Origin of the sequence: Sphingomonas sp. CROZ-RG-20F-R02-07 (assembly GCF_022662335.1) — a bacterium.
Classification (GTDB): domain Bacteria; phylum Pseudomonadota; class Alphaproteobacteria; order Sphingomonadales; family Sphingomonadaceae; genus Sphingomonas.
Window position 1 is genome coordinate 450895 of the sequence record NZ_JAKNQJ010000001.1, and the last position, 54968, is coordinate 505862.

Below are 54968 nucleotides of genomic sequence, written 5' to 3' on the forward strand. Positions count from 1 at the left end.
TCGGCACGCGCTACGCCGCGGTCGCGGGCTGACTCAGCCTTCGGGGGGGATGTCGGTCACGGCATCCCCTTCGGTCTGCAACCCGTGCTTCAACAGCATGGGAATGTTGGCAAAGGCGAAGAGCAGGGTGAGCGGGATCGCGCCCCACAGCTTGAAGCCGACCCAGAAATCCCAGGTGCTGTTGCGCCACACGGCCTCGTTCAGCACCGCCATGAACAGGAAGAACACCGCCCAGTTGCGCGTCAGCTTGCGCCAGCCCGCGGCGGTCAGCCCCGGATAGGCGGCTTCCAGCAACCCCTGCAGCAGCGGTCGCCCGGTCAGCAGCCCGAAGGTGAGCACCCCCGAAAAGATCAGATAGACGAAGGTTGGCTTCATCTGGATGAAGCGCGGATCGTGGAAATAGATCGTCAGGCCGCCGAACACCACGACGAGCGCGCCGGTGATCCACAGCATCGGCGAGACATGGCCGAGCTTCACCCTCGACACGATGATCGCCGCCACCGTCGCGAGCATGAAGGCGAGCGTCGCCACGATCACGCGCGCGATCACCAGCGCCGCCATCCGGTCGAGATCCGACAGGAACCCGGTCGACGCCGCGACGAGCCGCATCAGCGGCACCGCGGGCGCGAGGAAATTGACCGCGAAGAACACGACCAGCGGGCCATAGTCGATCGCTATCCGCAGGCCGGGGGTCGAGGCTTTGTTCGTCATGGCGCTCACTTTCGTACGCTATCCACGCCGGCGATGATCCGGCTGACCTCGTTGGCGTCGAACGGGCGCAGGTCGCCCATGCCCTCGCCCACCCCGATCGCGTGGATCGGCAGGCCGTAACGCTCGGCCGCGGCAACCAGCACGCCGCCGCGTGCGGTGCCGTCCAGCTTCGTCATGACGAGACCCGTCACGCCCGCCACCTCCTTGAACACCGCGATCTGCTGGAGCGCGTTTTGCCCCGTGGTGGCGTCGAGCACGAGGACGACGTCGTGCGGCGAGGCGGGGTTGATCCGGCCGAGCACGCGGCGGATTTTCGCCAGCTCGTCCATCAGTTCGCGCTTGTTCTGCAGCCGCCCGGCGGTGTCGACGATCAGCACGTCGATACCGGTCTCGGTGGCCTTCTTCACCGCGTCCCACACGACGCCCGCCGCATCGCCGCCCTCCGGTCCGGTGACGATCGGCACGCCCACCCGGTCCGCCCAGGTGCGCAACTGTCCGATCGCGGCCGCGCGGAACGTGTCGCCGGCGGCCAGCATCACGCCGTAATCCTGCTCCATCAATACGTGCGCGAGCTTGGCGATCGTCGTCGTCTTGCCCGAGCCGTTAACGCCGATCACGAGGATCACCTGCGGCCGCGGAAAGGCGTCGATCTCGATCGGGCGCGCGACCTTGGCGAGCGTCTTCTCGACCTCTTCCGCCACGACGAGGCGGATGCCCAGTTCCTCCATGTCGCGTTCGAAACTGCCCTCGGCGAGGCGGCCGCGGATATGGCCCGCGGTTTCGGGGCCGAGGTCGGAGGCGATCAGCGCTTCCTCGATATCGTCCAGCGTCGCGGTATCGAGCCGCCCGGTGCCCAGACCCGCGAGATTGCCGATCAGCCGATCGGAGGTGCGGCGGAAACCGCCCAGCAGCTTGTCGTGCCAGCTGTTGCTCATAGGGACATGCCTTGCAGTTCGGAGTCGGTGGCGGCGGTGATGCGGACGCGGGCGATCGTGCCGGGGGCTGGGGCTCGGGCGGCGCCCGGGACATATCTTTCGACAGGCTCGGGACGAACGGGGGAGGTGATGGTCCGGGTTCGTGCTGAGCCTGTCGAAGCACCTGCGGCGGAAAGCCGCACCTCTGCGAAGTTCGCGGCGTGGCCGGCATCGCCGCGGCGTTCGATCAGCACCGCCTGCACCGTCCCCACCAGATCCCGCAACCACGCCGCCTTGCGCTCCGCCGCCGCCGCCCGGAGCGTTGCGGCACGGGCGCGGCGGAGCGCGGGCTCCACCTGCGGCATGCGCGCGGCCGGCGTGTGGTCGCGCGGCGAATAGGGAAAGATGTGCGCATGGACGATGTCGGCGGCGGCGATCAGCGCCAGCGTGTCCGCCGCCATCGCCGCGTCCTCGGTGGGGAAGCCGGCAATCAGGTCGGCGCCGATCGCGATCTCCGCGCGCGCCGCCTTCAGCCGCGCGACGGTGTCGATCGCCTGCCGCCGCGAATGGCGGCGCCTCATCCGCTTGAGGATCAGGTCGCTGCCCGATTGGAACGAGAGGTGCAGGTGCGGCATGATCCGCGGCTCCTGCGTGACGAGCGCGAACAGCCGGTCGTCGATCTCGATCGAGTCGAGCGAGGATAGCCGCAGCCGGGTCAAAGCGGGCACGTCGGTCAGGATGCGCTCCACCAGCGCGCCGAGATCCGCGGCATCGGCGGCGGCATAGCTGGTGAGATCGACGCCGGTCAGCACGACCTCGCGGTGCCCGGCCGCCGCCAGCGCGGCGATCCGCGCGACCACGATCGCGGCGGGCACCGATTGGCTGGGGCCGCGGCCAAAGGGAATGGCGCAGAAGGTGCAGCGATGGTCGCAGCCATTCTGCACCTCGACGAAGGCGCGGGCATGGCCGGCGAAGCTGGCGGCGAGATGCGGCGCGGTCTCGCGCACCCGCATGATGTCGCCGACGACGACGGCGTCCGGCGCGCGCCAGGCGGCGGGTGACAGCTTCTCGCCATTGCCGATCACGCGGTCGACCTCCGCCATGCGCGCGAAGCCGGCCGGATCGATCTGTGCGGCGCAGCCCGTCACCACGAGTTCGGCGGCGGGTCGTGCGCGGCGCGCGCGGCGGATCGCGGCGCGCGTGGCCTTCACCGCCTCGTTCGTCACCGCGCAACTGTTGACGACGATCAGGTCGCGGCCGTTCACCAGCGCGCGGATCGTCTCGCTCTCGGCGATGTTGAGGCGGCAGCCGAGCGTGACGATCTCGGGCTCGGTGGCGGCAGGCATGGCGCGCGATCTAGGGCGCGAGGGGCGCCAAGTCCATGTTCTTGCGTTTTGGGGCGATCGGGCGTAGGGCCGGTCCACGTTTCGTTCGCGAGGCGCGGAGGTAGAGCGTCTGCGGGCGCACGCTGGCCGGCGAGGTTTCGCCCGCCGGCGCTTTTGCGTTTGGCGGCAAGAGGGTTTGGATTGGCATGTTCGAAAGTCTGAGCGATCGGCTGGGCGGCGTCTTCGACCGTCTTCGCGGCCGTGGTGCGCTGACCGAAGCTGATGTGCGCGGCGCCATGCGCGAGGTGCGCGTCGCCTTGCTCGAGGCCGACGTCGCGCTGCCGGTCGCCCGCAAGTTCGTCGACGACGTGACCGAACAGGCGGTCGGCCACAATGTGCTGCGCTCGATCACGCCGGGCCAGCAGGTCGTCAAGATCGTCAACGACGCGCTGGTCGCGATGCTGGGCGCGGACGAATCCGACCTCGCGCTCGACGTGACGCCGCCTGCCGTCGTGATGATGGTCGGGCTTCAGGGCTCGGGCAAGACGACCACGACCGCAAAGATCGCGAAGCGGCTGACGGGGCGCGACCGCAAGAAGGTGCTGATGGCGTCGCTCGACGTCAATCGCCCCAACGCGCAGGAGCAGCTCGCGACGCTCGGCACGCAGGTCGATGTGGCGACGCTGCCGATCATCGCTGGGCAGCAGCCGGTCGAGATCGCGCGCCGCGCGCTCCAGGCGGCCAAGCTGCAGGGCTATGACGTCCTGATGCTCGATACGGCTGGGCGCCTGCACGTCGATCAGGCGCTGATGGACGAGATGAAGGCGGTGGCAGAGGTGGCCAAACCCGCCGAGATCCTGCTCGTGGTCGATTCGCTAACCGGCCAGGACGCGGTGAACGTCGCGCAGAACTTCTCCGATCAGGTGCCGCTCACCGGCATCGTGCTGACGCGGATGGACGGCGATGCCCGCGGCGGTGCGGCGCTCTCGATGCGCGCGGTGACGGGCAAGCCGATCAAGTTCGCAGGCACGGGCGAGAAGCTCGACGCGCTGGAGGCGTTCCATCCGGAACGAGTCGCCGGGCGCATCCTGGGCATGGGCGACGTCGTCAGCCTCGTCGAGCGCGCGGCGGAGTCGATCCAGCAGGAAGACGCCGAGCGGATGGCCGCGAAGATGGCGAAGGGTCAGTTCGACCTGGACGATCTTCGCGGGCAGCTCGCGCAGATGCGCCGCATGGGCGGGCTCGGCGCGCTGGCGGGCATGATGCCCGGCATGAAGAAGGCGCAAGGGGCGCTCGCGACCGCGGGCGGCGACAAGCTGCTGATCCATATGGACGCGATGATCACGTCGATGACCCAGAAGGAGCGCAGCAAGCCCGAGCTTATCAACGCCAAACGCAAGATCCGCATCGCCAAAGGCAGCGGCACGACCGTGCAGGACGTGAACAAGCTGCTCAAGATGCATCAGGAAATGGCCACCGCCATGAAGAAGCTCAAGAAGATGGGCGGCCTGAAGGGCATGATGGCGATGCTGGGCAAGGGCGGCATGGGGGGCGGCATGGCCGGCCTCGGCAACGCGCTCGGCGGCCCGGGCCTCGGCGATATGCTCGGCAAGGCGGGCGGCGGCCTGCCGGGGCTGGGCGGGGGGCAGGGCGGCATGCCGCAACTGCCGCCCGGTTTCGACAATTTCATGAAGAAGAAGTGATCCGGCTCGCCGGTTCGTAAAAGCGAAGAAGAAGGAAGAATAACATGGCAATCAGCATCCGGCTGTCGCGTGGCGGCTCCAAGAAGCGTCCCTATTACCGCATCGTCGTGGCCGATGCGCGGTCGCCGCGCGACGGCAAGTTCATCGAGAAGATCGGCAACTACAACCCGCTTCTCGCCAAGGACAACGAGCAGCGCGTGCAGCTCGACGCCGAGCGCGCGAAATACTGGCTGTCGAACGGCGCGCAGCCGACCGACCGCGTGGCGCGCTTCCTCGACGTGGCCGGCGTGCGCGAGCGTGCGGCCCGCCAGAACCCCAACAAGGGCAAGCCTGGTGAGAAGGCGACCGAGCGCGCCGAGGAGCGGGCCGAGAAGCTGAAGGCGCAGGAAGACGCCGCTGCCGCCGCCGCGGCGACTCCCGCCGCCGAGGCCGAGCAGCCCGCCGACGCGGCTGCCGAGTAAACAGGCGCCGAGTAACAGGCATCGAACATCGGCCGTCATGCGTTTCCTTCCTCCCTCTCATGAAGGAGACACAGCATGACGGCCGAACCCGATCCGAGAACCGCAGCGGACGACGATGACGACATCACGAACCGGGGCGTCTCCGCCGAAGATCCCGCCGAGGGATCCGACACGGAACCCGCCCCCGATGGCGGCTCCCCCGCCGGCTGATCGCGTGGCCGATCGCAGCGTCGTGCTTGCCGTGGTGATCGGCGCGCACGGCATTGCGGGCGAGGTGCGGTTGAAGGTGTTCACCGACGACCTCGCCGCCTATCGGCTGTTCAACGACGGCACGCTCACGCTGAAATCGGCGCGCGCGGGCAGCAACGGTACGATCGCGCGCATCGCCGAGGTGACCGACCGCAACGCCGCCGAGGCGCTGCGCGGCACCGAACTCCGCGTGCCCCGCAGCGCGCTGCCGCCGCTTAACGACGGCGAATATTATCATGCCGACCTGATCGGTCTGCCCTGCACGGTCGACGGCCGAACGATCGGCCGCTCGGTCGCGGTCGAGAATTATGGCGCGGGCGATCTGCTCGAGATCGAACGCGAGGCCGGCGCCCGGTTCCTCGTGCCCGTCGCCGCGGCGGTGACGATCGGCCCCGAAGCGCTCGCGATCGATCCGCTGTTCGTCGAGAGCTGAGCGGCCATCAGCGCCAGAGCGGCCGGCGTTCGGCGAGCAGGTTGCGGATGGTGGTGGCGGCCACGCCGGCCTCGCCCATGGCGTGGCTGATCTGGTCCAGCCCCTTCACCACGTCGCCGGCGGCGAACAGGCCGGGGATCGACGTCCGCTGGTGGTCGTCCACCTCCAGGCAGCCCTCGCCATTGTGCCGCGCGCCTGCCGCGACAGCCAGTTCGGAACGGATGTCGGAGCCGAGCGCGGGATAGACGCTGTCGAACGTCATCGGGCCGGCGGCGGTCTCGATCGCCAGCCGGTCGCCGTCGATGGCGAGTCGCTCGCACGGGCCATCGACATGGACGATGCCCGCTTCGTCGAGCTTGGCCTCGCAGCTCGCGTCCAGGTCGTGCGCGGCGCCCGGTGCGATCAGCGTCACGTCGCGCGTATAGCCGCGCAGGAACAGCGCCTCGCGCATGCCATGCGCGCCGGTGCCGATCACGCCCACGCGCTTGTCGGTCACCTCGTAACCGTCGCAGATCGGGCAGTAGCGGATCAGCCCGCGCGCCAGCGCCGCATCGTGGAGCGCGTCGCCCATCCGCGGCCGCCGGTTCACCACGCCGGTGGCGATCAGCACGGTGCGTGCGTTCAGCGCGCGATCGCCGATGCCGACCGCGAAGCCGTCATCTGCGACTTCCAGCCGGTCGACCGTCGCCGCCTCATGATCGACGCCGTAGCGCGCCGCCTGCGCACGCATCCGCTCCAGCAGGTCGGTGCCGGAGATGCCGTCGGGAAAGCCGGCATGGTTGCGCGTGCAGGGGATCAGCGCGGCGCGGCTGTCCCCTGAGTCGATCAGCCGCACACGGAGATGGAAGCGCGCGAGATAGATCGCTGCGGTCTGGCCGGCGGGGCCGCCACCGATGATGATGCAATCGTCCATGACGACGAAGCGCGGAGCGCGGGGAAGGGTTCCGCTTGCGCGCGCGTGGGCGGGGTGGTCTGGCATGCGGCCATGACCTTCGCCGCCACCGTCCTCACCCTCTATCCCGACATGTTTCCGGGCCCCCTGGGCCAGTCGCTCGCCGGGCGCGCGCTGGGGGAGGGGCGCTGGTCGCTCGATCCGGTCAACATCCGCGATTACGCGACCGACCGGCACCGCTCGGTGGACGACACGCCCGCGGGCGGCGGCGCGGGCATGGTGCTGCGCGCCGATGTGGTGGCCGCCGCGATCGACGCGCAGGCGCCCGGCCGCCCCGTGCTGGCGATGACGCCGCGCGGGCACCCGCTGACGCAGGCGCGCGTCCGGGCGCTGGCGGCGGGGCCGGGCGTCACGCTGCTGTGCGGCCGATTCGAGGGGTTCGACCAGCGGTTGTTCGAGGCGCGCGCCATCGAAGAGGTGTCGATCGGCGACTATGTGTTGTCGGGCGGCGAGATGGCTGCGCTCGTCCTGCTCGATGCTTGCATCCGGCTGCTTCCCGGGGTAATGGGCGCGGCTTCCAGCGGGGACGAGGAAAGCTTCGAAAGCGGCCTCCTCGAATATCCGCATTATACCCGACCGCAGATGTGGGAAGGGCGCACGATCCCCGAAGTGCTGCGATCGGGGGATCATGCGAGGATCGCGGCATGGCGCAAGGCCATGGCCGAGACCGATACACGGCTAAGGCGGCCGGACCTTTGGGAGCGCCACGAGGGCGTTCGGGTCCAGCCGCCCTCTGGCGCGCGGCGAACGAAGGACGAGACATGAATCTGATCCAGACGCTCGAAGCCGAGCAGATCGCCAAGTTCCTCGAAGGCAAGACGATCCCCGATTTCCGCCCCGGCGATACGCTGAAGGTCGGCGTGAAGGTCGTCGAAGGCGAGCGCACCCGCGTCCAGAATTACGAGGGCGTGTGCATCGCGCGCTCGAACAAGGGCATGGGTAGCAACTTCACCGTGCGCAAGATCAGCTTCGGCGAGGGTGTCGAGCGCGTTTTCCCGCTCTATTCGCCCAACGTCGATTCGATCGAAGTGGTTCGCAAGGGTGCGGTGCGTCGCGCCAAGCTCTATTATCTGCGTGGCCGCACCGGCAAGTCGGCACGTATCGCCGAGCGCCGCGACACGCGCCCTGCCAAGGGCGTCGCCGCCGCGGAGTGATCCCGGTCGCATGACGGAACGAAGGGCGCGGAGGCGATGGTCTCCGCGCCCTTTTTTCGTGCCGTTCTCCGGCGAAGGCCGGGGCCTAGGGAACGCGTTTGGTGACGGGCAGCGCGCGTTGTTGCCAAGGCCTTCCCGACTGGGCCCCGGCCGTCGCCGGGGTACTGTGTGTTACCGGATGCCCTTGAGCAGCAGCCACACCTTGGGGCCGCCCGTGGGCCTGGCGACGCCGTCCAGCCGCACCGCGCGCACGATGGTCACGGGGCGGAGGATCATCTGACCCTTGAACTCGTCCATGCCGCCGCCGGTCGGCAGCGCGAGGATGCGCTTCACGACGGCCATGCCGTCCACCACATGCCCGAACGCGGCATAGCCGAGCGCGGGCGCGCGCGCGTCCATCGCGGGGGCGGGGCCGACGGTCAGCACGAAATTGCCGCCCGCCGAATCGGGCGAGGCGCCCCGCGCCATCGAGACGGTGGCGTCGAGATGGTGGATGCCCGTCTGCGTGGTCGATTCGAACGGGAAGGAGGGCAGGATGCGCTTGGCGTCGGTGCCGATCCCGCCCTGGATGAAGCCGGTGCGGGGATTGGCCTTGCCCCGCGTCGCGCGGTAGAAGAGCGTATCGTCCAGCCGCCCGTCATCGACATAGGCGAGGAAATTGGCGGTGGTGCGCGGCGCCCGTTTCGCGTCGAGCGCGAGGACGATCGGCCCCGCCGACGTGTCGAGCCGTACCCGGACCATCCCCGGCTGTGGCCGGTTGGCGGGGGGGGCTGCGGCCACGCCGAGCAGCGCGAGCGTGAGGAAGAGGCGGCGGGTCATGGGTGAAACGGCCGGGGTGCGAACCCCGGCCGATGGCATCACTGATCGAGGAAGCTGCGCATCTTGCGGCTGCGCGACGGGTGCTTCAGCTTGCGCAGCGCCTTGGCCTCGATCTGGCGGATGCGCTCGCGCGTGACCGAGAATTGCTGCCCCACCTCTTCCAGCGTGTGATCGGTGTTCATCCCGATCCCGAAGCGCATGCGCAGCACGCGCTCCTCGCGCGGGGTGAGCGAGGCCAGCACGCGGGTGACGGTCTCCTTCAGATTGGCCTGGATCGCGGCATCCACCGGGATGATCGCGTTCTTGTCCTCGATGAAATCGCCGAGATGCGAATCCTCCTCGTCGCCGATCGGCGTCTCGAGGCTGATCGGCTCCTTGGCGATCTTCATCACCTTGCGGACCTTCTCGAGCGGCATCGAGAGGCGCTCGGCCATTTCCTCGGGCGTGGGCTCGCGGCCCTGCTCGTGGAGGAACTGGCGGCTGGTTCGGACCAGCTTGTTGATCGTCTCGATCATATGCACCGGGATGCGGATCGTGCGTGCCTGATCGGCAATGCTGCGCGTGATCGCCTGGCGGATCCACCAGGTGGCATAGGTGCTGAACTTATAGCCGCGACGGTATTCGAACTTATCGACGGCCTTCATCAGGCCGATATTGCCCTCCTGAATCAGATCCAGGAACTGCAATCCCCGATTGGTGTATTTCTTGGCGATCGAGATGACGAGGCGCAGGTTCGCCTCGACCATCTCCTTCTTGGCGATCCGCGCCTCGCGCTCGCCCTTCTGGACCATGTTGACGATCCGGCGGAACTCGCCGAGCGCCATGCCGGTCTGCTGCGCGATGTCGGCGATCTCGCCCCGGATCCGGTCGACGGCGTCGCCCTCGGCGGTGGCAAAGGCGGTCCATTTCTTGTCGAGCTTGCCGAGCCCCGCAATCCAATGCTCGTCCAGCTCGTGGCCGAGATAGCGATCGAGGAAATCCTTGCGGTTCACCTTGTGGCGTTCGGCCAGGCGCAGCATCTGCCCGCCGAGCGCGGTCAGGCGGCGGTTATAGGCATAGAGCTGATCGACCAGATACTCGATCTTGGCGTTGTGGAATTGGACGCTCTCCACCTCGGCCGTCAGCTCTTCGCGCAGCTTGTGATATTTGCGCTCGTCGGCAGCGGACAGTTCACCGCCCGCGGCCATGGCGTCGAGCCGGCTCTGCTGCACCTTGGAGAATTTCTTGTAGAGCGCGGTGATGCTCGCGAACCGCTCGAGCGCGATCGGCTTCAGCTGCTCTTCCATCTGAGCGAGGCTGAGGGTGTTGTCCTCCTCCTCGTCGTCGGAGGCACGCGGCGTGCGGCGCTCGCCATCCTCGTCCTCGTCCACCGACGGCTCTTCGGGCTCGGCCTCTTCCTTGAACGACGGGCCGGCGTTCTTCTCGGAAATTTCGCCGTCGCCTTCCTCGTCCTCGGCCAGCGCGTCGGGGGCGGGATCCTTGGACAGCATCGCATCGAGATCCATGATCTCGCGCAGCTGCATCGTGCCTTCGTTCAGCGCGGTCGACCAGTCGATGATCGCGTTGAAGGTGATCGGCGATTCGCACAGACCGAGGATCATCGTGTCGCGGCCGGCCTCGATCCGCTTGGCGATCGCGATCTCGCCCTCGCGGCTGAGCAGCTCGACCGCGCCCATCTCGCGCAGGTACATCCGGACGGGATCGTCGGTGCGATCGACCGTCTCTTTCTTCTTCTCGGGCACCGGGCCGGTATCGGCCTCGGCATCGACCGATTCGACCTCTTCCTCGTCGTCCTTCTGCGGCTCGGCATCGCCATCCTCGCCGGCATCCTCGTTCTCGACGATGTTGATGCCCATCTCGTTCAGCGCGGACATCACGTCCTCGAGCTGATCCGAGGTCATCTGGTCCTGCGGCAGGCCTTCGTTCAGCTGCTCATAGGTGATGTAGCCGCGCTTCTTGGCACGCGCGATCAGCTTCTTGATCGAAGCGTCGTTCATGTCGATCAGCGGGGCATCGCCCGTCTCGTTCGTCTCGGCGGTATCCGCCGCAATCGCCTTCGCCATCAATCGCCCTCGGTGCCCAACGCTCGGGCGTCTTCGTTCGCTTGCACGAGATTTGCAAGCCGCACGTCCAACGCCTGTTTTTCCATCACCAATGCCACTTGCCGTTCGAACGCTTCGGTCGTGAACCGCGACTGCATCTGCGCGGTCGCATCCTCCAGCGCCGCATCCACTTCGGGTCGCGCCACCAAAATGGCGATCGCCTCATCGAGATCGGCCTGGATGCGAACCGGATCGGCCGACTTCTGCGTGAACGAATAGGGCATCGTATCGGCTCTCAACAAATCAGTAGCGACCGTATCGAAACCGGATCTGGCCAATATGGTGAGCAGCCGCCCGCTATCAAGCGCCCGATCTTCGAGCGCGACGTCAACCACGGCCTCGAACAGCCGCCCGAGCGCACCGTCCGCCAGCCGCAGCGAGCCCAGCACCTCCATGTGCCGCGCGATCTCGGCGGGATGGCGGATCAGGCCCGCCAGCACCGCCTTGGCCAGCACGCGGTCGATCCCCGCCGTACGGAATGCCTTGGCATCGGCCGTGACGGGGGCGAGCGGCGGTTTCCATCCGCCCTTCGGCCGCTCGCCGCGGGGCACGAAGGGCGCGCGCTTGGGGGCGAACTGCGCGTAGCAGCGGCGCTTGAACTCGGCCTGATATTCCTGCCGCACCGACGGATCGGCGATCGTGGCGGCCAGCTCGTCAAGCCGCCGCCGCAATCCCGCGCGCTGCTCGGGCGTGTCGAGCGCTTCGGCCTGAAGCTCGCTCGCCCACAGCCGCTCGACCAGCGGCTCGGTCGCGCGGAGCAGCGCCTCGAACGCGGCGGGCCCGCGGGCGCGGATCAGGTCGTCGGGATCCTGCCCCGGCGGCAGCGTGGCGAAGGCAAGGCTGCGCCCCGGCGCCAGCATCGGCAGCGCGCGGTGCGCCGCTCTCAGCGCGGCCTTCTGCCCCGCGCTGTCCCCGTCGAGGCAGAGGATCGGCACGTCCACCAGCCGCCACAGCCGCTCCAGTTGCGCCTCGGTCAGCGCGGTGCCGAGCGGGGCCACGGCTTCGGGAAAGCCGCCCTGCGCCAGCGCGATCACGTCCATATAGCCCTCGACCACCAGCACGCGCCCGGCCTTGCGCACGGCGGGGGCGGCGCGATCGAGATTGTAGAGCGTGCGCCCCTTGTCGAAGAGCGGGGTGTCGGGCGAGTTCAGATATTTCGGCTCGCCGCCGTCCAGCACGCGGCCCCCGAACGCGATGGTGCGCCCGCGCGGATCGCGGATCGGGATCATCAGCCGGCCGCGGAACCGATCGTACGGCTCCTTGCCGTCCACCTGGATCAGCAGCCCGGCCTCGACCAGCATCGGGTCGCCATAGTCCTTCAGCGCCGCGCGCAGCTTGCCGCGGCTGTCGGGCGAGAAGCCCATGCCGAACGCGCGCGCGGTCTCGGCCGTGATCCCGCGCCGGTCGAGCAGCGCACGTGCCTCGGTGCCGGCGATCCCGCCCAGCTGCTCGGCGAACCACGAGGCCGCATCGCCGCACGCCTCGTGCAGCCCCTTGGCGCGCTCCGCCTTCTGCGCGGCGCGCGGGTCCATCGCGGGCATGTCGAGTCCGGCGGCCTGCGCCAGCTCCTTCACCGCATCCATGAACGGCAGCCCGCGCTGGTCGGTCATCCACCGGATCGCATCGCCATGCGCCGAGCAGCCGAAACAGTGATAGAAGCCCTTGTCGTCGTTGACGTAGAAGCTGGGCGTCTTCTCGTTGTGGAACGGGCAACACCCGCGATGCTCGCGCCCGGCCTTGGTGAGCTTGACCGACTTGCCGATCAGCGCGGTGAGCGAGGTGCGCGCGCGGAGTTCGTCGAGGAATTGGGGGGTGAGGGTCATGCTACAAAGTCTTCGCGTTCGCCCGATCCCGACGGCGGTGGATAGCTGGCCTGTCCCACGCCGTTCGTTTCGAGCGCAGTCGAGAAACCCCTCTCCCTGGGAGGGCGGGCGAGATGGGACAGCATCGACCAATTGCCCGCGATCAACGCTTCCTTCTTGCCGCGCGACCAGCCGCCGACGATCCGCTCGGCCTCCAGCGCTTCGAGCCGGGAGCCAAAATACTCGCTCCATACCAGCACGACCGGTCGCCGTGTGGACGTGAACGCGTAGCATCCGCCGGCCTGGTGCTGGCCGATACGCCGCTCGAGATTGTCGGTGTGCCCGGTATAGTAGCGACCGTCCGAACAGCGCAGCATATACGTCCAGAAGGTCATGGCGGACCCTAACCTTCGCCGCGTGCGCCGTCGAGCCGCCGCGTGCCGTGGAGCCGGTTTCTCGACTTCGCTCGAGACGAACGGAGGGGTGCGGACGTGGGCTCGCTCCCGCGTTCGCCCCGCCTTACCCCAACGCCGCCTTCACCAAGCCGCTCGCCTTGCTCATGTCCAGCACGCTCGCGTGCCGCGCCTTCAGCTCGGCCATCACGCGGCCCATGTCCTTCATGCCCGCGGCACCCAGATCGGCCTTGATCGTCTCGATCGCGGCGCGCGTCTCGTCGTCGCTCAGCGTTTTCGGGAGAAAGCGTTCGATCACCGCCACCTCCTTCGCCTCGGCCTCGGCGAGTTCGGGACGGTCGCCTTTCACATACATGTCGATCGATTCGCGGCGCTGCTTCACCATCTTCTGCAGCACCTCGACGATCAGCGCGTCGTCATCGGTGGGCGCCTTGCCGGTGCGCGCCTCGATGTCGCGATTCTTGATCGCGGCCTGGATCAGGCTGACGGCGCCGCGGGTGTCCTTGTCGCCGGCTTTCATGGCGGCCAGTTGCGCGGCCTTGATGTCGTCGCGAATCATGATGTCGGCTTTCGTGTTGTTCGCCCGTGCGTTCCGGGATCGCCGAGGATCATAGACGAGGGTGGCCCGGTTTAACAGATTGACGCTGCCGACCTGCGGCCTTAGCGGCTGCGGCTTAGCGACATCGACAGCCAAGAGAGTGCCCGCCTGACCATGGCCGACGCCACGCCGACACCCGTGCCCGCCACGCCCCAGCCCGAGGGCGCGACCGGCGTTCTCGTCCTCGCGAGCGGCGAGGTGGTGTGGGGGCGCGGCTTCGGCGCGGAAGGGCAGGCGGTGGGCGAAGTGTGCTTCCACACCGCGATGACGGGCTATCAGGAGATCATGACCGATCCGTCGTTCGCCGGGCAGGTCATCACCTTCACCTTCCCGCATATCGGCAATGTCGGCGCGAACCCCGACGATGTGGAGGCCGACGCCCCCCACGCGCTCGGCATGATCGTGCGCGAGGACGTGACCGCGCCCTCGTCGTTCCGCGCGGTCGAGCGGCTGGACGGCTGGATGAAGCGCCATGCGCGGATCGGCCTGTCGGGCATCGACACGCGCGCGCTCACCCGGCGCATCCGTGGGCACGGCGCGCCCAATGGCGTGATCGCGCATTCGGCGACGGGGTCGTTCGACATCCCCTTCCTGCTGAACATGGCGCAGGCCTGGCCGGGGCTGGAGGGCATGGACCTCGCCAGGGAGGTGTCGACCGAGACGCATTATGGCTGGGACGGCGGCGTCTGGCGGCTGGGCTTCGGCTATGGGGCGGATGGTGTCTCGACTTCGCACGACACGAACGGAATTCAGGATGACGCGCGCCCGGCGGCCGAACAGGAAGGGCATGCATCCCGTCCGCCGTTTGTTTCGATCGAAGTCGAGAAACCTTCTCGCGCCAAACCCCATGTCGTCGCGATCGACTATGGCTCCAAGCGCAACATCTTCCGCAACCTGGCGCTTGCCGGCGCGCGCGTGACGGTGGTGCCCGCGACCGCGAGCTTCGATCAGGTCATGGCGTTCGCGCCCGACGGCATCTTCCTGTCGAACGGCCCCGGAGATCCCGCCGCGACCGGCGAATATGCCGTCCCCGTGATCCGCCAGTTGCTGGAGACGGGCAAGCCGCTGTTCGGCATCTGCCTCGGCCACCAGTTGCTGGGGCTGGCGGTGGGCGCGACCACCACCAAGATGTTCCAGGGGCACCGCGGCGCCAACCATCCGGTCAAGCGCCTGTCCGACGGCGCGGTCGAGATCACCAGCATGAACCACGGCTTCGCGGTGGAGCGGGACTCGCTGCCGGCGAATGTGCGCGAGACGCATGTGTCGCTGTTCGACGGGAGCAATGCGGGGCTGGAACTGACGGATCGGCCGGCGTTCAGCGTGCAGTATCACCCGGAGGCGAGCCCAGGGCCGCAGGATAGTCTATATCTGTTCGAGCGGTTCGTGGGATCGTTGCGGTGATTGAGGCGCAACTTGAAGACGCTATTCTGGCCTATCTTTCTCGCGACGATCCCGGCGCGGGTACCTTCGAGTCTCTTACAACAATCTATGAAAAACTGCCTGAAGCGCAACGTCTTGCCAGTGATTTAGACGAAAGTGACCGCGGCATCGATGACAAAGAGCAAGTGCGCGCCGCTGTTGATCAACTTGTCATAGATGGGATGGTGGAATCGCGTTTGGGAGAACGGGACTACGAAAATTCATATCGCATTACTGATCAAGGAGCATACGAGGCCGCTTTTCCCGGCGGTACGTTGGTAACGCATTCGGACGGAACAACCTTTTCCGACAACTCGAGCTATCGGATTAGTCCTGCGTCAGATCGGCAGGAACCGATGTCGTTTGATAGCGCAGCTTGGACCGGGCTTTCTCGTACCATCGTCGACGCAAAAAATGCTCGGGCAATTAGTAATCTGATCGACAAGGCGTTAGATATTCTTCCGAGCACGGGAGCGGCCAATTCTGAAATTATGCAAGCCGCCGCATATCTGAAGGCGGCGCGGGAGTTGGCATTGGCTCCCCAGCCACCTTCAGAGTTGATTTGGCAATTGATAAGCAAGGCTGCTGATGTTCTTGGCTTATTTGGTTTGTTCTACGCTATCTTTGTACAGGCAGCTCACTAATGCCCAAACGCACCGACATCTCCTCCATCCTCGTCATCGGCGCCGGGCCGATCGTCATCGGTCAGGCGTGCGAGTTCGACTATTCGGGCACGCAGGCGATCAAGGCGTTGAAGGAGGAGGGCTATCGCATCGTCCTCGTCAACTCCAACCCCGCCACGATCATGACCGATCCCGAGCTGGCCGACGCGACCTATGTCGAGCCGATCACGCCCGAGGTCGTCGCCGCGATCATCGCGAAGGAGCGGCCGGACGCGGTGCTGCCGACGATGGGCGGGCAGACCGCGCTCAACACCGCGCTCGCGCTGTTCCGCGATGGCACGCTGGAAAAATACGGCGTCCAGATGATCGGCGCCGATGCCGATGCGATCGACATGGCGGAGGATCGCCTGAAGTTCCGCGACGCGATGGACCGGATCGGGCTCGAAAGTGCGCGCTCGGCAATCGCGCACACCGTCGAGGAGGCGCTCGCGGGGCTCGAGGTCACGGGGCTGCCCTCGATCATCCGCCCGAGCTTCACCATGGGCGGGTCGGGTGGCGGCATCGCGTACAACCGCGAGGAGTTCGTCGAGATCGTCCGGCGAGGGCTCGATCTGTCGCCCACCACCGAGGTGCTGATCGAGGAATCGCTGCTCGGCTGGAAGGAATATGAGATGGAGGTGGTCCGCGACCGTGCGGACAACGCCATCATCATCTGCTCGATCGAGAATATCGATCCGATGGGCGTTCACACCGGCGATTCGATCACCGTCGCGCCGGCGCTGACGCTGACCGACAAGGAATATCAGATCATGCGCAACGCATCGATCGCGGTCTTGCGCGAAATCGGTGTGGAGACGGGCGGCTCGAACGTCCAGTTCGCGGTGAACCCGCAGGACGGGCGGCTGGTCGTCATCGAGATGAACCCGCGCGTCTCGCGCTCCTCGGCGCTGGCGTCCAAGGCGACGGGCTTCCCGATCGCCAAGGTCGCCGCCAAGCTGGCGGTCGGCTACACGCTCGACGAGATCGAGAACGACATCACCGGTGCCACGCCCGCCAGCTTCGAGCCGACGATCGACTATGTCGTCACCAAGATCCCGCGCTTCGCGTTCGAGAAGTTCAAGGGCGCTGAGCCCAATCTGGGCACCGCGATGAAGTCGGTCGGCGAGGTGATGGCGATCGGCCGCAACATCCACGAATCGCTGCAAAAGGCGTTGCGCGGGCTGGAGACGGGGCTGTCGGGCTTCAACCAGGTCGATGCGCTCGTCGGCGCGCCGCGCGCGGAGATCGAGGCGGCGCTCGCGCGCGCCACGCCCGATCGGCTGCTGGTGGCGGCGCAGGCGCTGCGCGAGGGCTTCACCGTCGCCGAGATCAACCGTATCGCGAAATACGATCCCTGGTTTCTCGAACGCATCGCCGAGATCGTCGAGGCCGAGGCGGTGGTGTGCCGTGAGGGCCTGCCGATCGAAGCCGCCGGCTTGCGGCGTCTCAAGTCGATGGGGTTCAGCGACAAGCGGCTCGCCTATCTCGCGCTCAAATCGGCCAATCTGCGCGGCAACGCCCGCGGGATCGCGCGTGGGTCCGGGCTGATCCACGACGCGGTGGTCGCGATGACCGGCGGCGTGACCGAGGCCGAGGTGCGCGCGCTGCGCCACCGGCTGGGCGTGCGCCCCGTCTTCAAGCGGATCGACACCTGCGCCGCCGAGTTCGACGCGAAGACGCCCTATATGTATTCGACCTACGAGGCGCCGAGCTTCGGCGAGCCCGAGAATGAGAGCATGCCGACCGACCGCAAGAAGGTCGTGATCCTGGGCGGCGGCCCGAACCGGATCGGGCAGGGCATCGAGTTCGATTATTGCTGCTGCCACGCCTGTTTCGCGCTCGCGGACGCGGGCTACGAGACGATCATGGTCAACTGCAACCCGGAGACGGTGAGCACCGATTACGACACGTCCGACCGGCTCTATTTCGAACCGCTGACCGCCGAGGACGTGCTGGAGATCCTGCATGTCGAGCAGCAGGCGGGAACGCTGGCGGGCGTGATCGTCCAGTTCGGCGGCCAGACACCGCTCAACCTGGCGCGCGCGCTCGAGGCTGCGGGGATCCCGATCCTCGGCACCAGCCCGGATGCGATCGATCTGGCGGAGGATCGCGAGCGGTTCGCGGCCTTGGTCAACAAGCTGGGCCTTCGCCAGCCTGCGAACGGCCTCGCGCGCAGCCGCGACGAGGCGATCGCCGCGGCCGAGCGCATCGGCTATCCGGTGCTGATGCGCCCGAGCTATGTGCTGGGCGGCCGGGCGATGGAGATCGTCGACGGCCCGGCGCAGCTCGATGATTACATCGCTACCGCGGTGCAGGTGTCGGGCGATTCGCCCGTGCTGATCGACCAGTATCTGCGCGACGCGACCGAGGTGGACGTGGATGCGATCGGCGACGGCACCGATGTGGTGGTCGCCGGCATCCTCCAGCATATCGAGGAGGCGGGCGTCCATTCGGGCGACAGCGCCTGTTCGATCCCGCCCTATTCGCTGTCGGCGGAGATCGTCGCCGAGATCGAGCGGCAGACGGTGGCGCTGGCGCATGCGCTGTCGGTGGTCGGGCTGATGAACATCCAGTTCGCGGTGAAGGACGGGCTGGTCTATCTGATCGAGGTGAACCCGCGGGCCAGCCGCACGGTGCCCTTCGTCGCCAAGGCGATCGGCGCGCCCGTCGCCAAGATCGCCGCGCGGGTGATGGCGGGCGAGAAGCTCGCCGATCTGCCCGCGATCGACCGGCACATCGATTATTTCGCGGTGAAGGAGGCGGTGTTCCCCTTCGCCAAATTCCCCGGCGTCGATCCGGTTCTCTCACCCGAGATGAAGTCCACCGGCGAAGTGATGGGAATCGCGGACGATTTCACCACCGCCTTCGCCAAGGCACAGCTCGGCGCGGGCACCGTGCTGCCGACCGAGGGCGCCGTCTTCATCAGCGTGAAGGATGGCGACAAGCGCGGCATCGTCGGCGCGGCGGAGCAGTTGATCGGCGCCGGCTTCCGGATCGTCGCCACCGGCGGCACCGCGGATCACCTTGCGCGCGCGGGGCTGGCGGTCGAGCGGATCAACAAGGTGGCGCAAGGCCGACCGCACATCGTCGACCGGATCAAGGACGGCGGCATCGCGCTGATCGTCAACACCACCGAGGGCTGGCAGAGCCTGAAGGACTCGCAACCGATTCGCGCCGCGGCGCTGTCGGGGCGCATTCCCTATTTCACCACCGCCTCCGCCAGCATCGAGGCGGCGCGCGCGATCGTGGAGTCCGGAACGCGCAGCCTTGAAGTCAGGCCGCTGCAATCCTATCATTCCCATTCGCACAAGTGATCCCGAAAAGCTGAATGCAGGGTGCGGGCGGGGCCGGATGGCTTCGCGCGGGGATGAAAGAATGGGGACGACCGATGGCGACCGTCGAAAAGATGCCGATGCTCCAGGAGGGCTACGAGAAGCTGAATGCCGATCTGAAACGGCTGAAGGCGGAACGCCCGACGATCGTCGACGCGATCGAGGAAGCGCGCGCGCATGGCGATCTATCGGAAAACGCCGAATATCATGCCGCCAAGGAGCGTCAGGGCCAGATCGAGGCATCGATCTCCGACATCGAGGACAAGCTGAGCCGCGCCCAGATCATCGATCCGCGCGACCTGTCGGGCGATAAGGTGGTGTTCGGCGCCACGGTCACGTTGCTTGACGACGACGACAAGCCGGTTCGCTATCAGATCGTCGGCCAGACGGAGGCCGATGCGCGCACGGGCCGCATCTCGTACAATTCGCCGCTCGGCCGCGCGCTGATCGGGCGCCGGGTGGACGACGATGTCGAGGTGACGGTGCCGTCGGGCGATCGTTATTATCAGGTCGCCAAGATCGAATTCATCTGACCATGATGGCCGGCGCGCGCGCGACGGCGATCATCGCGATCGGCACGGCGATCGTCTCGGCGCTGATCCTTCTAACCGGGCGGTTGCCCTATGCCGCGGTCGAGGCCGGGTTCATCCCCGTGCGCGCGTCGGGCATGGTCGCGCACGCCTTTCTCGTGCCGTTGCTGCTGACGCCGCTGACGGCCACGCTCGTGCATGGTGGCATCGCGCATCTCGGCTTCAACCTCGTGATGCTGGTCTATTGCGGGCAGCAGGCCGAGCGCGCGACGGGGGCCACGGGGCTCGCGATCCTCTATGTCGTCGGCGCCTATGCGGCAGCCGCGGCGCAATATGCGTTCGATCCGTCGTCGCTGTCGCCGATGATCGGCGCAAGCGGGGCGATCTCGGCGGTCGTGGCAGCCTATGCGCTGCTGTACGGCGAGCGCCGCGCGCAGGCGATCGGGCCGATCCCGGGCGGCGTGGTTCATGTCGCGTGGCTTGCGGCGGCGTGGATCGGAATTCAGTTGCTCATCGGCTATGCAGGCTTCGGCGAAGGCGCCGGCACCGGGCCGATTGCGATCGGCGCGCATATCGGCGGATTCGTCGCCGGACTGGCGCTGGCCCGGCCGCTGCTGCTCTGGCGCTACCGCCACGCCTGAGCGGGCGAGCCGGGCTAGACTAGGATGGCTTTCCGGCTCCGTTCGCCCCGAGCGTGTCGAAGGGCCTGGACCGACGGCTGGGGTACGCCTGCGGAGAGGGAGCCTCGCCAAGCTCAGCACGAACGGACCTCGTTATCCGATCAAGCGGACGGTCGCCGGTCCAAAGCGCGATTATGCCGCGCCGTCGAGCACGTCGGGCTGGAGCAGCCGGTGCAGGTGGACGAGCACATACTTCATCTCGGCATCGTCCACCGTGCGCTGTGCGGCACCGCGCCACGCCTTTTCGGCGCTGGCGTAATCGGGGAACACCCCCACCACGTCGATCGACTTCAGATCGTTGAAGTCGAGCGTCTGCGGATCGCTGACGCGGCCGCCGAAGACGAGGTGGAGCTTGCTCATGATGCGGGGTTCCCGGACGCGGATGACGCCGGATCGCGTAGCGCGAGACGCGGCGCGATTGAACCCCCCTTAAGCGGCGGGCTTCTGCGTCGCGGCCTTCACCGCGGCGGCCCCGGCGCTCGACAGCGCCTTGGTCACGCCGTCGAACAGCCCGCGCACCTGATCGCGCGCCGCATCCTTGCTGATGCCCGCTTCGGCCAGTTCGTTCTGGCCCGCCTCGCGGGCGGCCTGCGCCGCAGCCTTGGCGGTCGCGCCGATCCTCGCGCCCATCGGTGCGAGCAGTTCCTTCTCCCGGTCCGAGCGCGGCAGCAGCGCGCCGGCGAGCACGCCGACCGCCAGCCCGCCGACCAGGATGCCGATCGGATTGGCGTCGAGCCCGGCGGCGGTGCGCCGCGCGGTCTCGCCGGCGCGGTCGATCACGTCGGTCGCCACATCGCGGGCCTGGCTATAGCCTTCGCGAAGGCGGCTCTGGGTGTCGTCATGCGGCTTGTCGGTCATGGGATCATCCTTGGCGATTCGGGGGTGTATGGGCAGGCAACGCTAGGATGCGCCTGCGGTTTCATGCTTTGCGCCGGAACAGCCCGGCGATCCGGTGGCGCCCGAGGAACAGCCCGGCGACCGCGACTGCGCCCGCCAGCGCGCCCGGGTTCCGCTGCGCGACCTCGATCCCGCGTTGGGCCGCGACTCCGCCCGCATCGCCCACTTCGCGCATCGTTTCCCGCGCGAGGCGACGGGGCTCGAGCCGCGCCTGAACCGCTTCGAGCGTGGCGTTGAACTTGGCCCGGGTGGCGGCTGCCTCGGCTTCCGCCGCGATGAGGCGGGGGGAGGGGAGCGTCATGCCGCGTCTCCCACCGGCGCCGGCGGCGCGAGCCGCGCCTTGCCGATCATCGCCAGCACACCGGCGATCAACAGCACGCCGAACACCACGGCCAGGGTCGCGAAGCCCGGCCCGATCAGCGTCGCCAGCGACAGGATCGCCCCCACCAGCAGCGCGATCAGCGCCGCCAGCGCCAGCACGCCCGCCACCGCGAAGAAGATCATCGCCGTCTTGTAGGCGGCGATCCGATCGGTCAGCCGGATCTTGCGCAGGTTCAATTCCGCGCTGGCAGCGGCCTTCGCATCCTCGATCAGCCGCGACAGCAGATCGGGTACGCTGTCCTTGTGACCGGCGAACGTCATGCGATCAGGACTTGACGGCATCGGCACCGGCTTCGATGCCCGACTGGATCAGCCGGGCGGCGACGAAACCCACCGCGGCAGCAACGCCCACCGCGACCGCCGGGCTCTGGCGGACATAGCCGCGGGCATCGTCGAACAGCGCGTCCACATCCTTGCCCTTCACCTGCTCGGAATAGCCCGACACGGTGTCGGCCGCGGTGCGGGCATATTGGCCATATTGCTCGCCGAGCTTCTCGTCGACCGTGGTCGCCGCGTCGGTCAGCATCTGTACGAGCTGATCCAGCGCGCCGCTCACCTTGCCCTTGCCGTCCTCGGCGAACAGCCGGACCTTGTCATAGGCCTGCTGCTGCAGCTTGCCCGCGCCATCGGTCAGCGTCTGCCGGGCGCCCGCCGTCTTGTCGCCCAGCGTTCCGCCTTCGGCCGAAAAGGCAGCGCCCGCGTCCTTCAGCGGTGCGGCGGGCTCGAAATCGGTGTTCGCGGGCGGCGGGGTGGCGTCCCCATCCTGCATCGGCTTCAGCGAGTCGTCGGCCATGGGAAATCCCTTTTTCCAGTTATGATCGTTCCAACCCCGATCCGCGATGGGTGTTCCACGGCCGGCGCATTGCCTCGCCTTTGGCCGCGCGATAGAGCCGGCCGCGATCCACGCGACCCGCGTCAGCCTAGGAGCATCGTTTCGTGACCGCAATCATCGACATCCACGCGCGCCAGATCCTCGACAGCCGCGGCAATCCCACGGTGGAGGTGGACGTGCTGCTGGACGATGGCAGCTTCGGCCGCGCCGCCGTGCCGTCGGGCGCCTCGACCGGCGCGCATGAGGCGGTCGAGCGCCGCGATGGCGACAAGAGCCGCTGGGGCGGCAAGGGCGTGGACGATGCGGTCGCCGCGGTGAATGGCGAGATCGCGGAGGCGGTGCTGGGCCTCGACGCCGAGGACCAGGCCGATCTCGACGCCGCGATGATCGAGCTGGACGGCACCGAGAACAAGGGCCGGCTGGGCGCGAACGCGATTCTGGGCGTGAGCCTGGCCGCGGCGAAGGCCGGCGCCGAGGCGCGCGGGCTGCCGCTCTATCGCTATGTCGGCGGCGTGGCGGCGCATGTGCTGCCGGTGCCGATGATGAACATCATCAATGGCGGCGAACATGCCGACAACCCGATCGACTTCCAGGAATTCATGATCGTGCCCGTCGGCGCATCGTCGATCCTGGAGGCGGTGCGCTGCGGCTCTGAGATCTTCCACACGCTGAAAAAGGGCCTGGCGGACAAGGGCCTGTCGACCAGCGTCGGCGACGAGGGCGGCTTTGCCCCCAATATCGGCAGCACCACCGAGGCGCTCGACTTCATCACCGCCAGCATCGAGAAGGCCGGCTACACCCCCGGCGACGACGTGATGCTTGCGCTCGATTGCGCGGCGACCGAATTCTACAAGGATGGCCGCTACGACATCTCGGGCGAGGGCCGGATCCTCGAAAGCGGCGCGATGGCCGAATATCTCGCCGACCTGACCCGCCGCTATCCGATCTTCTCCATCGAGGACGGGATGGCGGAAGACGATTGGGAGGGCTGGAAGGCGCTCACCGATCTGGTCGGCAAAACCGTCCAGCTCGTCGGCGACGATCTGTTCGTCACCAATCCCAAGCGGCTGAAGCGCGGCATCACCGAAGGCATCGCGAATTCGCTGCTGGTGAAGGTCAATCAGATCGGTACGTTGAGCGAAACGCTGGAGGCGGTGTCGATGGCGCAGCGCGCGGGCTATACCGCGGTGATGTCGCACCGTTCGGGTGAGACCGAGGACGCGACGATCGCCGATCTGGCGGTGGCGACCAATTGCGGACAGATCAAGACGGGCAGCCTCGCGCGGTCCGACCGGCTCGCCAAATACAACCAGCTCATCCGCATCGAGGAAGAATTGGGCGATGCCGCCCGATATGCGGGACGAAGCGTGCTGATCGGCGCTTGATTGACGGCAGATTAAGCATGATGATGGAGGGGTGAAGACCGCAACGCCCCTCCAGCGCACGCTGCGCCGCGCCGCCCTGCCCGCCATGGGGCTCACGCTGATGGCGTTCTTCGGCGCCTATGCGGTGCTCGGGCCCAATGGGGCGCTCGCGTATGGCGACTACAAGCGCCAGCTTGCGCGGCGCGAGCGTGATTATCAGGTACTCGACCAGCAGCGCGAGGTTCTGAAGAACCGTGTCGCGCTGCTCGATCCGGATCACGCCAATCCGGACATGGTCGACGAGATGGTGCGCAAGGAACTGAACGTCGCGCACCCCGACGAGGTGATCGTTCCGCTGAAATAGGCCCGAGCGGTCTGTTATCTGCGGGGCGGCGGGGGCCGGACCCGACGATCTTTACCTATTCCCCGTTCGCCCTGAGCTTGTCGAAGCGCCTGTATCGGACACGACGGCGCGGCCATCGCAAGCGTGCTTCGACAAGCTCGGCACGAACGGATTTGCGGGATCGGACTTGCGTCTTCCCGCTATCGCCCGAGGAACGTCAGCAGATCGCGCGTCAGGCGATCGCTTTCGGTGACGTTCAGGCCATGCGGCGCGCCCTCATATTCCACCAACTGGCTGCCCGCGATGCCCTTGGCGGCGGCGCGGCCCGATGCGTCGATCGGCACCGTCTTGTCGCCCGTGCCGTGGACGATCAGCGTGGGCACGCGGAACGACGCCAGATCCGGGCGGAAGTCGGTGTGGCCGAACGCCTCGGCACAGGCGAGGGTGGGCTTCAGGCCGGCCATCATCGCCAGCGCGGTCGAATGATCGATCTGCTCCTGGCTGACCGGGCTGGAGATCATGCCCACGCCGTAGAATTGCGGCACGAACGTATCGTGGAAGAACTTCGCCCGGTCCGTACGGATGCCGTCGGCGATCTGATCGAAGGTCGATTGCGGCGTGCCGTGCGGATTGTCGTCGGTCTGGAGCATATAGGGCACCACCGACGCGATCAGCGCGGCGGCGATCACGCCCTTGCCGCCATGGCGGCTCATGTAGCGCGCCACTTCGCCGCCGCCCATCGAGAAGCCGACGATCGTCGCGTCCTGCTCGGCGCCCGTCGCCGCCATGACGTCGGCGAGATCGTCCGACAGCGTGTCGTAATCATAGCCGTTCCAGGGCTGGCCCGACCGGCCGAAGCCGCGGCGATCATAGGCGATCGCGCGAAACCCGGCGTCCGCCAGCGCCATCGCCTGCGGATCCCAGCTATCGGCGTTGAGCGGCCAGCCATGGAGGAGGATCACGGGGCGGCCGCTTCCCCAATCCTTGACGTAGAGATCGGTCCCGTCGCGGGTTTTCACATAAGGCATGGGGATTGGCTCCGGTGGGAGGTTGCGCAGCGAGAACGTCGCCGCGGCCATCCCTGTTCCGTTGCCCTCGGCTCCGCTGGTCGCCGAATGGCGCTCTCGCGCTCAGGCAGCTATCCGACGGCATGGCGCAATGAGCCGGACGCCGGGGTGCGCGCCTCTGGGCGGGGATTGCCGACGCTACCGAGTCTGACGTCAACAGGGCGGTTTGCCGAGCCGGGAACCGACCAGCCTTTTGGGGGCGAGTTCCTTCCAGCATTGCTCCATCAGCGCGTTCAGCCGGTGCGGTTCGGCCAGGAGAATGCGAACGAGAACGAGGGGGTGTGGCCGGTAATGGTCTTCGAGAAAATAGGCGGCCGGTTCCGTATCCAGCATAACGTCGCGCGTCATCGCATCGACTTTCAGCACCATCACGCCATCGTCGCGAAAGCGGGCGATCATCGTCTTGCCGATCTTGAATATCGGGCTGCCATACGCCGTGCTCTCGACTATCCCGGGGAACGTCAACAAGGTCTGCCGAACCCGTTCCGACGTATCGGTCATCTCTTCACCGCCCGCATGATGAGGCCGCCGTTCACGCCATCCACGTCGTGATGGTGCCGGCCATCTGGTCGGGCGTCAACGGACGGTTCGATCAGTCCGCCGCCCGATGGCTGTGACCGCACTGGGACGTGATCTCGTTCTGGAGTTTGATGACAATATTTCGATCCGTCAGCCCTGAGCTTGCCGAGGGGTCTGTACCATACGCCCATGCTCGACGGCGGAGCAGGTGCTTCGACAAGCTCAGCACGAACGGACGGAGAGGCTGGAGTAACCCAACGTCATCCCGTTCTCGTTCAGCTCACGCCCGTGCGCGAACCACGTGGCCAAAGTCTCGCCAAGCAACGCCACCGCGCCGCTCCGACGACGCAAAAAGGGCGCCCCCGCAGGGACGCCCTTCCGGCAGAACATACGCTTCGGATGCGAACACCCGATAGCGATTAGTTCATGTTCTTGGCTTCGGCCTTGCCTTCGTCGCGGACGTTGTCGGCAGCGGCGTTCATGTTGTCGGCAGCGTTCGACATCACGGCAGCGGTGGTCGCGTTGGCGGTGTTACCGGCCACGGCGTCCATGTTGTCCGCCTGCATTTCCATGTTGTCCGCCAGCATGTCGGCGTTGTTCTCGACGGCGACGGCCTCGGGCGACTTGTGGCAAGCAGCCACGGTCATCAGGCCGGCGGCAGCGAGAACAAAGGCGATCTTCTTCATTCGGATGCTCCCAAGCATAGCAAATCATCGCGGCCGACCCGATTGCCGTCGCGAGCCCGTTTCATAGCCGCAGTTCCGCGCCCGTCAAACCGAAATTCATCTGCTGGAAAGGTTAGTGTCCGGATTTGGGCACGACGGTGCCCAGCTCCTCGGGGGCATTGGCGACGACCGCCAGCATTGTGGCCCAAGCCGCCACATTCTGGCGGATTTGGTCGGGGTCGATGCGGTCGAGCGTGTCTTCGGGCGTGTGGTGCCAATCGAAATAGCGCAGGCCCGATTGGTTGAGGTCTATCGCGGGGACGCCGCGGGCGAGCGTCGGCTCCACATCGGTGCCGTCGCCCGCCGTCTCGCTGCCGCGCACCACGCCCAGCGGCGCGAGCAGCACCGCGAGCCGGTCGGCCACCGCGCCGGCACCGGCAGGCAGGTTGGTGTTGAAGCGCCACACCCGGTCCGCGCCGAAATCGGATTCGGCGGCCAGTGCATGGCGCTCGTCCGCATGCGCCTTGGCATAAGCGAGCCCGCCATAGCCGCCGGTTTCCTCGTCGCCGAACCACACCACGCGGATGGTGCGGCGGGGGCGGCCGGCCTCCATCACCAGCCGGGCCGCCGCGGCGGTGATTGCGATGCCGGACGCGTCGTCGATCGCGCCGGTGCCGAGATCCCAGCTGTCGAGATGGCCACCGATCAGCACGACGCCCGCGCCGGGATCGCGGCCTGGCACTTCGGCGATCACGTTGCCTGATTCGCGCGAACCCACCGGATGATCGTCGAGCACGAGGTGGACGATGACGGGTTTGCCCAGCTTCACCATGCGTTCGAGATTTTCCGCATCCGCCACCGACAGCGCCGCAGCGGGGATCGGCGCCACGCCCGCGGCGAAGTTGGTGACGCCGGCATGCGGTCCGCGACCGTGATCGGTGCCGATCGAGCGGATCAGGATCGCCGCCGCCCCCTTCGTTGCCGCGACGCTCGGCCCCACGAACCGCGCCGAGCCTTGGCTGCCATAGCTCGATCCGTCCTGCGTCGGCTGCATCGCGTTCGAGACGAAGGCGATCTTGCCGGCCAGGCTGCCCGCCGGTGCGAGCTGGAGATCGTTGAAGCTGGCGAAATAGACGATCGGCAGCGTCAGCCCGCCCGGCGGCGTGGCGCCCGAATTGCCCAGGCCGACGAGCCGCAGCGCCTGCGGATAGGGCGCGACCACCGATGCGCTCTCGGTGCCGCGAATCCAGACGGGCAACTGGAACGGTTCGACATGCACGTTGCGAAAGCCGAGCGCCTTCAGCCTGGCCACCGCCCATGTTCGCGCGCGGCCTTCGGCTTCGGTGCCGTCCATCCGCGGGCCGACCTCGGTCGTGATCCCCTCGACGATGCCATAGGCGGTGTCGTCGCCCAGCGCCTTGTCGCGCAGCGCCGCGGCGCGCGCGTCGACGGGGGTGGCGGCGGGGGCGGTCCGCTGCGCGAGCGAGGGCGCCGCGAACAGGGACGTGGCGAGCAGGAGGGAGGCGAGGCGCATGGACGATCCTTGATAGGGAAGCGATCCAGCCATGTTTCACCATCGCGCGCGGTTTGCCAACCGCCCGTACGCCCCTTACATGACGCGTATATCCTTCCCCTTTCAACGCGGAGCGCAGCGACCGTCATGGCCGTCCAGTATACCTACGTCATGAAGGGTCTGACCAAGACCTTCCCCGGCGCCAACAAGCCCGTCCTCAACAACATCCACCTGCAGTTCATTCCGTCGGCCAAGATCGCGATCATCGGGCCCAACGGCTCGGGCAAATCGACGCTGATGAAGATCATGGCGGGGATGGATCCCGATTTCGTCGGCGAGGCCTGGGCGGCCGAGGGCATTCGCGTGGGCTATCTCGCGCAGGAGCCGATCCTCGATCCGACGAAGGACGTGATGGGCAATGTGAAGGACGGCGTGCGCCCCGTCGCCGATCTGGTCGACCGGTTCAACGCGATCTCGGCCGAGATGGGCGATCCCCAGGACGACACCGATTTCGACGCGCTGATGGAGGAGATGGGCGATCTCCAGGCCAAGATCGACGCGGTCGACGGCTGGGCGCTCGACAGCCAGCTCGAACAGGCGATGGAAGCGCTGCGCTGCCCGCCGGGCGATGCCGATGTGACGACGCTGTCGGGTGGCGAGAAGCGCCGCGTGGCGCTGTGCAAGCTGCTGCTCGAAAAGCCCGATATCCTGCTGCTCGACGAACCGACCAACCATCTCGATGCCGAGAGCGTCGCGTGGCTCGAGAACTACCTGAAGGAATATGCCGGCAACGTCATCCTGGTGACGCACGATCGCTACTTCCTCGACAATGTCGTCAACTGGGTGCTCGAGCTCGATCGCGGCCGCTATTACACCTATGAGAGCAACTATTCGGGCTATCTCGAGAAGAAGGCCAAGCGGCTGGAGCAGGAGGAGCGCGAGGAGCAGGGCAAGCAGCGCGCGATCGCCGACGAGCTGGCCTGGATGCGCCAGACGCCCAAGGCCCGCCAGACCAAGAGCAAGGCGCGCATCCGCGCGTTCGACGAGCTGATGGAGAAGCAGGAGAATCGCGTCGCCGGCAAGGCCGCGATCCTGATCCAGCTGCCCGCGCGCCTGGGCGGCAAGGTGATCGAGGCCAAGGGCCTGACCAAGAGCTATGGCGACAAATTGCTGTTCGACGGGCTCGACTTCACGCTGCCGCCGGGCGGCATCGTCGGTGTGATCGGGCCCAACGGCGCGGGCAAGTCGACGCTGTTCAAGCTCATCACCGGGCAGGAACAGCCCGACGAGGGCACGATCGAGGTCGGATCGACCGTCAAGCTCGGCTATGTCGACCAGAGCCGCGACGATCTCGATCCCAACAAGAATGTCTGGCAGGAAATCTCCGACGAGCTGGAGGTCTTCCGCTTCGGCAAGCAGGAGATGGGCACGCGCGCCTATGTCGGCGCGTTCAACTTCCGCGGGCCCGACCAGCAGAAGAAGGTCGGCCAGCTCTCGGGCGGCGAGCGCAACCGCGTCCATATGGCCAAGATGCTGAAGGAGGGCGGCAACGTCCTGCTGCTCGACGAGCCGACCAACGATCTCGACGTCGAGACGCTGCGCGCGCTCGAAGAGGCGCTCGAGACGTTCGCGGGCTGCGCGGTGGTCATCAGCCACGATCGCTTCTTCCTCGATCGCCTCGCCACGCACATCCTCGCCTTCGAGGGCGACAGCCATGTCGAATGGTTCGAGGGCAATTACGAGAGCTATGAGGAAGACAAGCGCCGCCGGATGGGCGACGCGGCCGACCGGCCGACCCGGCTGGCGTACAAGAAGCTGACCCGGTGACTCGCACGTCCTCCGGCCATGGCGGCACGCTGTCGCAATGGCTGGAGGATTCGGGGATCGTACCCACCGAGGTGCAGGATCTCGGCGACGTGGTGCGGGTGAAGGCGCTGCTCGTCGAAGCCGCACGCGAGCGGCGGGCGCTGAGCTATTCCGAACTGCTGGGGTTGCTCGGCCACCGCTTCACCCGCCCGCGGATGCGCGCGGTGTGCCGCACGCTCGACGCGATCGACGAGGCGGGGCGCGCCGCGGGTGAACCGGAACTCGCGGTGCTGGTGGTGCGCGAGGGCGACGGGCTGCCCGGGCAGGGCTGGTGGATCGGGCGCGATGGGCCGACGAGCGACAACGCGGATGCGCGTGGCTATGTCCATCGGGTTCAGGGGGCGGCGTTCGATTATTGGGCGGCTCGAACCGGCGCCTAGACGATCAAAGGTCCGCAGTATCGATCGTGATCGCCCCAATCGTGGCGAGGTCGATCCGATCGCCGAAAGCAATTTGGCGCCGTTCGTCAAATGCCGAGCCCTGCGGCATCCACATCTGGTGAATGATCCGCGCATTCACGTCGGCGACCCAATATTCCGGGATGCCACCGCCAGAATAGAGGCGGACCTTTTCGTCGAGATCGAACCGCGCGGTATGGACCGACACCTCGACCAGCAACGCCACCGAATCCGCCGGGATCGGTCCATCGCCTCTTGGCTCTCGCGTGACGATGATGTCCGGCTGAGGCTCGCTGACCGTGTCGATCGCGACCGATTGTTCGGTGGCGACGCGTAACGACGTGCCTCCATTTTCGAGAGCGCGCCGCAACCGGTAGGCAAGTTCGTCCTTGATATAACCGTGCCGGCGATATTGCGGGCTCATCGGATAGACCAGACCATCGATAAGCTCCGTCTTTCCGTGTCCATCAAGCATGCCGAGCCGGTCGAGAAACGCATAGTCCTGACGACGCAACTTGATAGGAACCGAGGCATCGGACTCCGGCTCGTTCTCGTCCTGCATCGGCACGCCGGATATCTCGCCGTCGAGCAACTCGCATTTCGAAAAGCCCGCAAATGCGCCTGCCTGTTTCAGCGCCCAGAATGCATCGGCCCGCAAACGAAGCGGCTCACGATGATCGAAGGGCACATGAACGTTCATCGCGCTACGATAGCATCCTCACCTGCGCCGACCAACATCACCGCAGCCGCTTGACGAACACGCGGCCGCCCTCGCGGCGTTCGGTCTGGAAATTGGGAACGGTCTCGATCAGGTCGCTGAGGCGGTTAAACCCGTAGTTGCGCGCGTCGAAGCTCGAGCGGTTGCCCGCGAGCTGGCCCATCTCGGTCAGGCTGACATAGCCGCGCTCGTCGCGCTTCACCGCGTTGTACGCGTCGATCAGCAGTTTCAGCAGTTCGGGCCCGATCTCCTTGCCGCCGCGCGCGCGTGCCGGGGCAGGGGCCGGTCGGTCGCCGCCGATCGCCGGGGGCAGCGGCATCGCGGCAGGCGTCTCGTCCAGCGCGCCCACGTCGATGAAGCGCGTGCAGGCCTGGCGGAAGCCCTCGGGCGTGCGGCTCGTGCCGAAGCCATAGACGGGCACGCCGTCCTGGCGGATCCGGGTGGCGAGCGGCATGAAATCGCTGTCCGACGACATGATGCCGAAGCCGTCGATCCGCCCGCGGAACAGCAGGTCCATCGCGTCGATCGTCATCTTCATGTCGGTCGCGTTCTTGCCCTTGGTCAGGTCGAACTGCTGCTGCGGCTCGATTCCGTGGCGGATCGACATGTCGCGCCATGCCTTCAGCGCGGGCTTGGACCAATTGCCATAGACGCGCCGGACGTTGACGGTGCCGAGTTCGGCCAGCACCGTGAGCACCGGATCGAGCGTGGCGGCGGAGGCATTGTCGGCGTCGATCAACAGGGCGACGTTGCGGGCGGTGGTGTCGGTCATGCCGCCACCCTCACCCGCGGCGATGGCCGCGTCAATCGCCCATGGCCGTCGGGCTTCGCGGCATCAGGCGTCGCCGCGACGATCGCGCTCATAGGCGTCGCCATGCGCGATATCGTCCTGCTTTTCGGGGCGCGTCATGCCGTCGGGATCGGCGACCGCGCGCTTCAGGTCGGCGGCGGAGCCGATGTCGGTCTGCAGATCGCCGCCGGCGCTTTCGGCAACCGCGCCCGGCTCTGCATCGGCGACGGCGGCGTCGATCAGCGCGTGATCGTCATGGTCGCGGGCGGCGGTGGTGCGGGGATTTTCCATGGATGCTCTCCTCTTGGACAAGGAGAACCGGTCAGGCTGCGCCGCGTTCCCTCACGCATCCGGGTAACGGATGGACATCACTTCATATTCGCGTTCGCCCATGGGCAAGGCGACGCGGCGCAGATCGGCAATGCCGGCGCCGCGCAGCGCGCGGGCGAAGGGCGAGTTCCAGCCGATCCGCCCGGCGCTTGCATCGGTCTCGTCGTCGCCGACCAGGGTCAGCACCCGCTCCGCATCGTCCTCGTCCGCCACGGTCACCGTGGCCCCGAACCAGATCCGCGTCCGGTCGGCCTGTGCCGCGGGATCGACCACCTTCGCCGCCTTCATCCGCCTGGACAGCCAGCCGAGCCGCCGGTCGATCTCGCGCAGCCGCTTGCGGCCATAGATATAATCGCCGTTCTCGGAACGGTCGCCATTGCCCGCCGCCCAGGCGATCGTCTCGACCAGCGCGGGGCGCTCCGTGCCGAAGAGCAGATCATATTCGGCGCGCAAGGCGGCATAGCCTGCCGGGCTGATATAGTTCGGCCAGTCGATCATGGTCAGCCGGCGCGCGCGCGGCCCAGATACCAGCTCAGCCGCGCGGTGCCCGTGCTCTTGGAACGCTGCGGGTTCATGAGGTCGTACACCACCGCATTCTCCAGCACGCGCTGCACATAGTTGCGCGTCTCAGTGAAGGGGATCGCCTCGATCCAGTCGACCATGTCGATCGCGCCCGTGCGCGGATCGCCGTTCGCCGCCAGCCATTTGTTCACGTTGCCGCCGCCCGCGTTATAGGCGGCGATGGCGAGCGGATAGCTGCCGTAATTGGCGAACACGCGCTGGAAATAGCTGGAGCCGAGCATGATCGAGATGTTGGGATCGCGCGTCAGCATGTCGGGCGAATAGGCGAGGCCGATCTTGCCCGATTGCTCGCGCGCGGTGCCCGGCATCAGCTGCATCAGCCCGCGCGCGCCGGCATGGCTGACGGCGGCGCGGTCGAACTGGCTTTCCTGGCGCGAGATGGCGTGGATGATCGTCCAATTGTCCTCGTAGCCCGCGGGCACCGGCACCGTGGGGAAGCCCGACGCGGCATAATCGGTCAGCCCGCTCTGCATCGCGCTGCGGCCCACCAGCACGGCGAGATCGGGCCGGTTGATCTCGCGCGAGAAGTCCGTGGCGAGCAGGTGATCGGTGTCGCTATGCGCATCCGCCGCGATCTGGCGGATGAAGGCGGTCTGGTCCTGCCAGTCGCCGATCTGGCCGAGAAAGCGCGCGGCGCGCACCGTCTCGCGCTGCGCGAAGGCGGCGCGCGCGGTCGGGTCGACGATCAGGCCCGTGGCCGCCACCGGCGCCACCAGCGCATGCCCCGTATGTTCGAGCGCGAGCTGGCCGTAGAAGACGTCGCGATAGCCCGCAGCGTGCGCATAATAACTCGCCGCCTCGGCGCTGCGCCCCGCGGCCTCGGCGGCGCGGCCCGCCCAGTAGAAGCCGCGCGCGCGCGTCTGCGGCGCCTGGCTGGCGCGCGCATAGCGGTCGAAGAGCGTCGCGGCGTCGGCGGGGCGGCCCAGCCGTTTCAGCGCGGTCTGCCCGCCCAGCCAGGCGAGACTGGTGTAATTGTCGCGCTCGCCGAACGGCTTGGTCGCGATGTCGGTGCCTTGCGGATAGCCGTCGTCGAGCTGCCGCGCGATGTCGTAGGCGAGCTGATACTGGCCGTCGGTGCTCGCCGCGCGTGCGTTCGTCAGCAGCACGTCGTACCAGTTCTGCGGATTGGCGGGCGCCGCCGTCAGCGCGCGCGGCTGCGCCAGCCAGGCGCGTGCACCGGACGCGTCGTTCGCGCCGCGCAGCCAGATCGCCCGGTCCGCGACATAGCCGGGATCGCTCGCGAAGCCGCTGGTGCCGCCGGTCGCATAGCCGCTGGCGTCGGGCGCGTTGCTGCGCAGCGACAGCCGGGCGGTGAACACCGCGCGCCGCGCCGGCGAGGTCCACGCCAACTGGCGCTGCGCGGCGGGGATCGCGCCGGCCCAGAGCAGCGCATCCATCCGCGCGTCCTGGTCATCAGGCGTCAGCACGGTGGCGAACGCGGTCTGCACATAGCTCTCGTCCTGCGGGGCGAGCACGCCCTTGCGCCAGGCATTCCGCGCCGCCACCGCGGCGTCGGCGGCCATGCCGCTCGCCTGCAGCGCGCGCGCGAAGGCCACGCCGCCGGCGGCCGATTGCGGCGGAAAGCGCCGGAAATAGGCGATGACGCTGCCCGGCGCGCCGTTCGCCGCCTGGCGTTCGGCGGCGCGCCGGTTGGCGGCCTCGCCCGGCCAGCCGGAATGCGCCATCAGGAAACCGGCATAGCTGTCGAACGGCAGTGCGTCGGTCTGCTGCACCGCGCGCCACTGGGCGAGGGCGGCGACGATCGCGCCGTCCGCCGGCGTGGCGGGCATCGGTGCCTGCGGCCCCATGTTCGCCATCTGCGTGCGATAGCGGTCGAGCGCGTCCTGCCCCCCGCCGGACGGCATCGTCACGCCCGCCAGCGCCGCCATCATCAAGCCCGTCTTCGCCGCCAATGCTACCATGTGGACAGGATAGGCCCGCCACCCGTATCTGTCCTGAACAAAATCGCGCGATTGGGCGCGCAGGAGCCACGTTCCATGTTTTCCGGGTCCATCCCAGCGCTGGTTACGCCGTTCGACGACGCCGGCGATTTCGCCGAAACCGCCTATCGCGACCTGATCGAGTGGCAGATCGCGGAAGGGTCGGCGGCGCTGGTGCCCTGCGGCACCACCGGCGAGGCGGCGACGCTGACCGCCGAGGAGCATTTCCACATCGTGCGCGTCTGCGTCGATCAGGCGCGCGGGCGCGTCCCGGTGATCGCGGGCGCGGGATCGAACGACACCCGCGTCGCCGCCGCGAATTTGGGCCGTGCGAAGGATGCGGGCGCGGACGCCGCGCTGATGGTGCCGCCTTATTACAACCGGCCGGGGCAGGAGGGGATCTTCCGCCACTTCGACGCGCTGGCGACCCACGCGCAACTGCCGATCATCCTCTACAACGTGCCCGGTCGCACGGTGACCGACATCCTGCCCGAGACGCTGGCGCGGATCGTCAACGCGCATCCCGCCGTGTTCGTGGCGGTAAAGGACGCGAGCGGCGTGCTCGCGCGCGTGAGCCAGCACCGCGCCGCCTGCCCGCCGAGTTTCGTCCAGCTCTCAGGCAACGACGATCTGGCGCTGGCGTTCAACGCGATGGGCGGCGGCGGCTGTATCTCGGTCACCGCCAATGTCGCACCGGCGCTGTGCGCCGCGTTCCAGGCCGCGTGCGCGCGCGGGGATGGCGCCGGGGCGCTGGCGCTGCACGACCGGCTCTATCCGCTGCACGACGCGATGTTCGCCGATGCGTCGCCGGGCCCGGTAAAATACGCGATGACGCGCGTACGTCCCGGCTTCCCGGCGGGCATCCGCCTGCCGATGACGTGGCCGGGCGAGACCGCGCGGGCGCTGGTGGACGCCGGGCTCGAAACGGCGAGGCTCGTCTAAGCCCCGGCCCACGCGGGCGGATTGGGCGCTTCCCCTCGATCCCCCGCGTCCCTATGTCGCGCGCATGTCGCGTCCCAAGCCCCCCCTGTTCGAGAAGACCAAGATCGTCGCGGAGAACCGCCGCGCGCGCTTCGATTATTATATCGAGCATGTGTACGAGGCGGGCATCGCGCTCACCGGCACCGAGGTGAAGTCGCTGCGCAGCGGCACCGGCTCGATCGCGGAAAGCTATGCCGAGGTGCGCGAGGGGCAGGTGTGGCTCGTCAATTCGAACGTGCCCGAATTCAGCCACGGCAACCGCTTCAACCACGAGCCCAAGCGGCCGCGCAAGCTGCTGCTGCACGAGCGCGAGATCAACAAGATGCACGGCGCGGTGGCGCGCGAGGGCATGACGCTCGTGCCGCTGATGGTGTATTTCAACTCCAAGGGCCGCGCCAAGGTCGAGCTCGCGCTCGCCAAGGGCAAGAAGGACCATGACAAGCGCGACACCATCCGCGAACGCGACTGGAAGCGCGAGCAGGGCCGGATCATGCGCGATCGCGGCTGATCGGAGCTGCGTCGATCGGCATTGACGATGGCGGTCGCGTCATGACACACCCGTGACATATTTCGTCACAAAGGATCGTTGATGCGCCCGGTTTTCGTCGCCTGCCTGCTCGCCTCCGCCACCGCCGTTCCCGCCATCGCCCAGACCGGCGCCCAGACCGGCGCCCAGCAGGCCCGCACGCTCAAGACCGAGGCGGTGGGCCCGGTCGCGCCCAAGACCGCCGACCGGCCGCAGATCGGCGCGTTCGGCTATGACATGGCCGGGCGCGATACGAGCGTGCTGCCGGGTAACGACTTCTTCGATTATGCCGACGGCACCTGGTACAAGAACACCACGATCCCCGCGGACCGCTCGTCCTACGGCATGTTCCACGTCCTGCAGGACCTGTCGCTCGAGCGCACGCGCGGCATCCTGGAGACGGCGGCGAAGCAGCCGGGCGACAAGGTCGGCGATTTCTACACCAGCTTCATGGACCAGGCGGCTGCCGACGCAAAGGGCGTGGCGCCGGTGAAGCCGTGGCTCGCCGCGATCGCCGCCGCACCCGACAAACAGGCGCTGGCGGTGGAGATCGCAAAGCTCCAGCGGATGGGCGTGGGCGGACTCGTCGGCATGGGCGTGGGCCAGGACGACAAGGCGCCCGAGACCTATGTCGTCGCCACGCAGCAGGCGGGGCTCGGCCTGCCCGACCGCGATTATTACCTGAAGGACGATGCCAAGCTCGCCGCGGTGCGCACCGCCTATCAGGCATATCTCGCGCGCATGCTGACGCTGGCGGGCGAGCCCAATGCCGAGACGCGCGCCGCGGCGGTGTTCGGGATGGAGAAGGCGATCGCTGCCGCGCATTGGACGCGGATCGAGAGCCGCGACGCCGACAAGACCTACAACCAGTGGACCGCCGCCGATTTCGCCGCCAAGGCGCCGGGCTTCCCCTGGGCGCGCTATATGAGCGCCATTGGGGTGAGCGGCCGGCCCTTCTATCTCGTCGCGCAGCCGAGCGCGATCACCGGCGAGGCGCAGGTCTATGCCGCGACGCCGCTGCCGGTGCTGAAGGACTGGGCGATGCTCAAGGTGCTGCGCGGCTATGCGCCGTATCTGTCGAGCGATTTCGACAAGACCAATTTCGCTTTCTACGGCACCACGTTGTCGGGCACGCCCGAGCAGCAGGTGCGCTGGAAGCGCGCGGTGTCGACGGTCAGCGGCGGCATGGGCGAGGCGATCGGCCAGCAATATGTCGCGAAATATTTCCCGCCCGAGGCAAAGGCGGCGGCCGACGATCTGGTGAAGAACGTGATCGCCGCGATGGGCGAGCGGCTGCGCAACCTGGAATGGATGGCGCCCGAGACCAAGACCAAGGCGTTGCAGAAGCTCGCCGCCTTCCGCCCCAAGATCGGCTATCCCGACACGTGGCGCGACTATTCGGCGCTGACCATCCAGCGCGGCGATCTGGTCGGCAACGTCGCGCGTGCCAATGCCTTCGACTATGATCGCGACCTGAAGAAGCTCGGGAGCCCGCTCGATCGCGGCGAATGGTTCATGACGCCGATGACGATCAATGCCTATGCCAACCCGCCGATGAACGAGGTCGTGTTCCCGGCCGCGATCCTGCAGCCGCCCTTCTTCGATCCCAAGGCCGACCCCGCGGTGAACTATGGCGGGATCGGCGCGGTGATCGGCCATGAGATCAGCCACCATTTCGACGATCAGGGCCGCAAATACGATGCCACCGGCAAGCTGACCGACTGGTGGACGCCGCAGGACGTCGCGCGCTTCAAGACCTTCACCGACAAGCTCGTCGCGCAATATGACGCCTATGAGCCGCTGCCGGGCCAGCATATCCAGGGTGGCCTGACGCTTGGCGAGAACATCGCCGATCTGGCCGGCCTGACGGTGGCGCTCGACGCCTATCACAAGTCGCTCGGCGGCAAGCCCGCGCCGATCATCGACGGTACGACGGGCGACCAGCGTTTCTATTATGGCTGGGCGCAGGTGTGGCGGGTGAAGTGGCGCGAGCCGGCGCTCCGCCAGGCGCTGCTGTCCGATCCCCACGCGCCGGGGCATGACCGCACGCTGACGGTGCGCAACCTCGATCCCTGGTATGCGGCATTCGGCGCGAAGCCCGGCCAGGCGATGTATCTCACGCCCGAACAGCGCGTGCGGATCTGGTAGGCCGCTTGACCGGTTGATCGCGAGCGCGGAAGACCGGCGGCGATGGCATCGCTTCCCACCACCACCGCCCTGACGCCGGTCCGCTCGGCGGCGCTGGTGGCCGTCGGCGGCGGCCTCGCCGCCGCGCTGCTGGTGCTGTGGGCGGTCGGCAGCGTGGCGTTCGCGGCGTGTTTCCTCGCCGCCGGCATCGTCGCCGGGGCGGGGGCGATCGCCTGGACACGCGTGGCGCCCGCCGCCCGGCCCGAGCGCGGAACGATCGACTGGAGCTTCGCGCACGCGCTCGCCGGGGCCAGCGTCGATGCGGTGGCGGTGACGGATCGCGCCGGCCGGCTGGTGTGTGCGAACGACCGCTATGCCGCGCTGTTCGACGGCTATCCTACGCCGCCCGGCCTGCCGCTCGGCGAGGCGGGCGTGGCGGTGCTCGGCCAGGTCGGCCGCGCGGCGTGGCGCGACGGCGAGGCGGCGGCCGATGGGCTGGTGACGGGCGGCACGCCGCTCTCGCTCACGGTGGTGCGTGCGGGCGAGGAGGCCGATCTGCTGGTGTGGCGCTTTGCGGTCGCACGGCGGTTCGACGGCGTCGAGACGCTCGCCACCCTGCTCGGCGAGGGTACGGGCGACCGGCTGGGCGCGGCGGGGATCATGGCGGCGCTGATCGCGCCCGACGGCAGCGTCCAGGCCGCGAACCGCGTGCTGGGCGTGCGCGCCGTGGGCGAAGGGGGGCGGATCGAGGGACGCGACTTCGCGCATCTGCTCGTCACCGACAGCCGCGGGCTGATCCGCTTCGAGCGCGAGGGGCTGGACGGCACGCCGCTACGCGTGCTCCAGGTGCCGAGCGGCAGCGACGCAGTCGACGCGCCGATGCTGGTCGCGCTGCTCGACGATGCCGAGGGCACCCCCGCGATCGGCACCAGCGCGGCGGCGCATGTCCGCAGCCTCGTCAGCCTCATGCCGTTCGGCATGGCGCTGGTCGATCGCGACGGGCGCTTCCTCCAGATGAACGATTCGTTCCAGCGCGCCGCCGGCGTCGATTCGCAGCAGCCGCCGCTCTATCCCGGCGATCTGGTGGTGCGCGAGGACAAGGCCGCGGTGGCCGATGCGATCCGCCGCTTCGCGAGTGGTGCTGCCCACACCACCGATATGGCGATCCGCCTGAAGGGCCATCCCGACGAGCCGGTGGCGCTGACGATCGCAGGCGCGCGCGGGCTGGGCGATGCCGCGGTGCTGCTGTCGCTGAAGGACAATAGCGAGGAATCGCGGCTGAAGCGCGAAGTGGCGCAGGCGACCAAGATGCAGGCGGTCGGCCAGCTCGCGGGCGGCGTCGCGCATGATTTCAACAATATCCTCACCGCCATCATCGGGCACTGCGACCTGATGATGATGCGCCATTCGCCCGGCGACAGCGATTATGACGACATCCAGCAGATCCGCACCAATTCGAACCGCGCGGCCAGCCTCACGCGCCAGTTGCTCGCGTTCAGCCGGCAGCAGACGCTGCGTCCGCAGGTGCTGCAACTGCCCGACGTGGTGTCGGAGGTGTCGAACCTGTTGAAGCGCCTGATGGGCGAGACGGTGCGGCTGGACGTCAGCCACGGCCGCAGCCTGGGGCCGGTGCGCGCCGATCCGGGGCAGCTCGAACAGGTGGTGGTGAACCTGGCGGTGAACGCGCGCGACGCGATGGTGGCGACCGCCCGGGGCGGCGGCACGCTTTCGATCACCACCCGCGCGGTGTCGTCCGCCGAGGTGCGGCAGATGGCGTCGGACATCATGCCGGTGGCGGACTATACCGCGCTCGTCGTGGCCGACAGCGGCACCGGGATCGCGCCCGAGATCCTGCCCAAGATCTTCGAGCCGTTCTTCACCACCAAGGAGGTGGGCAAGGGCACCGGGCTCGGCCTCTCCACCGTCTACGGCATCGTCAAACAGTCGGGCGGCTATATCTTCGCCGAATCGCCGCCGGGGCAAGGGGCGGTGTTCACGATGTACCTGCCCGTCCATGCCGCGCCCGTCGCGGCGGCGCGGTCGGCGCCGGTGCGCGGCACCGCCAAGCCCGCCGAGCTTTGGGGCACGGGCACGATCCTGCTGGTCGAGGACGAGGACATGGTCCGCGCGGTGGCCGAGCGCGCGCTGACCCGGCAGGGCTATAGCGTGCTGACCGCCGCCAATGGCGAGGCGGCGCTGGCGCTGCTCGAGACGAGCGGTCGGCCCGATCTGCTCATCAGCGACGTGGTGATGCCGCTGATGGACGGGCCGACGATGGTGCGCGAGGTGCGCACGCGCTATCCCGATCTGCCGATCCTGTTCATGTCGGGCTATGCCGAGGAACAGCTCCGCAAGTCGATCGATCTCGACAATGTCGCGTTCCTGCCCAAACCCTTTTCGGTGCAGCAGCTCGCCGAGGCCGCGCGTGACGTGCTGGCGGGGCGTTGAGCCGGTCATAGCGATTGCTGATCGAGATCAATATCGCACAATTTCCTTGGCTCAAACCGCGAACATTGCCAAAGGGACGGTGATGACATCGCCTTCGCGTATCCTCATTGTCGAGGATGAACCCCTGATCGCCATGATGCTCGAGGATTTCCTCGACGTGCTCGATCGTCAGGTCGCGGGTTCGGCGGATAGCGTGCAGTCGGCGCTGGCGCTGATCGACGCGGGCGGGATCGATGCCGCGATCCTCGACGTCAATCTGCGCGGCGGCGAGAAGAGCGCGCCCATCGCGGACCGGCTGGCCGAGCTGGGCATCCCCTTCGTCTTCGCCACCGGGGGCAGCGCGGATTCGGATCTGGGCCATCATGCCGATCGGCCCAAGCTCCACAAGCCGTTCACGATGGACGGCGTGGCCAAGGCGCTCGACTCGCTCTAGGCCTTTGCGCGCGGTGATACGCAACAGGGTTGCGTGGGCGACCCGGCCGACGCAATAGGCTGTCGTCATGATCCGTAACTTCGACAAATCCCGCCTGCCCAGCCGTCACGTGTCGGTGGGCCCCGAACGCGCGCCGCATCGCAGCTATTATTACGCGATGGGCATCACCGAGGAGGACATCGCCAAGCCCTTCGTCGGGCTGGCGAGCGCGGGCAACAATTCGGCGCCGTGCAACACCACGCTCGATGCGCAGGCCGATGCGGCGCAGGCGGGCGTGATCGCCGGCGGCGGAATGCCGCGGCGGTTCAACACCATCACCGTCACCGACGGGATCGCGATGGGCCATCAGGGCATGAAGTCCAGCCTCGTCAGCCGCGAGGTGATCGCCGATTCGGTCGAGCTGTCGGTGCGCGGCCATTGCTATGACGCGCTGGTCGGCTTTGCGGGCTGCGACAAGTCGCTGCCGGGCATGATGATGGCGATGCTGCGGCTGAACGTGCCGTCGATCTTCGTCTATGGCGGATCGATCCTGCCGGGCCGGTTTCACGACAAGGACGTGACCGTGGTCGACGTGTTCGAGGCGGTCGGCCAGCACGCCGCGGGCAATTGCCCGCTGAAGGAGCTGATCGCGCTGGAAAAGGTCGCGTGCCCCGGCCACGGCGCGTGCGGCGGCCAGTTCACCGCCAACACCATGGCGTGCGTGGGCGAGGCGATCGGGCTGTCGCTGCCCAATTCGAACATGATGCCGGCGCCCTTCGTCGACCGCGCCGGGATCGCGGTGGCGGCGGGCGAGCAGGTCATGGCGTTGGTCGAAGCGCAAATCCGCCCACGCGACATCTGCACCCGCGACGCGTTCGAGAACGCCGCGCGCGTGGTGGCGGCGACGGGTGGCTCGACCAACGGCGCGCTCCATCTGCCGGCGATGGCGAACGAGGCGGGGATCGATTTTGACCTGTTCGACGTGGCCGAGATCTTCAAGACCACGCCCTATATCGCCGACCTGAAACCGGGCGGCCGCTATGTCGCCAAGGACATGTACGAGGCGGGCGGCGTCTATATGCTGATGAAGACGCTGATGGCGGGCGGCTTCCTCCATGGCGACTGCATGACGGTGACGGGGAAGACGCTCGCCGAGAATATCGACCGGGTGACGTGGAATCCCGACCAGAAGGTGATCTACGACGTCAAGACGCCGATCACCCCCACCGGCGGCGTCGTCGGCCTGCGCGGCAGCCTGGCGCCCGATGGCGCGATCGTGAAGGTGGCGGGCATGCAGCGGCTGGTGTTCGAGGGGCCGGCGCGGGTCTTCGATTGCGAGGAGGACACGTTCGCCGCCGTCGAGGCCCGCGACATCGCGGAGGGCGCGGTGATCGTGATCCGCTACGAGGGACCGAAGGGCGGGCCCGGCATGCGCGAGATGCTGTCGACCACCGCGGCGCTCTATGGGCTGGGGCTGGGCGAGAAGGTCGCGCTGGTCACCGACGGGCGCTTCTCGGGCGGCACGCGCGGCTTCTGCATCGGCCATGTCGGACCCGAGGCGGCCGATGGCGGCCCGATCGCGCTGGTCGAGGACGGCGACCGGATCCGGATCGACGCCGAACAGGGCGTGATCGACCTGCTGGTGGACGAGGACGTGCTCGCCGCCCGCCGCGCCGCCTGGTTGCCCCGCACCAACGATTATCAGGCGGGTGCACTCTGGCGCTATGCGAAGACGGTCGGCCCGGCCTACAAGGGGGCGGTCACGCACCCCGGAGCCGCCGCCGAAACCCATGTCTATGCGGATATCTAGCGCGCTGGCGCTCGCCCTGTCGCTCGCCGCCTGCGGCACGGCCACCCGGCCCGACAACCGCGCACTGGCGGCGGCGGAGGCGAACCAGCAGACCGAGGCCGCGGACGACGGCCGGATCGCGTGCGCGCATGGCGATGCCGCCATGGCGCACACCTGCACCGTCGACCAGCTCCAGGGCGATCACGGGCTCGAACTGACGGTGCGCAATGCCGATGGCGGTTTCCACCGCCTGCTGGTCACGCGCGACGGCCGCGGCGTGATCGCGGCGGACGGTGCCGAGCCCGCGAAGGTGACGGTGCGCGGCCCCGCCGAGATCGAGGTGGCGATCGGTGCGGACCGATATCGGCTGCCCGCGACGGTGAAGGGTGCGACCGCCAAATGATCCGGATCGACGGCCGGCCGATCCTCACCGCCGCCGCGATGCGCGCGGCGGAGGATGGGGCGATGACGGGCGGCGTCACCGTCGATACGCTGATGGCGCGCGCCGGGGCGGCCATCGCCGTGGCGGTGCGGCGGCTCGCGGGCGACCGCGCGGTGCTGGTGCTGTGCGGGCCGGGCAACAATGGCGGCGACGGCTATGTCGCGGCGGCGGCGCTGAAGGCGGCGGGGCACCCGGTGCGCGTGGCGGCGCTCGCGGCGCCCAGGAGCGATGCGGCGATCCGCGCGCGGGCGGGGTGGGACGGACCGGTCGAGCCGCTGGCCGACGCCGTGCCCGCGCCGGTGCTGGTGGATGCGCTGTTCGGCACCGGGCTGACGCGGCCGTTGGGGAATTGCCGTTCCCCGGCGAGGGCCGGGGCCCAGATGGGGGACGTTGATGGCTCTCACCACGACCTTCCCGACTGGGCCCCGGCCTCCGCCGGGGAGCGCCCGGTGGGCGAGATCCTCCACGCGCTCGCCGCTGCCGCGACGCTCACCATCGCGGTCGACCTGCCGAGCGGCGTCGATACCGACAGCGGCGCGGTCGTTACCGAACCGCCGCTGTTCGACGTGACGCTCGCGCTCGGCGCGGCCAAGCCGTCGCATGTCCTCCAGCCCGCCGCACGCCATTCGCGGCACGTCCGCATCCTCGACATCGGCGTGGCCACCGCGAGCGACGCCGCCGTGCTTGCGGCGCCCACGCTGCCCGAGCCCGGTCCTGATTCGCACAAATACACCCGCGGCATGGTCGCGGTGGTGGCAGGCACGATGGCGGGTGCGGCCGAACTCGCGAGCATGGCCGCGATGCGCAGCGGCGCAGGCTATGTCGCGCTGCTGGGCGAGACGCAGGGATGGCCCCACGCGCTCGTCCGGAAACCGCTGACCGACCGGGCGCTGACCGATCCCCGCGTCGGCGCGATCGCGATCGGCCCCGGCCTCGGCCGCGACGAGGGCGCGCGCGCGAAGCTCGCGCAGGCGCTCGCGGCGGGCCGGCCGATCGTGGTGGACGGCGACGCGCTCCACCTCACCGATCCCGCGACGCTCGCCCGTCACGGCGCCCCCGTGATCCTCACCCCGCACGCCGGCGAGTTCGCCGCACTGTTCGGCCCGGCGCACGCCGACAAGATCGCCCGCGCCCGCGATGCCGCGCGCCGGTCGGACGCGGTCGTGGTCTTCAAGGGCGCCGACACCGTGATCGCCGCGCCCGACGGCCGCGTGACAGCGGCGCGCGACGCCAACGACTGGCTTTCGACCGCTGGCAGCGGCGACGTGCTCGTCGGGATCGTCGCGGCGATGCTGGCGAGCGGCATGGCGCCGTTCGAGGCCGCCGGTGCCGCGGTGTGGCTCCATGGTGCCGCCGCGCGCCGCTGCGGCCGGGCGTTCGTCGCGGACGACCTCGCCGCCGCGCTGACCCCCGCGCGCGCCGCCCTCGCCCCCGAAGGGACCCGAGCATGACTGCGACGATCCTGCGCGTTTCCGAACGCGGCGAAGGCGTGTCCGATGACGGCCGCCACGCCATCCTCGCCGCGCCCGGGGACACGCTGACCGTCGACGGCGTGGTGATCGCCGGCCCGCACCACCAGGCGCCCCCCTGCCGCCACTTCCCGACCTGTGGCGGGTGCCAGTTGCAGCATCTCGACGACGCCGCCTATGCCGCCTTCGTCGTCGACCGGATCGCGAGCGTGCTGGACGGGCAGGGGCTGGCCGCGCCGATCGCGCCCGCGCAGCTCTCGCCCCCGCGTACCCGCCGCCGCGCGACGCTCCATGCGGAGGGCAAGGGCGGGCAGGTGCGGATCGGGTTCGCCGAGGCGCGCAGCCACGCGATCGTCGATCTCGCCGAATGCCATGTCCTCGCGGCCGATCTCTTCGCGCTGGTCGCGCCGTTGCGCGGGCTGCTGAAGCGGCTGCGCTTCCGCCGGCGCGGCGAGGTCCATCTGACGCGCGCGGATCAGGGGCCGGACATCCTCGTCACCGGCCTTGCCGCCGAAGGGCTCGACGCGGCCGAAGCGATCATCGCCTTTTGCGAGCGCCACGCGGTCGCGCGCTTCGCGGTGGACGACGGGCAGGGGCCCGAGACGCGCTGGGAGCCCGAGGCGGTGACGATCACGCTGAGCGGCGTGGCCGTTCCGTTGCCGCACGCCGCGTTTCTTCAGGCCACCGAAGAGGGCGAGGCAGCGCTGGTCGCCGCGGTGCGCGAGGCGGTGGGGGGCGCCACCGTCGTCGCGGACCTGTTCGCCGGCCTCGGCACGTTCGCGCTCGCGCTGCCGGGCAAGATCTATGCGGCGGAGGGCGGCCGCGAAGCGACGATGGCGCTGAAGGCCGCCGCCGCGCGCGCCGGGCGACTAGTCTTCCCCGAATATCGCGACCTCTACCGCCGCCCGCTGACCGTCGCCGAGCTCGATCGGTTCGGTGCGGTGGTGCTCGATCCGCCGCGCGCGGGTGCGCGCGAGCAGATGCCGGCACTGGCCGCGTCCGCCACCGGGGCGATCGCCTATGTCTCGTGCAACCCGGCGAGCTTCGCGCGCGATGCCCGGATGCTGGTCGAGGGCGGCTGGCGGATCGACTGGATCCGGCCGGTCGGCCAGTTCCGCTGGTCTACCCATGTCGAGCTGGCGGCGCGGTTCAGTAGATAGCGTCCACGAAGAACAGCCCGTCGGGCGGCGCGTTCAGCCCCAGCCGCGCCCGGTCGCGCGCCTGCAGCGCCGCGGCCATGTCGCCCACCGCCCAGCGCCCCATGCCGACGAGCGCGAGGCAGCCGACCATCGATCGCACCTGATGATGGAGGAACGACCGCGCCGCCGCGCGCACGATCACGCGGTAGCCGTCGCGAGTCACCTCCAGCCGGTCGAGCGTGCGCACCGGGCTGTCCGCCTGGCAATGCGCGGCGCGGAACGTGGTGAAGTCGTGGCGCCCGATCAGCGCGGTCGCGGCCTGCGCCATCGCCGCCGCGTCGAGCGGCTGCGGCACGCGCCACGCGAAGCCCGCATCGATCGCGAGCGGCGCGCGGCGGTTCGCGATTCTGTATTCATAGGCGCGGCCGACGCACGAGAAGCGCGCATGCCAGTCGTCGGCCACCACCACGCAATCGGTGACCGCGACGGGGGCGGGCCGGACGAGCGCGTTCAGCGCCTCCATCAGCCGGAACGGTGCCACCTCCGCCGTCAGATCCAGATGCGCGCGCATCGCCAGCGCGTGGACGCCCGCATCGGTGCGCCCGGCGGCGTGCACGGCGACCCGCTCGCCGGTCATCGCGAATGCCGCCTCCTCAAGCGCCTGCTGCACGCTGGGCGCGCTGGCCTGGCGTTGCCACCCGGCAAAGGGGCGGCCGTCATATTCGATCGTCAGCGCATAGCGCGTCAAAGCCGGGTGCCCGCCGGAATGGCGAAGCCGCGCAGCAGGTCCGCCGCGCTGGCGATGCCGCGGCCCGCGCGCTGCACCGTCACCGGCCGGATCGCGCCCGAGCCGCAGGCGATGGTGAGCCGATCGTCGAGCACAATGCCCGCCGCACCCCCATCTTCCGTTCCCCGGCTAAGGCCGGGGTCCAGTGGGGATGAAGCGCCACCCCCGCCCAACTGGGCCCCGGCCTCCGCCGGGGAACGATCCGACAATGCGACGATCTCCGCCGCCAGCACCTTCACCCGCTCCCCGCCGAATTCGAAAAACGCTCCCGGCACCGGCGCGAAGGCGCGGACCTGCCGCTCCACCGTTACGGCGTCCGTGGTGAAGTCCAGCCGCGCCTCCGCCTTGTCGATCTTGGCGGCATAGGTGACGCCGTCCTCCGGTTGCGCGATCGGCGGATAGGCATCGGGATTTGCCAGCACCGCGACCATCGCCTCGGCGCCCAGCCGCGCGAGTTCGTCGGTCAGCGCGCCCGCGGTCTTCCCCGCCACGGCCGTGCGCCGCTCCAGCCGCACCGGGCCGGTGTCGAGCCCGGCCTCCATCTGCATGATCCCCACGCCCGTCTCCGCATCGCCCGCCAGGATCGCGCGCTGCACCGGCGCCGCCCCGCGCCAGCGCGGCAGCAGCGAGCCATGGACGTTGAGGCAGCCGAGCCGCGGCGCCTCCAGCACCGCGCGCGGCAGGATCAGCCCATAGGCGGCCACCACGGCGACATCGGCATCCAGCGCCGCGAACGCGGCCTGCTCGTCGGGCGAACGCAGCCGCTCCGGCGTTCGCACCGGGATGCCCAGCGCCTCGGCGCGGCGCTGCACCGGGGAGGCCACCAGCTCGCGCCCGCGCCGCCCGCCCGGCCGCGGCGGCTGGCTATAGGCGGCCACCACCGAATGCCCGGCCGCGACGAGCGCGTCGAGCGTCGGCACCGCGAAGTCGGGCGTTCCCATGAAGATGATGCGCATCGCCCCCTCGAACACGCTGGCGGGCAGCCGCGCAACCCCCTATCTGTTCTCCGATGGCCTCCCCCGAGATCGAGACATTGACCCAGGCGCTCGCGCGTCTTCCCGGGCTCGGGCCGCGTTCGGCGCGGCGCGCGGTGCTCCATCTGCTCAAGAAGCGCGAGGGTGCCTTGGGGCCGTTGCTCGCCGCGCTCGCCGCGGTGGACGAACGGCTTGTCACCTGCGCAACCTGCGGCAATGTCGACACTGCCAACCCGTGTGCGGTGTGCGCCGATCCGCGCCGCGACCAGCGGTCGCTCTGCGTGGTGGAGGAGGTGGCGGACTTGTGGGCGCTCGACCGTTCGCGGCTGTTCCCGGGGCGTTATCATGTGCTGGGCGGCCGGCTTTCCGCGCTGGAGGGCATCCGGCCCGAGGATCTCGCGATCGACGCGCTCGTCCGCCGGATTGAGGCGGGCGGGATCGACGAGGTGGTGCTCGCCATGAACGCCACGCTGGAAGGGCAGACGACGGCGCATTACATCGCCGACCGGATCGAGCGTTTCCCCATCCGTGTCACCCAGCTCGCGCACGGCCTGCCGGTCGGCGGCGAGCTCGATTATCTCGACGAGGGCACGCTGGCGCAGGCGCTCCGCGCCCGGCGCCCGGTGGCGTGAGCCCCGCTCGCTTGACGTCCTCCCTCTGCTTGACGCCGACGCCGCGCTTCCCCTAGCAGCGCGCGCATGGCCGTTCTTCCCATCGTCGAGATCCCCGATCCGCGCCTGCGTGCGCTCTCCCTCCCCGTCGAGACGGTGGACGACGATGTCCGCCGGCTGATCGCCGACATGACCGACACGATGTACGACGCCAAGGGGATCGGCCTCGCCGCGATCCAGGTGGGCGTCGCCAAGCGCGTCGTCGTCATCGATCTGCAGGAGCGCGAGGACGAGGAGGGCAAGCCCGTCCGCGATCCGCGTGCCTATGTGAACCCCGAGATCCTCGAGGTGAGCGAGGAGCTGTCGACCTATAACGAGGGCTGCCTGTCCATCCCCGAACAATATGCCGAGGTGGCGCGCCCGGCGCGCTGCCGCGTCCGCTGGCTCGACGGCACGGGCGAGTCCCGCGAGGAGGAGATGGACGGGCTGCTCGCCACCTGCATGCAGCACGAGATCGATCATTGCGACGGCGTGCTGTTCATCGACCATGTCTCGAAGCTAAAACGCGACATGTTGTTGAAAAAGCTGGCGAAGGCCCGCCGCCTGGGGTGATGGCGGGCGATCGGCAGGGCCTCATGAAAATGGCGCTGTTCTATCCCGATCGTTCGATCTATGTTCCGCCCATGTCCTGGCTTTTCCTCGTGCGTATCACCTTCGCCCACTTCGCCGGGGGCGATCGGTGGAACTGATCCTCGTCGCGCTTCTCGCGCTCGCGATCGGCCTGCTCGCCGGCTGGCTGGTGGCCTCGCGCCGCGGCACCGCGCTCGCGAGCGAACTCGCCGTCGCACGCGCCCGGGCGGGCGATGCCGAACTGATGCGCACCGCCCGCGACGCCGTCGAGCGCGAACGCAACGCTGCCTTGCAGGAGCTGGCGAGCCTGCGCGCGCAGGGCGAGGCGCGCCACGCCGCGCACCAGGCCACGCTCGCCGAACTGAAGGAGGCGCGCGACGCGATGACCGCGCAGTTCGGCGCCGCCGCCGCCCGCGCGCTCGAAACCGCGCAGGCGCAGTTCCTCGAACGTGCCGAAGCCCGCTTCCGCCAGTCCGAAGAGGTGTCGGGCCAGAACCTCAAATCGATGCTCCAGCCGGTCAGCGACCGGCTTCAGCGCTACGAGGAGGCGGTCGGCAAGGTCGAGGCGGATCGCCGCGACGCGTTCGGCGATCTGAAGGGCCAGATCGAGCAGATGCGCATCGGCCAGGAGAAGGTGTCGAGCGAGGCCGCCAAGCTCGTCAACTCGCTGCGCAACGCCCCCAAGTCGCGCGGGCGCTGGGGCGAGCAGCAGTTGAAGAACGTGCTCGAGACCTGCGGCCTGTCCGAACATACCGATTTCCAGACCGAGGTGAGCGTCGCGGTGGAGGACGGCCAGCGGCTGCGCCCCGACGCGATCGTCCGCGTGCCCGGCGGCCGCAGCCTGGTGATCGATGCCAAGGTATCGCTCAACGCCTATCAGGACGCGTTCGGCGCAGTCGACGAGGAGGAGCGCGCACGCGGCCTGACCGCGCACGCCGCCTCGATGCGCGCACACGTCAACGGCCTCGGCAACAAGGCCTATTGGAACCAGTTCAAGGATGCGCCCGACTACGTCATCATGTTCGTGCCGGGCGAACATTTCCTCTCCGCCGCACTCGAACATGATCCCACCCTGTGGGATTTCGCCTTCGAAAAGCGCGTGCTGCTCGCCACCCCCACCAACCTGATCGCGATCGCGCGCACCGTCGATGCGGTATGGCGTCAGGAGAAGATGGCGAAACAGGCGCAGGACATCGGCGCGCTCGGCAAGGAGCTCTACGAGCGGCTGGCCAAGGCGGCGGGCGACCTGCGCAAGGTTGGCGGTGGCCTGACGAGCGCGGTCAACAATTACAACAGCTTCGTCAGCAGCTTCGAAAGCCGCACCCTGGTGACCGCGCGCAAGTTCCGCGACCTCAACATCGACACCGGCGCGCGCGAGATCGACGACGTCGCCCCGGTGGAGGCGCTGGCGCGCTATGGCGACGCGCCGGCGCTGATCGCGGCGGGTGAGGGGGAGAGCTAGCGGGAGTGACCATGGACGGCGCCAGCGGGCAACGCGCCGATGGGGGTCCCATGTCGAATTGCAGTTCGATGACGTTACTTTGATCCGTTCGCGCTGAGCTTGTCGAAGGGCCTGTTCCCAATGCGAAAGCGCGAGCGCGGAGAGCCTGCTTCGACAAGCTCGGCACGAACGGATTCGTGCTCCGATCAAGCCGATGTCATCGTGCCCTAAACCAGATCCCGCGCCAGCACCTCATAGGCCATCACCGCGGTCGCGACGGCCGCGTTCAGGCTGTCGGCCTTGCCGTGCATGGGCAGCTTGACGAGCAGGTCGCAGGCTTCGGCATAGTCCGCCGGCATGCCCTGGGCCTCGTTGCCCGTCAGCAGAAAGGTGGGGGCGGCGTAACGCGCAGCGCGATAATCGGTGTTGGTCTGCAGGCTCAGCCCGACGAGCTGCCCCGCGCCACGGCGTAGCCACACGAGGAAGTCCTCCCAGCCACAGCGCACCACGGGCACGGTGAACAGTGCGCCCATGCTGGCGCGCACCGCTTCCACGCCGAACGGGTCAGCGCATTCGCCGATCAGGATCAGCGCGCCCGCGCCGACCGCATCGCCGGTGCGCAGGATCGTGCCGAGATTGCCCGGATCGCGCAGCCGCTCCGCCACCAGCCAGATCGCCGCGCGCGACCGGTCGAGATCGTCCAGCGTCAAGGCGAATTCGTCGAACACGCCGACCACCGCCTGTGGATTGTCCTTGCCCGAGAGCTGGGCGAGGATCGCGGGCGTCGTCTCGATCGCCTCGCCGTCGCTCGCCTCGACGCCCTTCACCAATTCCCACACCAGCGCATGGCCCGCGCTGGCGGCGGCATAGAACAGCACGCGCGGGACGCGCCCGGCCTCGCGCGCCTCGGTCAGGATGCGCAGCCCCTCGGCCAGGAACTGGCCCTGTTCGCGCCGGCCCTTCTTGTCGCGCAGCGCCCGCACGCGCTTGACGAGCGGGTTGGAATAGGCGGTGATCTCCCGCGGCATCGCGCTCAATCCTCGCCGAACTTGGCTTCCACCAGATCGCACAGTGCGGTCACCGCGCCCTCGGCGCCATCGCCGTTCGCGCTGATCGTGATCGTGTCGCCCATCGCCGCGCCCAGCATCATCAGCCCCATGATCGACGTGCCGGTGACATGGCCCGAGCCGTCCTTCACGACGGTGATCTCGCAGGGCTGGGTGGCGGCAAGCGTGACGAACTTGGCGCTGGCGCGGGCGTGCAGGCCGCGGCGGTTGGCGATGCGGACCGCACGCGCGACCTCGCTCACGCCGCCGCCTCGCCCAGCACCTCGGAGGCGACGGAGATATATTTCCGCCCCGCCTCGCGCGCGGCGGCGACCGCATCGACCACCTTCATCGCCTTGCGCGCGGAGCCGAGCCGGATCAGCATCGGCAGGTTCATGCCCGCGATCACCTCGACCCGGCCGCGCTCCATCAGCGAAATGGCCAGATTGGACGGCGTCCCGCCGAACAGATCCGTCAGCACGATCACGCCGCGGCCGATATCCACCGCCTCGATCGCGGCGGCGATATCCGCACGGCGGCTCTCCATATCGTCATCGGGGCCGATGGCGATCGTCGCGATCCGCTCCTGCGGGCCGACGACGTGCACCATCGCGGTCACGAATTCCTCGGCGAGCCGCCCATGGGTCACCAGCACCAGGCCGATCATCGCGAACGCATATCCCTCATCTTGGCTCGACCGGCGATCCTTCCAGCGAGTCCTGCGGCGCCGCCCCCAGGTCGCGATGCGCAACCGTGGGCGAAAATCCCGCGTCGCGCAACCGCCGCGCGACGCGGTCGGTCACATGGACCGAGCGGTGTCTCCCCCCGGTACAGCCGAACGCCACCGTCACATAGGATTTTCCCTCGGCGCGGTAGCGCGGGAGCAGCAGCAGCAGCAGCTCCTCGATCCGCCCGACCGCCGCCTCATAGGCGGGATCGGCCGCGACATAGGCGGCGACATCGGCGTCGAGCCCGGTGCCGGGTCGCAGCATGGGATCCCAATGCGGATTGCGCAGGAAGCGCATGTCGAACACCAGATCGGCGTTTCGCGGCACGCCGCGGGCGAAGCCGAACGACATGACCGACAGCGTCGGCGCGCCCCGTTCCTCGCCGGCGAAGGTGGCGCGGACCTGCTGCGCCAGTTCGTTGGCGGCCAGGCTGGTGGTGTCGATCAGCCGGTTGGCGAAATCGCGCAGCGGGCTCAGCAATTCGCGTTCGCGCGCGATCCCGTCGCTTGCCGGGCGATCGGGCGCGAGCGGATGGCGGCGGCGAGTCTCGGAATAGCGGCGCTCCAGCTCGCTGCCCGCGCAATCGAGGAACAGCGTGCCGACCTCCAGCCCATGGCGCTCGCGCAGGTTGCGGATGCGCTGCACGATCCGGGCGGGATCGAAATCGCGGGTGCGCGCGCCGATCCCCAGCGCCAGCGGCTGCGCGGCGTCGGCCGCGGTGGCGGGCAGAGGGGCGTCGAGCAGCCGGTCGAGCAATTCGAGCGGCAGATTGTCGACCACTTCCCAGCCGATATCCTCCAGCGTCTTCAGCACGGTGGATTTGCCCGCGCCCGACATGCCGGTGACGAGCAGGATGTCCTTGCGTTCGGCGATCATGTGGCGGGCTCCTGCAGCAGCGCACGCTCGACGAGGATCGGGGCGGAGGCGGGATGGGGGTCGATCGCGATCTGCCGCACGTCGATCCCCGCGATCCGCCGTACCCGCCGCTCGGGCATGCGCGGCACCGGGGTTTCGAGGCGGACGAGCAACGCGACGGGAACGTCGGAGGCATAGGGCTCGGCGACGATACCGAGGCCGCGGATTTCCAGTTTGCCCGCGATCGTCTCGGGCGGGCGCGCCACCAGCCGCGCGCCGCTCCGCAGCAGCAGCGTATAATCGTCGCTGACGAGCACCGCACCCCGATCGATCAGGCGCAGCGCGAGATCGGATTTGCCCGATCCCGACGGTCCTTCGATCAGCACGGCACGGCCATCGATCGCGACCGTCGAGACATGGAGCGTTTCGGAGGAGATGGCGGCCAAGGGCAAGCTCCGTTCGGGATCAGCGTGGGGCCGCGAGCGCCAGCCTGACGACGAAGCGGGCGCCACTCAGCCGATCCTCGCGCGATTCGACGGTGATCGAGCCCTGATGCCCGTCGACGATCGTGCGCGCAATGGCGAGACCCAGGCCCGAATGCTGGCCGAACGCCTCGCTTTCGGGCCGGATCGACTGGAAGCGGCGGAAGATCGCCTCGCGCGCGTCTTCGGGAACGCCCGGTCCTTCGTCGTCGATCCGAACCACCAGCTCGCCGCGCTCGCGCGTGCCGAGGATCGCGACGACCGCACCGTCGGGCGAAAAGGACAGCGCGTTGTCGATCAGATTCTCGAACACGCGTTCGAGCCGCGCGCCTTCGCCCATCGTCACGAGCTGGGCGTCGACGGGATGATCGAACAGCAGGCGGATGCCGCGCTCCACCCCGCGGGCATGGCGTTGCGCCACGAGCCCGGCGATCAGCGCGCCCAGATCCACCGGCTCGAACTTCGCGCGGCTGAGCTGCGCGTCGAGCCGCGACGCCTCCGAAATGTCGGTGATGAGCCGGTCCAGCCGGCGGACATCGTCGCGGACCACGGCGAACAATTGCTCCTGGAGCGCCGGATCCTTGACATGCGCCAGCCCCTCGACCGCGGAGCGGAGCGAGGCGAGCGGGTTCTTCATCTCGTGCGTGACGTCGGCGGCGAAGGCTTCGGTCGCATCGATCCGCGCCCGCAGCGCCAGGCTCATGTCCGACAGCGCCCGCGCAAGCATGCCGAGTTCGTCGCGGCGGGAGGGCAGGCGCGGCACCACCACCTCGCGCGCGCGCCCCAGCCGCACGCGGACCGCGGCGCGTGCCAGCCGGCGGAGCGGACGGACGATCGTGCGCGCGAGGAACAGCGACAGGAGGATCGAGAGCACGGTCACCACCGCGAGCACGAGGCTGAGCCGGAAGCGTTCGATCCGCACGGTTTCGGTGATGTCGCGCGCGTTCACCGCGGTCATCACCACGCCGCCCTGCGGCAGCGGCGCGGCGGCGGTGATGACGGGGGTGCGATCGGGCGCGCGCCACACCGTCGCCGCCACGCTGCCGCGCTGCCGCGCCGTTCGCACGTCGGGCCAGTCCAGCCCGCCCGCGCGCTCGCGGTAGAGGGGTGGGCGCGGGGCGATGACGATCGTGTCGATCGCCGCATCGAGAAAGCGCGCGGCGACCTGGTTCCAGTGCTGACGGTCCGGATCGCGCAGCACGAAGTTGCGGATGCCGAGCAGGCGGCTGTCCGCCACGACGTTGCCGGCCGGATCGAACAGCCGGATCCGCGTGCCCGTATCGCGCGCCAGCCGCAGGATCAGCGCGTCGCGCTCGTCGCGATCGACCGAGGCGATCGCCTCGCCGATCAGCCGCGCCTCGCGCGCGCTCTGTTCAAGCCGGCTGTCCACGATCCGGCTGCGGTAGGAATCGAGATAGAAGAACCCGCCCGCCAGCAGCAGCAGCGCCAGGATGTTGACCGCGAGGATGCGCCGGGTGAGCGAGATCTGCCCCGACCAGCGCAGCGTGAGGTCGGCCGCCTCGCTCAGCGGGTCGTCACTCTTCGGAGAATCGGTATCCCGCGCCATAGAGTGTCTCGATAGCGTCGAATTCGCCGTCGATCTGCCGGAACTTGCGG

The 54968-nt window shown here is 68.6% G+C and carries 60 protein-coding genes (2 of these 60 only partly in view); 28 read left to right on the forward strand and 32 right to left on the reverse strand.

The window, feature by feature from the left end; translation table 11 throughout:
- On the forward strand, positions 1–32 hold the final stretch of the coding sequence (locus L8H00_RS02270) for a superoxide dismutase (protein ID WP_242095594.1). 580 nt of this gene lie to the left of the window's left edge; the window shows 32 of its 612 coding nt (coding positions 581–612); its start codon lies beyond the left edge, outside the window; its stop codon occupies positions 30–32.
- Position 33: 1 nt separating this feature from the next.
- Here L8H00_RS02270 and L8H00_RS02275 read toward each other — a convergent pair whose 3' ends face one another.
- From L8H00_RS02275 to mtaB, 3 genes are read right to left on the reverse strand one after another with little or no spacing between them, the layout of a single operon-like run.
- Positions 34–711: a septation protein A gene (locus L8H00_RS02275; protein WP_242095595.1), complete on the reverse strand. Its 678-nt coding sequence runs from the start codon at positions 709–711 to the stop codon at positions 34–36.
- A gap of 5 nt (positions 712–716) precedes the next feature.
- A complete protein-coding gene (gene ftsY, locus L8H00_RS02280) occupies positions 717–1646 on the reverse strand; it encodes a signal recognition particle-docking protein FtsY (RefSeq protein WP_242095596.1) in 930 nt (309 codons plus the stop codon).
- The gene (mtaB, locus tag L8H00_RS02285) at positions 1643–2971 is read right to left on the reverse strand and encodes a tRNA (N(6)-L-threonylcarbamoyladenosine(37)-C(2))-methylthiotransferase MtaB (protein ID WP_242095597.1); all 1329 of its coding nucleotides are present in this window, start codon (positions 2969–2971) and stop codon (positions 1643–1645) included. The genes ftsY and mtaB overlap by 4 nt, the downstream gene beginning before the upstream one ends.
- A 185-nt stretch (positions 2972–3156) precedes the next feature.
- Here mtaB and ffh point away from each other — a divergent pair, with 185 nt between their 5' ends.
- The 4 genes from ffh (at position 3157) to rimM (ending at position 5796) form a co-directional block, all read left to right on the forward strand.
- Complete coding sequence (gene ffh / locus L8H00_RS02290; protein WP_242095598.1) at positions 3157–4653, forward strand: signal recognition particle protein; 1497 nt, start codon at positions 3157–3159, stop codon at positions 4651–4653.
- Between the two features lie 44 nt (positions 4654–4697).
- Positions 4698–5114 (forward strand): 30S ribosomal protein S16, encoded by a 417-nt coding sequence (rpsP, locus tag L8H00_RS02295; RefSeq protein ID WP_242095599.1) that lies wholly within the window; start codon positions 4698–4700, stop codon positions 5112–5114.
- A gap of 75 nt (positions 5115–5189) precedes the next feature.
- The gene (locus L8H00_RS18735; protein WP_267380337.1) at positions 5190–5324 is read left to right on the forward strand and encodes a hypothetical protein; all 135 of its coding nucleotides are present in this window, start codon (positions 5190–5192) and stop codon (positions 5322–5324) included.
- Positions 5302–5796: a ribosome maturation factor RimM gene (rimM, locus tag L8H00_RS02300; RefSeq protein WP_242095600.1), complete on the forward strand. Its 495-nt coding sequence runs from the start codon at positions 5302–5304 to the stop codon at positions 5794–5796. The genes L8H00_RS18735 and rimM overlap by 23 nt, the downstream gene beginning before the upstream one ends.
- Before the next feature lie 7 nt (positions 5797–5803).
- On the opposite strand, the gene L8H00_RS02305 is transcribed toward rimM, so the two are convergent.
- Complete coding sequence (locus L8H00_RS02305) at positions 5804–6709, reverse strand: NAD(P)/FAD-dependent oxidoreductase (RefSeq protein WP_242095601.1); 906 nt, start codon at positions 6707–6709, stop codon at positions 5804–5806.
- 72 nt (positions 6710–6781) lie between these two features.
- On the opposite strand from L8H00_RS02305, the gene trmD reads away from it, so the two are divergent.
- Both trmD and rplS read left to right on the forward strand, forming a co-directional pair.
- Positions 6782–7513: a tRNA (guanosine(37)-N1)-methyltransferase TrmD gene (trmD, locus tag L8H00_RS02310; protein ID WP_242095602.1), complete on the forward strand. Its 732-nt coding sequence runs from the start codon at positions 6782–6784 to the stop codon at positions 7511–7513.
- Entirely contained in the window at positions 7510–7902 is a 393-nt protein-coding gene (gene rplS / locus L8H00_RS02315; RefSeq protein ID WP_242095603.1) for a 50S ribosomal protein L19, read from the forward strand. The genes trmD and rplS overlap by 4 nt, the downstream gene beginning before the upstream one ends.
- A gap of 171 nt (positions 7903–8073) precedes the next feature.
- Here the strand turns inward: rplS and L8H00_RS02320 are convergent, their stop codons facing one another.
- The 5 genes from L8H00_RS02320 to L8H00_RS02340 all read right to left on the reverse strand — a co-directional run bounded on the left by L8H00_RS02320 (position 8074) and on the right by L8H00_RS02340 (position 13597).
- On the reverse strand, positions 8074–8721 hold the full coding sequence (locus tag L8H00_RS02320; RefSeq protein WP_242095604.1) for a peptidylprolyl isomerase: 648 nt from the start codon (positions 8719–8721) through the stop codon (positions 8074–8076).
- A gap of 38 nt (positions 8722–8759) precedes the next feature.
- Positions 8760–10784, reverse strand: a complete 2025-nt coding sequence (rpoD, locus tag L8H00_RS02325) for an RNA polymerase sigma factor RpoD (RefSeq protein ID WP_242095605.1) — start codon at positions 10782–10784, stop codon at positions 8760–8762.
- Positions 10784–12646: a DNA primase gene (gene dnaG / locus L8H00_RS02330; RefSeq protein WP_242095606.1), complete on the reverse strand. Its 1863-nt coding sequence runs from the start codon at positions 12644–12646 to the stop codon at positions 10784–10786. Before dnaG ends, rpoD begins: the two co-directional genes overlap by 1 nt.
- Positions 12643–13020: a GIY-YIG nuclease family protein gene (locus L8H00_RS02335; RefSeq protein WP_242095607.1), complete on the reverse strand. Its 378-nt coding sequence runs from the start codon at positions 13018–13020 to the stop codon at positions 12643–12645. Before L8H00_RS02335 ends, dnaG begins: the two co-directional genes overlap by 4 nt.
- Positions 13021–13144: 124 nt before the next feature.
- Positions 13145–13597, reverse strand: a complete 453-nt coding sequence (locus L8H00_RS02340) for a GatB/YqeY domain-containing protein (RefSeq protein ID WP_242095608.1) — start codon at positions 13595–13597, stop codon at positions 13145–13147.
- Positions 13598–13750: 153 nt separating this feature from the next.
- On the opposite strand from L8H00_RS02340, the gene carA reads away from it, so the two are divergent.
- From carA to L8H00_RS02365, 5 genes are all read left to right on the forward strand, one after another.
- Positions 13751–15037 carry a glutamine-hydrolyzing carbamoyl-phosphate synthase small subunit gene (gene carA, locus L8H00_RS02345; RefSeq protein ID WP_242095609.1) on the forward strand — a complete coding sequence of 429 codons (1287 nt, stop codon included), beginning with the start codon at positions 13751–13753 and terminating at the stop codon, positions 15035–15037.
- Complete coding sequence (locus L8H00_RS02350; RefSeq protein WP_242095610.1) at positions 15034–15699, forward strand: hypothetical protein; 666 nt, start codon at positions 15034–15036, stop codon at positions 15697–15699. The genes carA and L8H00_RS02350 overlap by 4 nt, the downstream gene beginning before the upstream one ends.
- On the forward strand, positions 15699–19031 hold the full coding sequence (carB, locus tag L8H00_RS02355; RefSeq protein ID WP_242095611.1) for a carbamoyl-phosphate synthase large subunit: 3333 nt from the start codon (positions 15699–15701) through the stop codon (positions 19029–19031). The genes L8H00_RS02350 and carB overlap by 1 nt, the downstream gene beginning before the upstream one ends.
- A gap of 74 nt (positions 19032–19105) precedes the next feature.
- Entirely contained in the window at positions 19106–19582 is a 477-nt protein-coding gene (gene greA, locus L8H00_RS02360; protein ID WP_242095612.1) for a transcription elongation factor GreA, read from the forward strand.
- 2 nt (positions 19583–19584) lie between these two features.
- Complete coding sequence (locus L8H00_RS02365) at positions 19585–20220, forward strand: rhomboid family intramembrane serine protease (protein WP_242095613.1); 636 nt, start codon at positions 19585–19587, stop codon at positions 20218–20220.
- Positions 20221–20391: 171 nt separating this feature from the next.
- On the opposite strand, the gene L8H00_RS02370 is transcribed toward L8H00_RS02365, so the two are convergent.
- From L8H00_RS02370 to L8H00_RS02390, 5 genes are all read right to left on the reverse strand, one after another.
- Complete coding sequence (locus L8H00_RS02370; RefSeq protein ID WP_242095614.1) at positions 20392–20619, reverse strand: DUF4170 domain-containing protein; 228 nt, start codon at positions 20617–20619, stop codon at positions 20392–20394.
- A gap of 69 nt (positions 20620–20688) precedes the next feature.
- The gene (locus tag L8H00_RS02375; protein WP_242095615.1) at positions 20689–21117 is read right to left on the reverse strand and encodes a hypothetical protein; all 429 of its coding nucleotides are present in this window, start codon (positions 21115–21117) and stop codon (positions 20689–20691) included.
- Positions 21118–21178: 61 nt separating this feature from the next.
- Complete coding sequence (locus tag L8H00_RS02380; protein WP_242095616.1) at positions 21179–21457, reverse strand: DUF3618 domain-containing protein; 279 nt, start codon at positions 21455–21457, stop codon at positions 21179–21181.
- Positions 21454–21798 carry a phage holin family protein gene (locus L8H00_RS02385; protein ID WP_242095617.1) on the reverse strand — a complete coding sequence of 115 codons (345 nt, stop codon included), beginning with the start codon at positions 21796–21798 and terminating at the stop codon, positions 21454–21456. Before L8H00_RS02385 ends, L8H00_RS02380 begins: the two co-directional genes overlap by 4 nt.
- 4 nt (positions 21799–21802) lie before the next feature.
- Entirely contained in the window at positions 21803–22330 is a 528-nt protein-coding gene (locus tag L8H00_RS02390) for a hypothetical protein (protein WP_242095618.1), read from the reverse strand.
- A 143-nt stretch (positions 22331–22473) separates the two neighbouring features.
- On the opposite strand from L8H00_RS02390, the gene eno reads away from it, so the two are divergent.
- The gene (gene eno / locus L8H00_RS02395; RefSeq protein ID WP_242095619.1) at positions 22474–23754 is read left to right on the forward strand and encodes a phosphopyruvate hydratase; all 1281 of its coding nucleotides are present in this window, start codon (positions 22474–22476) and stop codon (positions 23752–23754) included.
- Between the two features lie 85 nt (positions 23755–23839).
- Positions 23840–24097, forward strand: a complete 258-nt coding sequence (locus tag L8H00_RS02400; RefSeq protein WP_242095917.1) for a septum formation initiator family protein — start codon at positions 23840–23842, stop codon at positions 24095–24097.
- Between the two features lie 179 nt (positions 24098–24276).
- Here L8H00_RS02400 and L8H00_RS02405 read toward each other — a convergent pair whose 3' ends face one another.
- The 4 genes from L8H00_RS02405 to L8H00_RS02420 form a co-directional block, all read right to left on the reverse strand.
- Positions 24277–25104: an alpha/beta hydrolase gene (locus tag L8H00_RS02405; RefSeq protein ID WP_242095620.1), complete on the reverse strand. Its 828-nt coding sequence runs from the start codon at positions 25102–25104 to the stop codon at positions 24277–24279.
- A gap of 192 nt (positions 25105–25296) precedes the next feature.
- On the reverse strand, positions 25297–25644 hold the full coding sequence (locus L8H00_RS02410; protein WP_242095621.1) for a hypothetical protein: 348 nt from the start codon (positions 25642–25644) through the stop codon (positions 25297–25299).
- A gap of 437 nt (positions 25645–26081) precedes the next feature.
- On the reverse strand, positions 26082–26348 hold the full coding sequence (locus L8H00_RS02415; protein WP_242095622.1) for a hypothetical protein: 267 nt from the start codon (positions 26346–26348) through the stop codon (positions 26082–26084).
- A gap of 112 nt (positions 26349–26460) precedes the next feature.
- Entirely contained in the window at positions 26461–27861 is a 1401-nt protein-coding gene (locus tag L8H00_RS02420; protein ID WP_242095623.1) for a M20/M25/M40 family metallo-hydrolase, read from the reverse strand.
- A gap of 126 nt (positions 27862–27987) precedes the next feature.
- Between L8H00_RS02420 and ettA the strand changes: the two genes are divergently transcribed.
- Both ettA and L8H00_RS02430 read left to right on the forward strand, forming a co-directional pair.
- Positions 27988–29667, forward strand: coding sequence for an energy-dependent translational throttle protein EttA (ettA, locus tag L8H00_RS02425; RefSeq protein WP_242095624.1), 1680 nt, complete (start codon positions 27988–27990; stop codon positions 29665–29667).
- A gap of 29 nt (positions 29668–29696) precedes the next feature.
- Complete coding sequence (locus L8H00_RS02430; protein ID WP_242095918.1) at positions 29697–30086, forward strand: ribose-phosphate pyrophosphokinase; 390 nt, start codon at positions 29697–29699, stop codon at positions 30084–30086.
- A 4-nt stretch (positions 30087–30090) separates the two neighbouring features.
- Here the strand turns inward: L8H00_RS02430 and L8H00_RS02435 are convergent, their stop codons facing one another.
- From L8H00_RS02435 to L8H00_RS02455, 5 genes are all read right to left on the reverse strand, one after another.
- Entirely contained in the window at positions 30091–30792 is a 702-nt protein-coding gene (locus L8H00_RS02435) for a Uma2 family endonuclease (RefSeq protein WP_242095625.1), read from the reverse strand.
- A 49-nt stretch (positions 30793–30841) separates the two neighbouring features.
- Entirely contained in the window at positions 30842–31594 is a 753-nt protein-coding gene (locus L8H00_RS02440) for an NYN domain-containing protein (protein ID WP_242095626.1), read from the reverse strand.
- Between the two features lie 63 nt (positions 31595–31657).
- A complete protein-coding gene (locus tag L8H00_RS02445; RefSeq protein ID WP_242095627.1) occupies positions 31658–31903 on the reverse strand; it encodes a hypothetical protein in 246 nt (81 codons plus the stop codon).
- A gap of 51 nt (positions 31904–31954) precedes the next feature.
- Entirely contained in the window at positions 31955–32440 is a 486-nt protein-coding gene (locus tag L8H00_RS02450; protein WP_242095628.1) for a GreA/GreB family elongation factor, read from the reverse strand.
- 2 nt (positions 32441–32442) lie between these two features.
- Positions 32443–34416: a lytic transglycosylase domain-containing protein gene (locus L8H00_RS02455; RefSeq protein WP_242095629.1), complete on the reverse strand. Its 1974-nt coding sequence runs from the start codon at positions 34414–34416 to the stop codon at positions 32443–32445.
- A gap of 105 nt (positions 34417–34521) precedes the next feature.
- On the opposite strand from L8H00_RS02455, the gene dapA reads away from it, so the two are divergent.
- The 9 genes from dapA (at position 34522) to L8H00_RS02500 (ending at position 45818) form a co-directional block, all read left to right on the forward strand.
- Positions 34522–35406: a 4-hydroxy-tetrahydrodipicolinate synthase gene (gene dapA / locus L8H00_RS02460; RefSeq protein ID WP_242095630.1), complete on the forward strand. Its 885-nt coding sequence runs from the start codon at positions 34522–34524 to the stop codon at positions 35404–35406.
- Between the two features lie 64 nt (positions 35407–35470).
- Positions 35471–35953, forward strand: coding sequence for an SsrA-binding protein SmpB (smpB, locus tag L8H00_RS02465; RefSeq protein WP_242095631.1), 483 nt, complete (start codon positions 35471–35473; stop codon positions 35951–35953).
- A gap of 81 nt (positions 35954–36034) precedes the next feature.
- Positions 36035–38119, forward strand: coding sequence for a M13 family metallopeptidase (locus L8H00_RS02470; protein WP_242095632.1), 2085 nt, complete (start codon positions 36035–36037; stop codon positions 38117–38119).
- Positions 38120–38161: 42 nt separating this feature from the next.
- Complete coding sequence (locus L8H00_RS02475) at positions 38162–40546, forward strand: response regulator (protein WP_242095633.1); 2385 nt, start codon at positions 38162–38164, stop codon at positions 40544–40546.
- Positions 40547–40628: 82 nt separating this feature from the next.
- Positions 40629–40979: a response regulator gene (locus L8H00_RS02480; protein ID WP_242095634.1), complete on the forward strand. Its 351-nt coding sequence runs from the start codon at positions 40629–40631 to the stop codon at positions 40977–40979.
- Positions 40980–41046: 67 nt separating this feature from the next.
- A complete protein-coding gene (gene ilvD / locus L8H00_RS02485) occupies positions 41047–42768 on the forward strand; it encodes a dihydroxy-acid dehydratase (protein WP_242095635.1) in 1722 nt (573 codons plus the stop codon).
- Positions 42749–43150, forward strand: a complete 402-nt coding sequence (locus L8H00_RS02490; protein ID WP_242095636.1) for a hypothetical protein — start codon at positions 42749–42751, stop codon at positions 43148–43150. The genes ilvD and L8H00_RS02490 overlap by 20 nt, the downstream gene beginning before the upstream one ends.
- A complete protein-coding gene (locus L8H00_RS02495) occupies positions 43147–44640 on the forward strand; it encodes an NAD(P)H-hydrate dehydratase (protein WP_242095637.1) in 1494 nt (497 codons plus the stop codon). The genes L8H00_RS02490 and L8H00_RS02495 overlap by 4 nt, the downstream gene beginning before the upstream one ends.
- Entirely contained in the window at positions 44637–45818 is a 1182-nt protein-coding gene (locus L8H00_RS02500) for a class I SAM-dependent RNA methyltransferase (RefSeq protein ID WP_242095638.1), read from the forward strand. Before L8H00_RS02495 ends, L8H00_RS02500 begins: the two co-directional genes overlap by 4 nt.
- On the opposite strand, the gene truA is transcribed toward L8H00_RS02500, so the two are convergent.
- Together truA and fmt are read right to left on the reverse strand one after the other, a co-directional pair.
- Positions 45808–46545, reverse strand: coding sequence for a tRNA pseudouridine(38-40) synthase TruA (truA, locus tag L8H00_RS02505; RefSeq protein WP_242095639.1), 738 nt, complete (start codon positions 46543–46545; stop codon positions 45808–45810). The genes L8H00_RS02500 and truA overlap by 11 nt on opposite strands.
- Entirely contained in the window at positions 46542–47540 is a 999-nt protein-coding gene (gene fmt, locus L8H00_RS02510; RefSeq protein WP_242095640.1) for a methionyl-tRNA formyltransferase, read from the reverse strand. Before fmt ends, truA begins: the two co-directional genes overlap by 4 nt.
- A 53-nt stretch (positions 47541–47593) precedes the next feature.
- Here fmt and recR point away from each other — a divergent pair, with 53 nt between their 5' ends.
- The 3 genes from recR to rmuC all read left to right on the forward strand — a co-directional run bounded on the left by recR (position 47594) and on the right by rmuC (position 50261).
- The gene (recR, locus tag L8H00_RS02515) at positions 47594–48190 is read left to right on the forward strand and encodes a recombination mediator RecR (protein ID WP_242095641.1); all 597 of its coding nucleotides are present in this window, start codon (positions 47594–47596) and stop codon (positions 48188–48190) included.
- Between the two features lie 66 nt (positions 48191–48256).
- Positions 48257–48781, forward strand: a complete 525-nt coding sequence (gene def, locus L8H00_RS02520; protein WP_242095642.1) for a peptide deformylase — start codon at positions 48257–48259, stop codon at positions 48779–48781.
- 127 nt (positions 48782–48908) lie between these two features.
- Positions 48909–50261, forward strand: coding sequence for a DNA recombination protein RmuC (gene rmuC / locus L8H00_RS02525; protein ID WP_242095643.1), 1353 nt, complete (start codon positions 48909–48911; stop codon positions 50259–50261).
- Positions 50262–50467: 206 nt separating this feature from the next.
- Here rmuC and L8H00_RS02530 read toward each other — a convergent pair whose 3' ends face one another.
- The 7 genes in view from L8H00_RS02530 to L8H00_RS02560 are tightly spaced (at most 16 nt apart) and all read right to left on the reverse strand, a layout consistent with a single transcriptional unit that may run on beyond the window.
- Complete coding sequence (locus L8H00_RS02530) at positions 50468–51268, reverse strand: RNA methyltransferase (protein WP_242095644.1); 801 nt, start codon at positions 51266–51268, stop codon at positions 50468–50470.
- 5 nt (positions 51269–51273) lie between these two features.
- Positions 51274–51549 carry an HPr family phosphocarrier protein gene (locus L8H00_RS02535; protein ID WP_242095645.1) on the reverse strand — a complete coding sequence of 92 codons (276 nt, stop codon included), beginning with the start codon at positions 51547–51549 and terminating at the stop codon, positions 51274–51276.
- On the reverse strand, positions 51546–51953 hold the full coding sequence (locus tag L8H00_RS02540; RefSeq protein WP_242095646.1) for a PTS sugar transporter subunit IIA: 408 nt from the start codon (positions 51951–51953) through the stop codon (positions 51546–51548). The genes L8H00_RS02535 and L8H00_RS02540 overlap by 4 nt, the downstream gene beginning before the upstream one ends.
- Before the next feature lie 16 nt (positions 51954–51969).
- Positions 51970–52890, reverse strand: a complete 921-nt coding sequence (gene rapZ / locus L8H00_RS02545; protein WP_242095647.1) for an RNase adapter RapZ — start codon at positions 52888–52890, stop codon at positions 51970–51972.
- Positions 52887–53321: an aldolase gene (locus L8H00_RS02550; protein WP_242095648.1), complete on the reverse strand. Its 435-nt coding sequence runs from the start codon at positions 53319–53321 to the stop codon at positions 52887–52889. Before L8H00_RS02550 ends, rapZ begins: the two co-directional genes overlap by 4 nt.
- Positions 53322–53334: 13 nt before the next feature.
- Complete coding sequence (locus L8H00_RS02555; protein ID WP_242095649.1) at positions 53335–54918, reverse strand: stimulus-sensing domain-containing protein; 1584 nt, start codon at positions 54916–54918, stop codon at positions 53335–53337.
- A protein-coding gene (locus L8H00_RS02560; RefSeq protein WP_242095650.1) for a response regulator transcription factor crosses the window boundary here: on the reverse strand, positions 54887–54968 show its 3' portion. It continues 626 nt past the right edge of the window; the window shows 82 of its 708 coding nt (coding positions 627–708); its start codon lies off the right edge, out of view; the stop codon is at positions 54887–54889. Before L8H00_RS02560 ends, L8H00_RS02555 begins: the two co-directional genes overlap by 32 nt.

Excerpts from the sequence above, each read along its gene's own strand:
- L8H00_RS02370 (WP_242095614.1), bottom strand. The coding sequence starts at position 20,619 with ATGAGCAAGCTCCACCTCGTCTTCGGCGGCCGCGTCAGCGATCCGCAG.
- ftsY (WP_242095596.1), bottom strand. The coding sequence starts at position 1,646 with ATGAGCAACAGCTGGCACGACAAGCTGCTGGGCGGTTTCCGCCGCACC.
- L8H00_RS02450 (WP_242095628.1), bottom strand. The coding sequence starts at position 32,440 with ATGATCGACTGGCCGAACTATATCAGCCCGGCAGGCTATGCCGCCTTG.
- L8H00_RS02415 (WP_242095622.1), bottom strand. The coding sequence starts at position 26,348 with ATGAAGAAGATCGCCTTTGTTCTCGCTGCCGCCGGCCTGATGACCGTG.
- L8H00_RS02500 (WP_242095638.1), top strand. The coding sequence starts at position 44,637 with ATGACTGCGACGATCCTGCGCGTTTCCGAACGCGGCGAAGGCGTGTCC.
- dnaG (WP_242095606.1), bottom strand. The coding sequence starts at position 12,646 with ATGACCCTCACCCCCCAATTCCTCGACGAACTCCGCGCGCGCACCTCG.
- carA (WP_242095609.1), top strand. The coding sequence starts at position 13,751 with ATGGCCGACGCCACGCCGACACCCGTGCCCGCCACGCCCCAGCCCGAG.
- greA (WP_242095612.1), top strand. The coding sequence starts at position 19,106 with ATGGCGACCGTCGAAAAGATGCCGATGCTCCAGGAGGGCTACGAGAAG.
- ettA (WP_242095624.1), top strand. The coding sequence starts at position 27,988 with ATGGCCGTCCAGTATACCTACGTCATGAAGGGTCTGACCAAGACCTTC.
- L8H00_RS02335 (WP_242095607.1), bottom strand. The coding sequence starts at position 13,020 with ATGACCTTCTGGACGTATATGCTGCGCTGTTCGGACGGTCGCTACTAT.
- L8H00_RS02375 (WP_242095615.1), bottom strand. The coding sequence starts at position 21,117 with ATGACCGACAAGCCGCATGACGACACCCAGAGCCGCCTTCGCGAAGGC.
- def (WP_242095642.1), top strand. The coding sequence starts at position 48,257 with ATGGCCGTTCTTCCCATCGTCGAGATCCCCGATCCGCGCCTGCGTGCG.
- L8H00_RS02305 (WP_242095601.1), bottom strand. The coding sequence starts at position 6,709 with ATGGACGATTGCATCATCATCGGTGGCGGCCCCGCCGGCCAGACCGCA.
- L8H00_RS02495 (WP_242095637.1), top strand. The coding sequence starts at position 43,147 with ATGATCCGGATCGACGGCCGGCCGATCCTCACCGCCGCCGCGATGCGC.
- L8H00_RS02540 (WP_242095646.1), bottom strand. The coding sequence starts at position 51,953 with ATGATCGGCCTGGTGCTGGTGACCCATGGGCGGCTCGCCGAGGAATTC.
- ilvD (WP_242095635.1), top strand. The coding sequence starts at position 41,047 with ATGATCCGTAACTTCGACAAATCCCGCCTGCCCAGCCGTCACGTGTCG.
- L8H00_RS02420 (WP_242095623.1), bottom strand. The coding sequence starts at position 27,861 with ATGCGCCTCGCCTCCCTCCTGCTCGCCACGTCCCTGTTCGCGGCGCCC.
- L8H00_RS02340 (WP_242095608.1), bottom strand. The coding sequence starts at position 13,597 with ATGATTCGCGACGACATCAAGGCCGCGCAACTGGCCGCCATGAAAGCC.
- L8H00_RS02365 (WP_242095613.1), top strand. The coding sequence starts at position 19,585 with ATGATGGCCGGCGCGCGCGCGACGGCGATCATCGCGATCGGCACGGCG.
- trmD (WP_242095602.1), top strand. The coding sequence starts at position 6,782 with ATGACCTTCGCCGCCACCGTCCTCACCCTCTATCCCGACATGTTTCCG.
- rplS (WP_242095603.1), top strand. The coding sequence starts at position 7,510 with ATGAATCTGATCCAGACGCTCGAAGCCGAGCAGATCGCCAAGTTCCTC.
- L8H00_RS02555 (WP_242095649.1), bottom strand. The coding sequence starts at position 54,918 with ATGGCGCGGGATACCGATTCTCCGAAGAGTGACGACCCGCTGAGCGAG.
- L8H00_RS02405 (WP_242095620.1), bottom strand. The coding sequence starts at position 25,104 with ATGCCTTATGTGAAAACCCGCGACGGGACCGATCTCTACGTCAAGGAT.
- rapZ (WP_242095647.1), bottom strand. The coding sequence starts at position 52,890 with ATGATCGCCGAACGCAAGGACATCCTGCTCGTCACCGGCATGTCGGGC.
- ffh (WP_242095598.1), top strand. The coding sequence starts at position 3,157 with ATGTTCGAAAGTCTGAGCGATCGGCTGGGCGGCGTCTTCGACCGTCTT.
- L8H00_RS02385 (WP_242095617.1), bottom strand. The coding sequence starts at position 21,798 with ATGACGTTCGCCGGTCACAAGGACAGCGTACCCGATCTGCTGTCGCGG.
- L8H00_RS02480 (WP_242095634.1), top strand. The coding sequence starts at position 40,629 with ATGACATCGCCTTCGCGTATCCTCATTGTCGAGGATGAACCCCTGATC.
- dapA (WP_242095630.1), top strand. The coding sequence starts at position 34,522 with ATGTTTTCCGGGTCCATCCCAGCGCTGGTTACGCCGTTCGACGACGCC.
- smpB (WP_242095631.1), top strand. The coding sequence starts at position 35,471 with ATGTCGCGTCCCAAGCCCCCCCTGTTCGAGAAGACCAAGATCGTCGCG.
- L8H00_RS02490 (WP_242095636.1), top strand. The coding sequence starts at position 42,749 with ATGTCTATGCGGATATCTAGCGCGCTGGCGCTCGCCCTGTCGCTCGCC.
- L8H00_RS02530 (WP_242095644.1), bottom strand. The coding sequence starts at position 51,268 with ATGCCGCGGGAGATCACCGCCTATTCCAACCCGCTCGTCAAGCGCGTG.
- L8H00_RS02445 (WP_242095627.1), bottom strand. The coding sequence starts at position 31,903 with ATGGAAAATCCCCGCACCACCGCCGCCCGCGACCATGACGATCACGCG.
- L8H00_RS02440 (WP_242095626.1), bottom strand. The coding sequence starts at position 31,594 with ATGACCGACACCACCGCCCGCAACGTCGCCCTGTTGATCGACGCCGAC.
- L8H00_RS02410 (WP_242095621.1), bottom strand. The coding sequence starts at position 25,644 with ATGACCGATACGTCGGAACGGGTTCGGCAGACCTTGTTGACGTTCCCC.
- L8H00_RS02455 (WP_242095629.1), bottom strand. The coding sequence starts at position 34,416 with ATGATGGCGGCGCTGGCGGGCGTGACGATGCCGTCCGGCGGGGGGCAG.
- fmt (WP_242095640.1), bottom strand. The coding sequence starts at position 47,540 with ATGCGCATCATCTTCATGGGAACGCCCGACTTCGCGGTGCCGACGCTC.
- L8H00_RS02320 (WP_242095604.1), bottom strand. The coding sequence starts at position 8,721 with ATGACCCGCCGCCTCTTCCTCACGCTCGCGCTGCTCGGCGTGGCCGCA.
- L8H00_RS18735 (WP_267380337.1), top strand. The coding sequence starts at position 5,190 with ATGACGGCCGAACCCGATCCGAGAACCGCAGCGGACGACGATGACGAC.
- L8H00_RS02400 (WP_242095917.1), top strand. The coding sequence starts at position 23,840 with ATGGGGCTCACGCTGATGGCGTTCTTCGGCGCCTATGCGGTGCTCGGG.
- L8H00_RS02470 (WP_242095632.1), top strand. The coding sequence starts at position 36,035 with ATGCGCCCGGTTTTCGTCGCCTGCCTGCTCGCCTCCGCCACCGCCGTT.
- rpsP (WP_242095599.1), top strand. The coding sequence starts at position 4,698 with ATGGCAATCAGCATCCGGCTGTCGCGTGGCGGCTCCAAGAAGCGTCCC.
- rimM (WP_242095600.1), top strand. The coding sequence starts at position 5,302 with ATGGCGGCTCCCCCGCCGGCTGATCGCGTGGCCGATCGCAGCGTCGTG.
- L8H00_RS02475 (WP_242095633.1), top strand. The coding sequence starts at position 38,162 with ATGGCATCGCTTCCCACCACCACCGCCCTGACGCCGGTCCGCTCGGCG.
- L8H00_RS02390 (WP_242095618.1), bottom strand. The coding sequence starts at position 22,330 with ATGGCCGACGACTCGCTGAAGCCGATGCAGGATGGGGACGCCACCCCG.
- L8H00_RS02380 (WP_242095616.1), bottom strand. The coding sequence starts at position 21,457 with ATGACGCTCCCCTCCCCCCGCCTCATCGCGGCGGAAGCCGAGGCAGCC.
- recR (WP_242095641.1), top strand. The coding sequence starts at position 47,594 with ATGGCCTCCCCCGAGATCGAGACATTGACCCAGGCGCTCGCGCGTCTT.
- mtaB (WP_242095597.1), bottom strand. The coding sequence starts at position 2,971 with ATGCCTGCCGCCACCGAGCCCGAGATCGTCACGCTCGGCTGCCGCCTC.
- carB (WP_242095611.1), top strand. The coding sequence starts at position 15,699 with ATGCCCAAACGCACCGACATCTCCTCCATCCTCGTCATCGGCGCCGGG.
- rpoD (WP_242095605.1), bottom strand. The coding sequence starts at position 10,784 with ATGGCGAAGGCGATTGCGGCGGATACCGCCGAGACGAACGAGACGGGC.
- L8H00_RS02275 (WP_242095595.1), bottom strand. The coding sequence starts at position 711 with ATGACGAACAAAGCCTCGACCCCCGGCCTGCGGATAGCGATCGACTAT.